Genomic DNA, 56,980 nt, shown 5'->3' on the forward strand with positions numbered 1-56,980 from the left:
TCGCTCTTTTGTGACCCGTCCGTGGGGACAGCTTTGTTATACTACCACATCCTTCCTCTCCTGTCAACTCCTTTTTTTCCCTTTTTTGAAATTTATTTTTTGCTTCCTTATTTATATAGAGAAACAGATTCCAACAGGGCATTCAAGCTGCCGCTTTGCATTGCTCCTTTTGTTTCTTTATGCTATACTGTGGAAAACATCAGTGACAGGAGCAGAATCATGCAGGAAAAACACAATCTCAAATTTCGGAACAAACTGGGGTTTGTTCTGGCCTCGGTGGGCTCTGCCGTTGGCATGGGCAATATTTGGCTTTTCCCCTATCGTGTAGGCCAGTACGGCGGTGCCGCATTTTTACTGGTATATTTCTTTTTTGTTGCTTTATTCGGCTATGCAGGCCTTTCCGCCGAATTTGCTTTTGGTCGTCTAACCGGTACAGGGCCTATCGGATCATACCAGTACGCCCTCCAGACCCGCGGCAAAAAAGGCGGCGGTCTCTTGGGCGCCATCCCTTTATTCGGATCGTTGGGTATCGCCATTGGTTATGCGGTGATTGTGGGATGGGTGCTTCGCTACTGTGCCGGCGGATTGACTGGATCCCTTTTTGATACGGATGCCGAAACCTATTTTGCGGACATGACCGGACCATTCGGAAGTCTGGGATGGCATGCGGCAGTAATTCTTCTTACCGCATTGATTCTTTTCGGCGGCGTATTAAAAGGAATTGAAAAAGCCAATCGCATTATTATGCCAGCCTTTTTCCTGCTGTTTCTGGGAGTTGCCGTCTATGTGGCATTTCTTCCCGGCGCCGGCGCCGGATATGCCTACTTGCTGATTCCTGACTGGAGCCAGCTTTTAAACCCCGACACCTGGGTAATGGCCATGGGACAGGCATTCTTTTCTCTTTCCATCACCGGTTCCGGCATGATTATTTACGGCAGCTATCTGGGAAAGGAAGAAAACATTCCCCGTGCAGCCGCACAAACCGCCTTTCTGGATACTTGCGCCGCTTTGCTTTCCGGATTTGTGATCCTTCCCGCCGTGTTTGCGTTTGGCTTGGACCCTGCTTCGGGCCCTCCCCTGATTTTCATTACACTTCCCAAGGTCTTTGCACAGATGCCCGGCGGTCGCCTTGTTTCCATTGTCTTCTTCCTTTCGGTCATCTTCGCCGGAATCACCAGTTTGGTCAATATGTTTGAGGTGTGCGCGGAAGCGGTGATGCGGCATTTGCATCTTCCCCGAAAGGCGTCGGTCGCTCTTGTGGCACTGATTGTATACGCCGCCGGTACACTCATCGAATATGAACCTCGCCTGGGCAGTTGGATGGACGCCATTACAATCTACATCGTTCCTTTCGGCGCTGTACTCTGCGCCATTATCATCTACTGGGTTCTGGGCACAGACCGTATTTGTGCCGAGCTAAACCAGGGAAGGAGCAAGCCGCTGGGAAAAGGCTTCCGAATTACCGCCAAATACTTTTACGTCGGTTTGGCTGTGCTCGTCCTGGTATGCAGCATTCTGTATAAAGGAATTGGATAAAACTCAAAATCCCCGTCCGGAGCGATTTCCGGGCGGGGATTTTTAAATATCATTTCTTCTCTTTGTCCGGGCGCGCCTGTGTCAGCAGCAAATAAAACGCCACCAAAAACACAAGCAGACAAATCACAGCAGAACTGACTGTAAGCTGTTCTTCCATAAAACCCCACAGCAGACGAGCCGCCATCAGCGCTGTTCCAACCACACAACCGATCAGACCAATGATCCAATAAACTTTTTGTTTTTTCATCGCACGATTCTTTCCTTATCTTCGTCTTTCAGCTGTTTGCGAATACTCTCAAACGTCTGTGTGCTGATCACATGTTCCATCCTGCAGGCATCTTCTGCCGCTGTTGCCGCATCCACACCGATTTGAATAAGAAAATCGCGGAGGACCGTATGGCGCTCGTACACGCCACGAGCCGCCGCTTCTCCTTCGGAAGTCAGACGCAAAAAGCCCTCCCGATCCATGGTGACCAGTCCCGCGCTTTTTAACAGTCCCACTGCGCGACTGACGCTTGGTTTGGAAAACTTCATGCGTTCCGCCACGTCAATGCTGCGCACTGCGCCCTTTTCCTGATAAAGAACCAGAATCGTCTCCAAATAGTCCTCCCGAGACTCAAACGAACGCACGACTTCTCCCTCCTTCGCGACATTTTTATCAGTGTAGCACAATTTTCCAAAAACAGCAACCGATCTTCTATCACCCTTCGAACAAATCTGTCGAAAGATATCTCTCGCCGCTGTCCGGCAGAAGAACCACGATGCGCTTTCCTTCAAAGGCAGGACGTGCAGCCAGTTCCAAAGCCGCGCTCAGCGCCGCGCCGGAAGAAATTCCCGCCAAAATTCCTTCTTTTTGAGTCAACTGACGGGCCGCTTCATACGCCTGCTGCGTGGTTCTTGTTATCACTTCATTATAAATCTGTGTATCCAGAATGTCCGGAACAAAGCCTGCACCGATTCCCTGCAGGCCATGCGCCCCGGCCTGTCCTCCGGAAAGGACCGGCGAGTCCGCCGGTTCCACCGCAACCAGATGGACCTCCGGATCTTTTTCTTTTAAGTAACGTCCCACACCCGTTATGGTACCGCCTGTGCCGACGCCCGCCACAAACGCATCCACTTTTCCGCCTGCGTCCCGCCAAATTTCCGGGCCAGTGGTGCGATAATGAGCCTCCGGGTTCGCCGGATTGACAAATTGTCCCGCCAGCATTGCACCTGTTTGCGCGGAGATTTCCTCTGCCTTTGCAATCGCGCCCGCCATTCCCTTGGCACCTTCTGTGAGGACCAGTTCCGCGCCATAAGCCTTCATCAGCTTTTGACGTTCCACGCTCATGGTTTCCGGCATTGTGATGATTACCTTGTATCCCCGTGCTGCCGCAACGGCACACAGACCAATCCCCATATTTCCGCTGGTCGGTTCCACAATGGTACCGCCCGGCTTCAGTTTTCCCTGTTTTTCAGCGGTATCCAGCATATAAAGCGCCACCCGGTCCTTCGCGCTTCCTGCCGGATTCTGCCCCTCTAATTTGGCAAAGAGTTCCGCCTTTATCCCGGCGCTTTCCGTCAGGCGCGCCAGCGAGATCAAAGGAGTGTGCCCAATCGCCTGTGTAATATCCGAAAAAATTCTTTCTCCCATATCGCATCCTCCTTATTCCTCATTATATCCGGCACGATCATCGGATGCAAGAGAGGGCGCAGCCGTACGGTCGCGCCCTCTTCTTCCTTTTACTCCGGCATACTGTCCACACCAGCCTGCGCCAGCATTTCCGCTGCTGCCGCCAGACTTTGCAGATCTTCAACAGCAAACTTGCTCTCTGCCAGACGACGCTTCAGCGGTTCGCTCAGCGAATTGTAGTAAACAAGCATCTCCGGTGTATAATCCTCAAAATTCTGCATGTGTGTCACCTCGTTTTTATTCTCTCACAAAACAGTTCAAATATTCACAAAAAATTGCAAGAGCCTGAGCACAAGCGTATAATGAAGCCATGGGACCCTGAAAATGAATCAGGAAGGAGCACTTACATGAATGTAGTAATAATTGGCGGCGTGGCCGCGGGAACCAAGGCCGCCGCGAAACTGAAGCGCATGGACCAAACCATCCGTATCACCCTGCTCAGCCGGGACAGGGATATCTCCTATGCCGGCTGCGGTCTTCCCTATTATGTGGGCGGCGCCATCGAGAGCCGCGGAGAGCTGATCGTCAACACTCCGGAAAAATATACTGCCCTGACCGGCGTCACCGTACATACCGAACGGGAGGCCTTCCGGCTGGACAGTGCACAGCGGCAGATTTTCGCCAAAAATCTGGAAAACGGCGAAGAAGAGCTCTATCCTTATGACGCCTGCGTTGTCGCAACCGGCGCATCTTCCATTGTTCCCCCGCTTCCGGGCGTTCAGGCCGAGGGCGTTTTCAAAATGCGCACTCCCGATGACGCGGAACAGCTGCGCACGTATCTGACAGCCAAGCAGGCGCGGAGGGCCGTCGTGGTCGGCGGTGGTTTCATTGGTCTTGAAATCGCAGAAAATCTGTTGATGCGCGGTCTCAGCGTGACCGTTGTGGATATTGCTCCGCAGGTCATGCCCAACGTGTTGGATCCGGAAATGGCAAACTTCGCCAAAAAGCATCTGCAAAAAGCAGGCGTCCGGGTACTTACCGGAACAAAAGTGACCGAAATTCTGGCAGAAGGCAACAAAGTTACCGGCGTACTGACCAGTGCGGGCAAAATTGTGGCGGACGTTGTGGTCATGAGCGTCGGCATCCGTCCCAACACCGCATGGCTTTCTGACAGCGGCATTCAAATGGAGCGCGGGTTGATCGTGGTCGATGATCAGCTGCGCACCAACCTGCCCGATGTCTACGCTGCCGGCGATTGTGTGATCGTCAAAAACCGTCTTACCGGAGCGGCCCAATGGTCTGCGATGGGCTCTTCCGCCAACTACGAGGGACGCACTCTGGCGCAAGCCCTGGCCGGACAGGACAAGCATTATCCCGGCGTTCTCGGTACCGGTGTGGTGAAACTGCCCGGACTGAACGGCGGACGGACTGGTCTGACCGAAGAACAGGCACGTCAGGCCGGTTACGATCTGGAGACCGCTCTGGCCGTGACGGATGATAAAGCGCATTATTATCCGGGTGCCGCCTTTTTCGTCACCAAGCTGATTGCGGACAAAGCCAGCCACCGGCTGCTCGGCATCCAGGTATTCGGGCCCGGCGCCGTGGATAAAATGATCGATATTGCAGTGACCGGAATTTCCATGGGCGCTCGCCTGGAAGACTTTGAAAATCTGGACTACGCCTATGCGCCCCCCTTCTCCACTGCCATTCATCCCTTTGTACAGGCCGTGTATGTTCTGCTGAACAAACTGACCGGCGTTCTGGAGAGCATGACGCCCGCCGAGTACGCCGCCGGCGCCGCAAAAGAGTACACCGTTGTGGATGTTGCGCCGCAGCCGTCCATTCCCGGTGCGCGCTGGGTAGATTTGGGCAAAGTGAACGGTCCCATTGAAGGACTGGCCAAGGATCAAAAACTGCTTTTGGTTTGCGCCAAAGGCAAGCGAGGCTACTTCCTGCAGAACCGCCTGAAAGCCTTTGGGTACACTCAGACAAAAGTTTTGGAAGGCGCGGTTTTCTTCAACGACGTAAAAGTGGAAGGCGCCCAGAGCACCGTATCGCCGCAGGATGTCACCCGTGTGAAAGCGCTTGGTTTCTTGCAGGACAAGCGAACTCCCGATCGTTTTAACGGTCGTGTGATCACACGAAACGGCAAAGTGAGCGCCGAAGAAAGTAAGGTCATTGCCGAGGCAGCAGAACGCTTTGGCAGCGGCGAAATCACCATGACATCCCGCCTGACACTGGAGATTCAGGGCGTTCCCTATGCAAACATTGAACCGCTGCGGGATTATCTGGCGCAAAACGGGTTGGAGACCGGCGGAACCGGTTCGAAGGTGCGGCCTGTTGTATCCTGCAAGGGAACCACCTGCCAGTACGGTCTGATCGACACCTTCGCGCTTTCGGAAGAAATTCACGAACGCTTCTATCACGGATACCGGGATGTGAAGCTGCCGCATAAATTCAAAATCGCCGTGGGCGGCTGCCCCAACAACTGCGTCAAGCCCGACCTGAACGATCTGGGCGTAATCGGCCAGCGCATTCCTGAAATCGACGCTTCCAAGTGCCACGGATGTAAGGTATGCCAGGTGGAAAACGCCTGTCCCATCCACGTGGCCAAGGTCGTGGACGGAATTGTCTCCATTGACGCGGACGCCTGCAACCACTGCGGACGCTGCGTAAACAAATGCCCCTTCGACGCAATCACCCGCTACACAGGCGGATACAAAGTCTATGTTGGCGGACGCTGGGGCAAGCATGTAGCGCAGGGACGCGCGCTTGATAAGATTTTCTCCAGCAAAGAAGAGGTGCTGGATGTGATTGAAAAAGCAATTCTGCTGTTCCGCGAACAGGGAATCACGGGCGAGCGTTTTTCCGACACCATCGCGCGTCTTGGCTTTGATCAGGTACAGGCGCAATTGCTCAGCGATGAACTGCTGCAGCGCAAACAGGAAAATCTTTCTGCGCAAAAGCATCTTGTGGGAGGAGCCACCTGCTGAGCCCATTGGTTTCAAAAACAAAAAGGCGAGAGAAAAGCATTGCTTTTCTCTCGCCTTTTTCATACATGTTAAGCGCTTGGCGTCTGACCGTCACTGGATGAAGAAGATGTCGTTCCATCTTGCGAAGAAGAGGAAGACGACGCGGGCGGCGGTGTGGATTCACTGGATGTGGAAGTGGCTTCTTTCGCCACATACACCTTAACCACCGTCTCATTCATCTTTACTTTCTGGCCGACCTCCGGCTCGGTTTTTACAACGGTATAAGCCGTATATTTCCCGTCCGGATTGTCCGTCTCCACAATTTCGAACAAAATGTTATTCTCGCGCAAAAGCTGTTGTGCATCGCCTTTGCTCAAGCCCACGATGTTCGTGGGAATCGTGGCGTATTCAGGGCCTTTGCTGACGTACAGCTTGATGGTCGCCCCCGGCGAAACTTTGGTGCCAAAGGCAGGCTCCTGACGAATGACCTTTCCTTCGTCGTAATCATCACTGTACTCATATTCCGTTGTGAACAGGAATGTCTCCTTATAGGTATCGCTGTCGATGATATCCTGATAAAGGTTGCCCACAAAGTTGGGGACCGAAACTTTTTCCGCGACAGACTGAGAAGAACTGCTCTGTGCAGAGCTGCTCTGACTTTGAGATGCAGAGGCAGATGTCGAAACAGAAGAGGAAGAAGACTCTTCCCCGCCGCCCACAGCGCTCAAAATCGCCCATACGCTGAGCAGGATCACCAGCAGCAGTCCACCTGCGGCAATGGCCACAAACTTCCATTGACGGCTCGTCAAATGGAACTTTGAGTCCAAGCGCGTTGGGGTGGTGATAGCCGCCAGCAAATCCGACGCAGACTGAGGCCGCTCGCTGGGATTCAGCCGCATGGCGCGGCCGATTGCCGTGGAAACATACCCCGGCAGTTCCCGGTTCACACGGTGGGCCGGCAGCATATTGTCATTCATTCTGCGCAGGTTGGCCGCCAGCGGGGTATGCCCTGTCAACGCACGGTAAAACAAAGCGCCCAGGCTGTAAATATCGGTATATTTTCCGTCAAACTCTGCAACAGCATACTGCTCCGGAGCCGCATATCCATCCACAAGCTGGCTTTTCAGCTCACCGCCCGCATTGCGCAGGCCAAGTGTCGCATACCCGGACAATTTTGCCCCGGCAGGCGTGATGAATACGGTTTCGGGGCTGATTCCGCGGTGCAAAAGCCCCATGCGGTGCATGGCCTCCACGCCATATACCACCGGGCGCAGAAGCATCAGCGCTTCTTCCTGTGTCAAAGGCTCTTCCCGTGCATCCAGATAAGCCTGCAGCGTCTCGCCCTCGTCCGGTTCACGCACTGCGTAGGCGGTGTTGTTGGTCTCCACCAAATCCAGCACCGTCACAAGGCCCTCCGTCCGCCCCAGCGTAACAAGACTGCGGTACAAATCCACAAAATCCATGCGCGTGGTTTTGAACATGACTTCTTTTCCGGCGCGCGGCACCACCGCCCCTTCGCGGGTGCGGGCGGCACACATGGTGACCGGGACATATTCCTTGATGACCACACGATGGGCATTGGTAACGTCAATGGCCTGATAGGTCACGCCCTCTCCATCCACGGCGATACATGCCCCGATGGTGTAGCGGCCCGCCAAAAGGCTGTAGGCCGGCAGCGTTCCCCGGGGATTCCGGTTTTCAAATTTGGCTCCGCAGAACGGGCATTCGGCCAGCCCTTCGTCCACACAGGACATGCAGTTGTCGCATATGATCTGGTTGGGCAAAGCCGTCACCTTCCTTTCTCTATCCATTCACAAGGCAGGACACTCAGCGGTCCAAATCTTCTTCGTTTTCCAGGTTGTGCCACACGTTCTGCACGTCGTCATCGTCCTCCAGATGATCCAGCAGCAGTCCCATATTTTTAATGGCATCCGGATCGGTCAGCGCAGTGCGCGTGGACGGCACCATCGCCACGTCCGCAGAAATGAAGCTGTAGCCTTTTTCCTCCAGCGCCGCGCGCACATCACTGAACGCCGCGGGAGAAGTGGTGATCTCCGCCACATCGTCCGCCATATCGAAATCGTCTGCACCGGCGTCGAAGGCATCCTCCATCACGGTCTCCTCATCCTTGCCTTCCACGTCCAGAACGATCACGCCCTGTTCGCTGAACAAAAAGCTGACGCATCCGTTATTGCCCAGATTGCCGCCGAATTTATCAAAGTAATGACGCAGATTGCCCGCGGTGCGGTTGCGGTTGTCCGTCAGGGTCTCCACCATCATGGCGATGCCATTGGGGCCGTATCCTTCGTAAGTGATGCTTTCGTAATCGTCTTTTTCCGCGCCCTGTGCCTTTTTGATAATACGCTGAATATTGTCGTTCGGCACGTTCAGGCTTTTCGCCTTGGCAATCAGATCGCGCAGCTTACCATTCACCGCGGGGTCCGGGCCGCCGGCCTTAATGCAAACAGACATCTCGCGTCCGATCTTGGTGAAGATCTTCGCGCGCTGACCGTCTGTCTTTTCTTTCTTGCGCTTGATGTTATTCCATTTACTATGCCCTGACATAACAGGAACCCCCTAATAAATTAGTATAATCCTACCATTTTAACCAAATAAGTATACCATACAAAGAAAGCAAAATCAACTATCCCAAGTTCCGCAGGCCCTTCGGATAGTGGTTTTTAACACGTCCTGCACTGCATTTTCCCCATCCGAGCGGGAATCCGTCCACCAGCACTGCGGTCCATCCATTCCCTGCTGTTTTTGCCGCAATCTCTTCCCCCCGCAGCCAGGCGGCTGTTCTGGGGTCTGCCAGCGTCAGCTGTTCTGTATTGCGGCAAAGACTGCCGAACGCCATGGCCAGTCCATGCGCAGGAACGAACCTTCCCTTGACCACACTGCCCAGTTCCACTCCGCAGCGGACGGTACGCAGACGCCCCGCAGGAGACGCCAGTTCCGGCACAAGATACCAGCGGTCGCCATTCTGCACTGGAATGCCGGGCAGCTGTCCGAACATTTCGTCTAAAAACTGCCCGCATTCTTTGGCAGGTTTTGCCTTGTGTGAAACAGAGCGCCCGGGCTGAGGCGTTCCAGCCTTTTGCAGAAGCGCCATGAAGTGTCCCTCGCCGCCATGGCACGGGTAAATGCGCCAGCACAAAGACGCATCGAAATCCCAACCGCAGCGGCGGGCCTCTTCGCCCGGACTTCCAGCCGCAAGCCGAACCGGCAAAAGTGAGAACTCCGGGTGGCGCGAAAGAAAGCGGCCGATTTGCCCTTCATCCTCTTCCGGGGCAAAGGTGCACGTGGAATAGCACAACAGACCGCCGGGTGCCAAACAGCGCGCAGCGTGCTCTAAAATCTCCGCGCCCATTTCGGAGCACTGACGAACCAATGCCTGCGAATGTTGGCGCAGCGCCTCCTCTTCCTTCCGAAACATCCCTTCGCCGGAGCAGGGTGCATCCACCAAAACCTTGTCAAAAAACTCCGGAAACGCATCCGCCACATGCGAAGCGTCCTCATTCAACACCCAGGCGTTGAAAATTCCCATTCGTTCCAGATTGTTTTTCAGGATCTGCGCACGCGCGGCCACATACTCATTGGAAACCAAAAGTCCCTTTCCCTGCAGACGGGCACCCAGCTGACTGGATTTTCCGCCCGGTGCGGCACACAGGTCCAGAACCCGATCTCCCGGCTGAACATTCAAAAGAGCTGCCGGTGCCGCCGCACTCGCCTCCTGCACATAATAAACTCCTGCATGATGATAGGGATGCCGGCCGGGCCGCGTATTTTCTTTCAAATAAAAACTCTCCGGGCAGAAAGGTGCCGGACCTTCCAGAAAATCGGCACTGCGGGCAAATGTTTGCGCATCGGTGCGCAGCAGATTCACCGTCACCGCACGGTAAACGTGCTGGGCAGAGGCATACATCTTCTGGTATTGTTCGCCCAGCAGCTCCCGTTCCCGAGCCTCAAAATAGGAATCACTCATAAATTTTTCCTCTCGTATATTGCGCGAAAAACTTGCAGATACTATGGGTGTCAGGAGGTGAAATGACAATGGATAATCGCAGCACTCAGAACAAAACGAGCAACCGCACCAGCTCCAGCAAGACCAGCAACAAGACGACCAGTAAAACCACTGGCAAAGTTTCCGGTCGAGCTACCAGCTCCAACAGCCGCAACGCATCCAACTGCAAATAACCTTCGATCCCCTTAACAATTTGTACGCACAAAAGCGCAGCGTGTTTTCCAAAGCAAGCTCTTGGAATACACGCCGCGCTTTTCGTTTATTCCGTCTGGGCGGCCGCGTCGATTGCGTCCCACACCTTGGAAAAGAGCTCGTAAATACGCGTTTCCCGCTTCTGCAGATACAGCCAGCCGAACAGCGCTTCCAATGCAGTGGACGCCCGGTATTCCTGCGGCGTCGCATGTTTCGCCACAGTGGCTTTGCTGGCATTTTTGCCGCGCCGCACCACCGCCAGCTCTTCTTCATCCAGCAGCGGAAGAATCGCCTCCAGCCCCAGGCACTGGCCGCGGGCCGAAACGAAGCGGACCGCGTGCCGATGCAGCTGGTTCGGCACCAGCCGTGTGTATTCCACCAAACGGGCGCGCACCAGCAGTTCGAAAACTCCGTCTCCCACAAAAGCCAGAGACAAGGGAGACTGTTCCCGAATGTCGATCTTTTCACCCGGATTCGCCTCAAACAACATGCGCGCGCCCTCCTTTGTCAGAACACATAGTCAAATTGATATTCGCCAATGCAGATGGTGTCGTCCTCTTCAACACCCATTTCCACCAGCTTGGCAATCACGCCGCTATCCTGCAGCTGCCGCTGAAAATACTGCAGACTTTCGTAATCGTCCACATCGCTGCCCGCCAGAATGTCCTCCAGCCACGGCGCATCCACATTCCACACGTGCTCGTCCTCTTTGGTAACAGAGAACGCACGGGGATCTTTCAGCGCCGGGTCCGGCTTTACATATTCCGGTTCATACACCGCCACCGGCGGCAGTTCTTTCAGCCGCTCATAGACCAGGCCAGGCAGTGCATCCAATCCTTGCCGCGTTGCCGCGCTGACCGGCAGGAACAAAAGTCCCTTTTCTTCCACAAACGACCGAAAATCCTCGATCTGTTCGCTGCTGGCAATATCGCATTTATTTCCCAGCACGATCTGCGGGCGCTGGGCCAGTTCCGGCGAAAAGCGTTCCAGTTCGGTATTGATTTTTTCAAAGTCATCCTTGGGGTCGCGGCCTTCACAGCCGGACACGTCCACCACATGCAGCAGCAGGCGGCAGCGATCCACATGGCGCAGAAAATCGTGGCCCAAGCCCACACCGTCAGCCGCACCTTCAATCAAACCCGGGATATCCGCCGCCACAAAACTGGCTTCCGGCCCTACCTTGACCACACCCAGCACCGGCGACAAGGTCGTAAAATGGTAGTTTGCAATTTTGGGTTTTGCCGCGCTGATCACAGAAATCAGTGTGCTTTTGCCAACATTCGGGAATCCGACCAGGCCCACGTCCGCAATCAGTTTCAATTCCAGACGAACGGTCAGTTCCTCCCCTCTCTGCCCGGGCCGGGCAAATTTGGGGATCTGCCGGGTCGGCGTGGCAAAGTGCACGTTGCCCCAGCCGCCCTTGCCACCTTTTGCAATGACAACCGGCTCGTCACCGGAAATATCCGCAATCACAAGATTGCTCTGCGCGTCCCGAACCACAGTTCCCCGGGGAACCCGAATCACCAGATCGGGCGCATTTTTCCCGTTGCAGCGGCTTCCGCGGCCATTCTCACCCGTCTGTGCCACGTACTTGCGTTTGTAGCGAAAATCCATCAGCGTGGAAAGATTGGAATCGGCCACAAACACCACATTGCCGCCGCGGCCGCCGTCGCCGCCATCCGGGCCGCCGGCCGCCACGTATTTTTCACGATGAAAGGCGACGGCACCATCGCCGCCATTGCCCGCCTTGATGTAGATTTGAGCGGTATCGATAAACATAGCGTCTCCTTTTCTGATGCGCGGCATTGCGCGCAGTGTCTCACGGTCGGTTTTAGTATTCCCCGTTCACACAAAAAAGCCGGGACAACTGCCCCGGCTTGCAAAAACAACTTATTGCTTGATGCTGACCTGCTTGCGGTCACGGCCGACGCGCTCAAAAGAAACGCGGCCATCAACCAGAGCGAACAGCGTGTCGTCGCTTCCGCGGCCCACATTCTCACCCGGATGGATGTGAGTGCCGCGCTGACGGACCAAAATATTGCCGGCGAGTACAAACTGGCCGTCGCCGCGTTTCACACCGAGGCGCTTGGACTCGGAATCACGGCCGTTTTTGGTAGAACCTACGCCTTTTTTATGTGCCATGTTAAATACCCTCCCCTATTAACCGTTGATCTCGGTGATCTCAATCTTGGTATACGGCTGACGATGACCTTTCTTGCGCTTGGAGTCCTTTTTGGGACGATAGGTCAGAACGGTAATCTTCTTGCCTTTGCCGTTTTTCAGAACTTTGCCGGTGACTTTCGCGCCCTCCACAACCGGAGTGCCGAATTTCACGCTGCCCTCTTCGCCAACCGCCAAAACGTTGTCGAAGGTGTAAGTGCTCTCAGCCTCGGCGTTCAGCTTCTCAACGAAGATGACGTCGCCTTTTTCCACGCGGTACTGTTTACCGCCGGTAACGATCACTGCGTACATTTGTTTCCCTCATTTTCATAAGTCTCGCTGGACAAACAGGCGGCCGGCAAGCACCGACACTTCAGGAGCCCAAACCAAGCGGCTCATACACTATACCACAAACGATGCAAAAATGTCAAGCGCTGTGCCTGCTTTTTCCGAAAAAACGCAGCAGGTCTCCCGCAGCCAGAATCCAATAAGCAGGCAGACACAAAAGGAACGGCATAAAAAAGGTTGCCTGGGCCCATCCCACATGCACATAGCTGTGGGGCTTGGCCAGCACCAGCCAGGAAGCTGCCGCCAAAAAACTTAAGAACGCAAAACTCAGCTGTGCGCCGCGGCTCTGTGTACCCCGGCGCAGCGCCCACAAAACCGCCACCAGCAACAGTGCCATTGCCGCCAGTGCCAGGAAATGCCAAAGCTGCACCCGAATGCCGCCCACCTCATACAAAGGCGTTTTCAAAACCCGGCGGAAGGTCTCCGGCAAACTTGCCTGCGAAGCCTCTTGTGAATACTCATAGGCTTCCGAGGCTTTTCCAAACAGGCGAACTGCCACCGGTTCCATAAACCTCTTCCATGCAGCTGCAAATCCGCCGTCCAGCCGCGCCAGCACGCAGAGTTTATACACTACCGATGCGCCAAAGGCCGCCAATGCGCCCACGGTCGGCGGAACTGCTGTGCGCCAAAAGCGCCGCGCGCCGTCCGGTTCTGCCCAAAGCTGCACCAAAACCGGCACCATCAGGCAGATGCACACATCCGAAACATACTCGTACTGACACAAAAAACGGATCAGGCATGGGATAAATGCGCTCAAAAACAACCGAAGGCCGCAATGCCGGGCCGGAAGGCCCCGTCGCAGTGTAAAGCACATGACCGCCATGGGCAGCATCTGCACCCAGCCAAGCCAATACAGATTGGTGGCAAAGCTGAAGGTATGCGGCATGATTGCTGCCGCGCATACAGCGCTCAGAAACATCGCACCTTTTCCGAACCAGCGCGCCGCCCAGCCAAGGATCACCGTCAGCATCAAACAGTACAACACCCCGTTGACACCATGCAAAACAGCCAGTCGCGTTTGCGGCGAAAAAGGCAGAAGACGGTCCGCCAGACCATATACAATGCCCGCCAGGCCGGGTTGTGAATCGTACGTTTCAAAGTCCTCAGAAGGAAGCGTCCCATCCTGAACATAAACATCCGTGACATACTTGCGTCCCAGGCTGTGCTCTGTCAGGGGAGATACATACCTTTGAAGGAGAATGCGCGCCGGGTCCTGCGGGTTCTGCCGGTCATAAATCATATCGCCGATCATAATTTCTTCCGAGGTAATGTCCGTTCCGGCAGCCATTTCCCGGCCGGGACCCACAAAAAAGACCGCGCCCAGCAGAACGGCAAAGATGGCCGCCAGCCAGCCGTATTTCCGCAAAAAATTCATTCCGCCTGTCCTCTCTGCCGCTTGGCAGCCTCCAGAGTATTGCGCATGAGCATCGCGCGGGTCATCAGGCCCACGCCTCCGGGCACGGGCGTGATGAAAGCAGCCTTCTCGCTGGCCGCTTCAAAATCCACATCTCCGTGCAGCTTTCCATCCGCGCCGCGGTTGATTCCCACATCGATGACCACCGCGCCGGGTTTGACCATATCACCGGTGATGAACCTCTCGCGTCCCACAGCTACCACCAAAATATCCGCCCGGCGGCAGATCTCCGCCAGATCCTGTGTACGGGAATGGCACAGCGTCACAGTGGCATTCTGCGCACACAACAACAGCGCCATGGGTTTTCCCACAATATTGGAGCGGCCCACCACAACAGCGTTCTTGCCCGCCATGGAAAGGCCCGTGCTGCGCAGCATCTCCAAACAGCCCGCAGGTGTGCAGGGCAGGAAGCAGGATTCACCGATCACCATTTTTCCCACATTCACCGGCGTAAAACCGTCTACATCTTTTTCCGGTGCAATGGCATCGATCACATTCTTTTCGCAAATATGTTTGGGAAGCGGCAGCTGTACCAAAAGTCCATTGACCGAAGGATCCTCATTGCAGGCGCGCACACGCTCCAGCAATTCCGCCTCGGTGGTCTGCTCCGGCAGCCGAATCACATCCGATTCGATCCCGCAGGCCTCGCAATCCCGCGCCTTGCCCGCCACATAGGTCATACTTGCCGGATTTTCTCCTACAATGATGACTGCCAGACGGACGGTGATCTGCTTTTGACGCAGCGCTTGTACTTCCTGCGCCACTTCCTGTTTGACACGTGCGGCCAGCTCTTTGCCGCTGATCAGCTTTGCCATCTTGTTCTCTCCCCCCTCGGATGTGCTCAGTGCCGGATGCGCCGGCGGCTGGGCCGCTCGTTTCCCAGTGAGCGCAGCGCCCGCGCCGCCTCTGCATGAACATTGACCGTCTGTCGTGCAGCGCGGCGTTCCAATACCCTTGCGCGATCCGCACGGGGCTTGCGCACCGTTGCCGCTTTGGGCTGTGTTTTTTCCTCAGCAGCCGGTGCCGCTTCCGTTTCGGCGGCCTCTTTCTTGCTCTCCGCCGCCTTCTCCTGTTCCACCAGCCGGTCAATGCGCTCCTTCAGTTCCTGCACACTGGGCGTCTCGTTTACGTTCCAGGTCAAAACCGCGGGGCCGTCCAAACGCTTATCCACCACCGGGTAAGTAACCATCAAAGGTTGACCCCGATGCACCTTCCGCTGCCACAGCCAGACACCTGCCGCACCGATCACGGACACAAGTGCCAGCAGCTGGCTGACGCGGATGCCGCCAACGGTCTCCAAACTGTCGGTGCGCAGTCCTTCCACGATAAAGCGCTCGGCACCGTACCAGATGATATACAGCAGGAAAATCTCGCCGTGGAATTTGCGCCGTTTCTGATACAAAAACAGCACCACAAATCCCAACAGGCACCACAGGCTTTCATACAAGAAGGTCGGATGAACCGGCAGGGATGGGTCTACGGTCACGCCCTGTGCCGCCAGCGTTGCCTGCACCGATGCAAGATAGTTCTGCGTTCCTTCGCTGTACATGCCCCAGGGCAGGGTGGTATTGGTGCCAAAGGCTTCCTGGTTGAAGAAGTTTCCCCAACGACCAAGCCCCTGCCCGATCAGAAAGCCCATGGCCGCCAGATCGAACATGGGAAGCGTGGGCACCTTGCGCCAGCGGCAAAGGAACAGCGCAGAGACAAACGCCGCCAGCACACCGCCATAAATGGCCAGGCCGCCGTCACGCAGGTTGATCATATCCCACAGGCTTTCATATTCAAACGGGGCAAAAACCACATAATAAGCGCGGGCGCCCACAATGGCGCACAGCGTCGCCAGCATGACCACATCGATCATGCGGTCCGAATCAATGCCATAGCTGCGTGCCTTGGAAAAAGCGAAGGCCAATCCCAACACCAACCCCAAAGCGATGCAGATTCCGTACCAGTACACCGGCACGCCGAACACGGTAAACGCCACCCGGTTGATGGTCATGGAAAGGCCCAGCCCCGGAAAAGTTACATGGTTGATCATGAAGCAAGTTCCCCTTTCTTTTCCCCTGCGGGGCGGATGATCACGGTGGCACTGTACTCTTCCTGCAGCAAATTCTGCAGCGCGCCGTTCACGTCTTCCAGCGTAATGGCAGCCAGCGTGTCGATTTCCTCTGCGGGTGTGCGGCCACGGCTGAACGCACTGAACAGGCCTGCCGCCACATCGTCAATATTCTCCAGATCTGCAATCAGCTCACCATACAGCTGATTTTTGCACAGCGTAAACAGTTCTGCATCCACACCCTCGCTGCGCAGACGGCGAATTTCCTGCAAGAGAAGCTCCCGCACATATTCCGGGCGGCTTGTCTCACCGCCGAAGACCGTGCACAAAGCGCCGGGCACACTGAGGATTTCACCGGAAAATCCCGGACTGACCAGATTCTCGTCATACAATTTCCGATACAGCGGCGTCATGCTTCCACAAATCAATTCGGTGAGAATGTCACAGAGGAATTCCAGCTTCAACTGATTCTCCGGCTCGGGCAAAGCTTCTTTAAAGCCCACGCCCAGCAGCGGTTTGGACACCGGCATGGAGAAGGACCGCTCCTTCTCGGCCACCTGCCGGGGCTCGCACACCGGAATGCGTTCCACCACACCCGTCTTCTCCGGGATAGCAGCCCGCTCCACCGCATCCAGCACCTGCTGCATGGTCACATTGCCCGCCACAGCCAACGCCATGTTTTGGGGGCGATAAAACGCATCTGCACAGGCATACAGCATTTCCGGCGTGATTTCTGCGATGCTCTCCACACTTCCGGCGATGTCTTCGCGCACCGGATGCTGCCCGTACAGGCACTGATAGACGCTGAACATCAGCCGCCAATCGGGGGAATCGTCGTACATTTTAATTTCCTGCCCGATGATTCCCTGCTCTTTGGCAATGGTCTTTTCCGTAAAATACGGGCGGGACACAAAGCTCAGCAGAATGTCCAGATTTTCCTCTGTGCGGCTGGAGGCCGAAAACAGATAACAGGTTTTATCGAAGCTGGTATACGCGTTGGCATTGGCGCCCGTTTTCGCATAAAGCGTAAAAGCGTCCCCCTCTTCGTTCTCAAACATTTTGTGCTCCAGAAAGTGCGCCACACCGGCGGGCAGATCCCAGCGCTTTCCATCCAGAACAAAGGAGCGGTCGATGCTGCCGAACTTTGTACCATACAGCGCATAAACGCCGGTAAAGCCGGGCATGGGATGCACCAGAACCGTCAGGCCGTTGGGCAGAACCGTTTTTTCAAAGGCTGTTGCCCGCTCGACCGCCTGTTTGCTGGTCTCAGACATGCGCATTCTCTCCTTTCGTCAGCGTGTAGGAAACCGAAAGCGTAAACATGCGCAACACATTCCGCACATCTTCTTCCGTCACCGCGTCCACCTGTTCCATCACCTGCTGAGGCGTGAACAGGCTTCCCCGCATGATCTCCCCAAAGTACCAGTTTTCCATTCCCTGCAGAGTATCTCCCACTGCACCCAGCTGGTTTTTCAGGCTGCGCTTTGTGTCAGCCAGCTCTTTGGCGGTGATGGGGCCTTCTTTCAGGGCATCCAGCTCCTCCAAAATAGCCTGTTTCGCCGCTTTGGCATTCTGGTGTTCCACGCCGCTGTCAATGCACAGCAAGCCGGCCATGGACGCATAAGAGGCCGCACAGTAATAGCACAGGCTGCGCTTCTCACGCACATTGACAAACAGCCGTGACGTAGCGGTTCCGCCCAGCAGAGCCACCGCCACCCGCGCCGCGCTCAGTTTTTCCGGCCGCTGAGGCTGGCCGGCCGTAAACAGCAGGCACAGTTTTCCCTGGGCGGTATCCATCGGTTCTTCAAAACTCTGCTCTGCCTGAGCCGGCTGTGCAAATGCCGCAGGCAGATCCGCGGGAGCGCGCTCGATCCCTTCCAGAGCCTTTAAAACACTCTGTTCCACCGCGCACGCATCCGCCCCCAGGGCCATCACCTCAATGCGGGCAGAGCGAAGCATCCGAAAGAATGCGCGGGTCACCGTCTCAGGTGTAAGCCCGTCTACTTCCTGTGCATAACCGTACCGCTCCACACCTGCCGGCGCATCGCCAAAAAACTTGCGCCGCGCCTGGCGAACACAGTAAGCGCGTTTCTCATTCATTTCGCTGGCGATCAGTTCCCGCAGCTGCTCTTTTTCAATGGCCACCGCCTCGGGATCAAACATACCGTCCACGAAATACGGACGAAACGCCGTTCCCAATGCCAGCGCAGCATATTCTTCACTGAGCTTTTCCCCATTGAGAGCAAACTCATCCTTGATGCCGCCCACAGCCACCGTCAGCACGCGGCTTCCGCTGTTTACAACACCGTCCACCGAAAGCGAGGCGCCATACAGCCGCGCCAGCTTTTTGGAAAGCAGCGTCATATCCGGACAATCTGCACAGCAGCGCTCCATCAGCAGCGGCATCAACGCCTCCGCTGTCGCCCACTGCCGGTCAGCCGGCCAGATAAAATTGATCGAAACCCGGCAGCGATGAAACTGCCCGGCGGGTAATGCCGTCAGATATACGCCGTCTGCGATTTGTTTTCTCTCCATCGTCCAAAATCCTTTGCTGTTTTGTTTCTATGATAAAAACGAAGCTGCAAGCCCGTTTTCATTCAACCTTTCCGAGATATTCTTCCAGGCACACGCCTGCATCCATGATCTTTTGCGCATCCTCGACACCCACATAGCGGTAATGCCACGGCTCAAAGCTGGTGCCCGTGATCTCCGTCTTATCCTTGGGATACCGCAGAATAAACCCGTAATCCGCGGCATTTTCATACAGCCACTGCGCTTCCGGGGTCTGCTCCAGGCTGCTGTCCAGGCTGCCGCCATATCCTACGGCCACAATGTCCGCCGCCAAACCGGTCTCGTGCTCCGAAGTGCCCGGCACATTGCGCCATTTTTTCGTTGCGGCGTACGCCTCTTCCTCAGTATAGCCCTGCGCGATGTAATCCTGCTTCATGCTTTCAAACAAAATGGTCTGGCTCTCATGACTGCGGTATGCCGAACGAACCTGCAGATGAACGCCGTCCGCCTCGGCTGCCGCCAGCATGTCCAGCAGCGGTTTTTGAATGCGCTCGTCCACAAACTGCTCAATTCCCCGGAAGTCGTACCCTACACTGGCCAGCTCCGGAGCATATCCCTCCGGAAGAGGATTCGTCGTGTTCGCCAAAAGAAGGCTCCACAGATCCGGGTCACTGGGGCCAAGCACTTCGGGTTCTTCCACCACAGCCGAGACCGCCTGTTCCGCCAGAGCGGAGAGAGATTCAGCCCGCTCTTCCTCACGGATCCGCTGCTGGGTGGCCATAAAAATCAAAACGCCCGCGGCACCCAGAACCACCAGAAGCATCAGCCCACTCCAAAGGGCCAGCCCTTTTTTCTTCCGGCGCTCAGCCCGCCGCACCGGTTCGCGCGTGGCAGCCGGCGCCACATACTCCTGCCGGACCTGCCATGCTTCGTCTGTCTTTTCCGGCGCCAGCTGCACCCTTTTCTCCATGTTCTTCTCCTCGTTTGCACTGCGCTCTTTTCGTTCCCGCCTTTTCTCATCCTGATAGCGGGGCATCGTCTGTGCTTTTCTGCGCCGGCGTGAAAGCTCCTGTTCTCTCCGTGCAAGATGCTCTTGCCGCACCTGACGCGGACTGGCTGCTTTTCTGGTCAAATGATTCCCCCCTGAAGATATGAAAAATGCGAAAAGGCAGGCTCTGAAAAAGCCTGCCTTTTAGTATACCACAGTCAGCTGTAAATAGCCAGCGCATCAACGGAAAAATGCATCGTGCACAGCTGCCACAGCGCGGTCCGCCTCTTCCTTTTTGATGATGACCGAAAGCTTGATCTCGCTGGTGGCAATCATCTGAATGTTGATGTTGTTCTCATACAGCGTCTCAAACATTTTGGACGCAACGCCCGGATGGCTCTGCATGCCGGCGCCCACAATGCTGACTTTCGCCACATCTGTGTCCACCTTGATCTCACGCCCGCCGAAACGGCTGCGGTTTTCCTCCAAAAGGCGCTGGGTCAGCGGCGCATCTTCCAGCGGAACGGTAAACAGCAGATCCTTGTTCCCGCTGCGGCCCACCGACTGCAGAATAATTCCGATGTTGATTTTGTTCTGCGCCATCAGGCTGAACACTTTAAAAGAAATACCCGGCTGATCGGGCACCTCCAGAATTGAAACAGCAGCCACCTTATCGTCCTTGGCTACGCCTTTGATCAGCATTCCTTCCACGTCCACGACCTCCTTAACAATGGTGCCCGGCACATTCGTCAAAGACGAACGCACCTCCAGATTGACAGAATATTTCTTTGCAAGCTCCACACTGCGGTTGTTGAGCACCTGTGCGCCCAGGCTCGCCAGTTCCAGCATCTCGTCAAATGTAATGGTATCCAGTTTGCGCGCATTGGGGACCACCCGCGGATCGGCGGTGTACACACCATCCACATCCGTATAAATCTGACACAGATCCGCATGCAGCGCCGCCGCGATTGCCACTGCACTGGTATCGGACCCGCCCCGTCCCAGTGTGGTGATGTCATCATACCGGTTCAGTCCCTGGAATCCCGCTACCACAACCACACGGTTGCGTGCCAGCTCGCTTTCAATGCGCTCGGTATCCAGATCCTTGATCCGGGCACGACTGTAGGCCCGGTCCGTGTGGAATCCTGCCTGCCAGCCCGTCAGGCTGATGGCCGAACAACCGATCTCCGCCAGCGCCATGGCCAGCAGAGCAATGCTGATCTGCTCTCCTGTGGCCAGCAGCATATCCAACTCCCGCTTGGACGGATCGTGTGTGATCTCGCCCGCTTTCGCAATCAAATCGTCCGTGGTATCTCCCTGCGCGGAAACAACGACCACCACGTCGTTGCCTTCGTTGTGGGTATTGGCCACAATGCGCGCCACGTTGAACAACCGGTCACGGTTGGCCACCGAGCTGCCGCCAAATTTCTGCACAATCAAAGCCATTGCTTTCCCTCTTCCCCTCGTTTTCTGATATTCAAAGCACCCGCGCGCCCTCGTTGTCCGCATCCAGGCGGTGCAGGCTGAAAGCCGCCAGCGCCTGGTCTGCTTTTAACGCCTCGCTTGCGCGGGCAAAAAACGCATCTGCATCCTCTTTGCGCACCACAGCTAGAATGGTGGGGCCTGCGCCGCTGATGAACGTGGCCAGCGCGCCCAAGCCGTCCGCCAGTGCAAACACGTCTTCGCCGCCCTCAATCAACGGCAGACGGTACGGCTGATGCAGGCAATCCTTGGTGGCAATGGGCAAAAAGTCGTACCGCTCCTCACAGAAAGCCGTTGCCAGAAGTGCCGCGCGGGACAAATTGTACACCGCATCCACATGCGCCACACTTTTGGGCAGGGCGGCGCGCGCCTTTTCTGTCAGCAATTTGAAATTGGGCACAAACGCCGCAAATGTGATGGAACTTGCGATCGCCTTTTTCAGCGAAAAGACCCGTCCCTTATCGTAGGCAGAGACCACGAAGCCGCCCAAAAATGCGGGTGCCACATTGTCCGGATGTCCCTCGATCTTTGTGGCCAGCGTCAGCATATCCTGCTGTGCCATGGGACTGCCCAACAGTGCATTCGCCCCCAGAATTCCGGCTACGATGCACGCAGACGATGACCCCAGCCCGCGCGCCATGGGAATGGGATTCGTCTGAATGAGGCGCAGTCCCTTCAGCGAACGCCCGCACACGTCGTACACCTCTTTCACCGTGCGGTAAATCAGGTTGCCGGGCGTGGTGGGGATGGGAGTGCCGTCCGCACTCTGAATGTCCACCCCATCGAACTCCTCCATCTGGGCGGTGTTATACAGTTGAAGCGCCAGGCCGCAGGAGTCAAATCCCGCGCCGATGTTGGCGCTGGTCGCTGGGACCTTTACCGTTATCATACGCTTCACCCTCTCACAGCGTCAGCCATTTCAAAACATTTTTTACGCGCACGTCCTGCCGCGCTGCTTCTTCGCACAGTGCACGCGTTTGCGCAACAGACTTGCCGCGCAGCGCAAAAGCGATCTCTCCGTCCGCCTCGTCCAAAATCTCCACATCGCCGAACACAGCCCGCACCGCTGCAGCGCCGCCCTCGGCCCTTACATAGCGGTCAGCCGGAGACGCGTCCTCGTAAACGCCTTCCATCGGCTCACTGTCCGTCCAAAAGAGACTCTCATGAATGGACCCGCCATTGCGCAGCGCATCCAACACATCTGCGGTCACGGCGCTGGCGGTGGGCAGTTTGCCTGCGCCCTTGCCATAGAACATCACATCGCCCAGAATGTCACCGCGCACCATCACAGCGTTGAACACATCGTCCACGCCCGCCAGCTGGCTTTCCCGGGGTACCAGCATGGGTTCCACCGCCAAAGCCGGCCCGTCTTCCGTCTGCTTGGCCCACGCGATCAGTTTGACTGCTGCATTCTGCCGTCTGGCCAAAGCAATGTCTTTGACGCTCACATCCCGAATGCCGCGCGCAGCTACATTTTGAGGATAGAAATGCCGTCCGAAAAGAATGCTGGCCAAAATGCAGATTTTTCGCTGTGCATCAATGCCGTCCACATCCGCCGACGGATCGATGGTCTCCGCATAGCCCAGGCTCTGAGCAAGCTTCAGCGCACCTTCAAAATCCATGCCCTCCCGTTCCATCTTCGTCAGCATGAAGTTGGTGGTTCCGTTGACGATTCCGCGCACTTCGCTGAGATTGTTGGCTGCCAGGCATTGATACATGGGCGTAATGACTGGCGTACCGCCGCCCACACTGGCCTCAAACAGGAAACACACGCCTTTTTCGCGGGCCAGAGCCAGCAGTTCCGCGCCATGGGTCGCAACCAGCTCCTTGTTGGAGGTGGCCACGTGACGGCCGCTTTCCAGCACTGCCTTCACGTAAGGATATGCCACTTTTGTTCCACCGATGGTCTCCACTACAGCGGTCACTTCGGGATCGTTCAAAATCGGGTCCAGCGTTTTCACAAACAGCGCCGCATCCGGATGCGAAGAAAAATCCCGGATATCACAGATATATTTCACTTCCACAGGCTGCCCTGCACGGCGGGCTGCTTTGTCCGCATTGGTACGAAGCACTTCCAGAACGCCGCTTCCCACCGTGCCAAAGCCTAAAATTGCAATTTTTGCCATCTTGCCTTTTCCTTTCTCTCACGCCCCACGGCGGATATCCACAACCGTGCGCTGCTCTTTTAAACGATGGAGCATCTGATCCAGAGACATTTGCATACCACCTGCGCGAATGGTTACGGAAACCTGCGCCGTTCCATTCTCCGGCGTGGCCTGATTGATGGTCACAATGGATGCGCCCGCTGTGGAAATTCCGGCCAGAAGCGCCTGCAGCGCCCCGGTCTCGTCCAAAAGGACCGCGTTCACCGTCAAAACTTCCTTGCCATCTTCCGCATCAAAAATGCAGTCTTTATACTTATAAAACGCACTGCGGGAAACTCCCACCATCCGTGAAGCAACCGAAATATTTTTAGCTGCTCCGCTTGCCAGAAGTTCCTTGGCACGCAGAACACGCAAAAACACTTCCGGCAGCACATTTACGTCCACAAGCAAGAAGCGCTTTTCCATGGTACCCTCCATTCGTGCGCACATGACGCACATTTGTATTTTGTGAATGTAATGCAATCATAGCATGTTCTCCTTCTAAACACAAGAATTTCTTTTCTTCGCCAATTCTTTTCGGCAATTTGTCAAAGGAGCGCGCTATGTGTGGAATTCATGCAGATAGATTGTACAGTCCACAATCACAATTGTACGCAGAAAAAACACACTCTGTTCCATTTGCGGTAAAAAAGCGGTGCTGCATATGCGCAACACCGCTTTTGAATGGTTTATTCTGTTGAGCCATGACCCGGGCAGGTAGTGCGTTCGTCTACTTCCGAAGCTTTGTAATAGCCGGTAGCCGTCGGGCATCCCGCTGCCGGTTTGTCTCCCGTTACGGTACAGAACGAATCTTTTACCACGGAATCCGGCATGGTCCATTCCTTATACGGATACTTGGTTTCATCCGCCTGCACGGTATCCATAATCTCACGCCAGGCGCTCGCACCCGGGTGCTTGATACGTCCCGGATTGTAACTGCTCATGGGCAGGCTCTCGTCATAGCCGAACCAGAACGCCGAGCAGTAATACGGCGTCAGGCCCACATACCAAATATCCTTGTTATCATTGGTGGTACCGGTTTTACCCACGCTCTCCATGCCTGCGTCATCCGCCATCAAGCCGCGAGCTGTACCGCCGCTGTCGTACAAAACGCCCTTCAGCAAGCGGTTCATGATATACGCGGTATCCTCGCTGATGGCCTGTACGGTGGTGATATCCTTTTTCAAAATCACGTTTCCGCGGAAGTCCTCCACCGTGGTATAGCTGTGCAGCGTGGTAAACTGACCGCCGTTTCCGTACATCATATAAGCGCCCGCCAGTTCGTATGCGGTCATACCGTAATGCATGGAACCCAGCACCAGCGGCGCGAGGTTTTTATCGTATTCCGGATCCAGCGTGGTGATTCCCAGCGTCTCGGTTGCAAAGCTGTACATCTCATCCACGCCTACCGACTGGCCAACTCTTACGGCAATGGTATTCAGTGACTGCTTGATTGCCTCATAGACCGTGACCGGCTGCCGCGTATAGGTGCCGCTGTAGTTGCTGGGCCAGGGATCCTTGTACACGGTTCCGTTGTCATCCATGTCACCGGCCTCATATACCGGCGCATCGATATACGTCATGGAGTAATCCGCCCAGCCGTACTCAATGGCCAGCGGATAGGCCGCCACGCCTTTCATGGTAGAACCTACCTGCCGGACCGAATCGATGGCGCGGTTCAGCGTACGGTCTGCAGTCTTCGCACCCAGGCCGCCGACCACAGCGCACAACTCGCCTTTGTAGTTGATGGAAACGCCCGAAGCATTGGTGCGCGTCATATACGGCTCGGACCCATCGCCCGGATCGTACTCGATCTCATAGGCAGGCCAGTATTCCGCACGGTTGAACACGTCTTCCATTTCCGCCTGCAGCTCCGGCACAACGGTGGAATAGATCTTCAGGCCTTTGGTATAGAAATAATTTTCCGCAGCCTTTCTGTCCCACTCTTCTTCCGGCAGATTGTCGGGATTCTCCGCCAGCAGATCTGTAATCACTTCATCGATCAAGGCGTCGGTGAAGTAGCTGTTGTTGGTCTGTTTGGCCGCATTTTCATCGGTGGTCTTCTCCGCAAGAACCAGCGGTGCAGCCAGCGCTTCGTCCCGCTGTTCCTCGGTGATATAACCCTGCTCATACATGTTGCTGATCACCTTGTTCCGGCGGACCAGATGATCCTCCGGGTTTGTGATCGGGCTGTAGGTCGTAGGATTCTTGGTGATGGCCGCAATGGTCGCGCACTCTGCAATGGTCAGCGGCTCCTTGCCCTCGGCAATGTTGTCTTCGTCGCCCGCATGCTTATCAAAATAGCGCAGCGCACCTGCTTCCACACCGCCGATGTTACCGGTCAGGCCCAATGTATTCAGATAAGCTTCCAGGATCATGTCCTTGGAATACCGCGCGTCCAGAGACAGCGCACGGAAAATCTCACGAATTTTACGCAGATAGCCGGCCGTACCGTCACTGGCACTCTCGTCCGTGATGTTTTTCACCAACTGCTGGTTGATGGTGGAAGCGCCCTGCTTCGAACCGCGAAGCCAGACGCCCGTCACCTCATGCACGATCTCGTTGATGGCAGCGAACACCGTGCGCTTAAAGTTCACGCCTTTGTGCTCACGGAAGTCCTGGTCCTCAATGGCAATGTATGCGTTCTGCAGATTGACGGAAATATCATCCAGATCTTTCCAGATACGATTCTCGTCCGGGCTGTCAAGCGTCTGATATTCCAGCCACTCGTCCTGACCCTCTGCGTTCGTGCTCTTATAATAGATGATACTGGTATAACTCTGCGCGATGTTTTCCAAATCCAGCAGCGTATCGTCGTTGGCCGTGGCCTTCACCACATACATGCTGAGCAGCACCGACGCAATGGACACCGCAATGATGCCCAGGCACATGCACACTGCAATAAAGCGCAGAAAGCCAAACCAAATCCGCTTTGCTGTGCTTTGCTTTTTCTTCTTTCTCACGGGTGCCGACGCGCCCCGCGCCCCTTGCGGGCTTCTTTTCCTGTTTTCTATGATAAGTCGCCTCCTACAAAGACTTAGCGCCACAAATTCATGTACCGTGCGGAACAAACGTCCGCACCGAACAATAGTATGGCACAGAAATGGGGTGCGCCATGCGCACGCCCTTCACAAAACACGCGCTTCGTGGAATAAAGCCATTTTACGCGCACCATACTGCCAATGAGGTGATTTTTATGCGAAGAACTCTTTGCCTGCTTTTGACAGGGCCGGCTGTTTTTCTTTTATGCATCAGCCTTTATTTCCTCGCCGTCCCCCTGATCACGCCCAAAGCCGAGGCGCGTCTGGAAGATCCGCCCTCGTATACGCTCAGTGAATACCAGGGCCAACTGGCATTGTTCCGGGACGGAGAAACCGAACCAATCGCCCGTTATGAAGCCTACACCAACCTGCTTCCGCCCGGTGACGCGGCTCTCATTCAAGCCGGCATTCCCGTTTCCACACAGGAAGAGTTGCAACGGCTTTTGGAAGACTTCGGCGTGTGATCACTTGGCGGGAACAATCTCCAGCCAGTATCCATCCGGGTCCGCAATAAAGTAGATCCCCATTCCGGGGTTTTCATAGCAGATGCAGCCCATCTGCGCATGCTTGGCATGGGCCGCCTCGTAATCGTCCACGTGGAACGCCAGATGAAACTCATTCTCCCCCAGATTGTAGGGTTCTTTACGGTCTTTCAGCCAGGTCAGCTCCAAAAGATGCGCGGTGCGGCCATCCCCCAGATAGACCAGGGTGAACGCATCGTTTTCATGCCGGCGCACCTCCACAAGCCCCAAAGCCTCTTTGTAAAACGCCAGACTTTTTCCAGGTCCAGCACATTCAAATTGTTATGGGCAAACGTAAACTGCATATTTCTTCCCTTTCTTAAATACGAAAAAGAACTGAATTATGTTTCACATTCCGCCGACAAAAAGCGTCATATGTAGTCTTTATTATAGCGAATGCCCCCCGCCATTGCAAGCGGCCCTGTTGTGAAATTTCGCTTTTTGATTTGTTTTTTATCTCGCTTTCTATTATAATGATATCACACTATAAAAGGCGGAGGGAAACAGTATGCAAACCCTGGAATATCCATTTGACAGTGGATTGATTTTGCAGAAAAAACGCAGTTTGAAGCGCCAGCTCGCAGCGCAGGAGGGCCTTGTTCCCAAAAAAGTTGCCATTCTCAGCGGCTCCACCATCGGCGAGATCAAAAACATTCTGGAACTGTTTTTGCTGAACGCAGGAATTCAGCCGGAATTCTACGTGGGCGGATATGCGCTGTACTACGAAAACATTTTGTTCGACGACGGCTCTCTGGCTGCGTTCCAGCCGGACATTCTCTATATTCACACATCATCCAAAAACATTGTCAATCTGCCCACCCAGGCGGACTCGCCGCAGCAGGTGGAAGAAAAGTTTTCCGCCGAGTGCGCCCGCTGGCAGACTCTGTGGAACGCCGCGGCCAAATTCGGATGCCCGGTCATTCAGAACAACTTCGAACTGCCCGGCTACCGGCTGATGGGCAGCATGGACGCCGTGGATACACACGGTCATGTCAACTTTATCAACCGGTTGAACACCATGACGGCAGAGTACGCCGCCAAGACCCCCAATTTCTATATGCATGATCTGGCATATCTGGCTGCCAGCGTGGGCCTGGACAACTGGTTCTCCCCGACGGTGTGGTACGCTTACAAATATGCGATGGACACGCAATATATCCCGATCCTTTGCCACAGTGTTGCCAACATTATCAAAAGCCTGTTCGGCAAGAACAAGAAAAGCGTTGTTCTGGACCTGGACAACACCCTGTGGGGCGGCGTGATCGGCGATGACGGTCCCGAGGGGATCGTGCTTGGCAAGGAGACACCCGCCGGCATGGCCTATTCGGAATTCCAGCAGTATCTGAAAGAGCTTTCCCGCCTGGGTGTTCTTTTGAATGTCTGCTCCAAAAATGAAGAGGAGATGGCCAAAAAAGGGTTTGAGCGCGCTGACAGTATTTTGAAACTGGACGATTTCGTGTGCTTCAAAGCCAACTGGGAACCCAAGCACCGGAACATTGCCGCCATCGCGCAGCAGATCAACCTGCTGCCTGACAGCTTCGTGTTCATGGACGACAACCCCGCCGAGCGCGAAATTGTGCGCCGCGAGCTTCCCGGCGTGACCGTTCCGGAATTGACGGCACCCGAAATGTATATCCGCGCGCTGGACAAGGCCGGTTATTTTGAAGTGACCACCCTTTCCGCCGACGACAAAAAGCGCAACGAAATGTACAAGCAGAACGCCCAGCGCGCCGCGCTGGAGCAGAGCTTCGGCAATTACGAGGATTATTTGAAAAGCCTGGAGATGCACTGCGAAATCGGCGCCTTTGACCAGGCTCATGCCGAGCGGATCACACAGCTGATCAACAAAACCAACCAGTTCAATCTGACCACACGCCGCTACACGGCCGCCGAAGTAGAAGCCCTGATGAACGATGACCAGTACATCACCCTTTATGGACGGCTGGTGGACAAATTCGGTGACAACGGAATCGTCACCGCGCTGATCGCGCATAAAACTGCCCCGGGCGAGGCTGACATTGACCTCTGGATTATGAGCTGCCGTACCTTCAAGCGGCAGCTGGAACACGCCATGTTCGACCGCCTGGTTGCCGTGTGCGCGGAGCAGGGCATCCGCAAAATCAACGGCTTCTATTATCCCACGGCGAAAAATTTGCCCGTAAAGGATTTTTATGCTACAATCGGGTTTGAAAAAGTTGCCGAGGACGAACAGGGCAACCGCACGTTCGCTTTCACCGGATTTGACGGTTATCAGCCGCAGTGCACGGTGATGGAGACCGTACTATTGTAAAGGAGCGTTTTGAACATGGACAGCAATGCGATTTTTGAAGCAGTGCAGCAAATTTTCCGCGATAATTTTGACGACGAGGAACTGGTTCTGACCCGCGAGACCTGCGCCGACGACATTGAGGACTGGGACAGCCTGGAGCAGATCAATCTGCTGACAGCGATTGAGAAAAAGTTCGGTCTGAAGTTCGGTCTGGCCGATGTGCGCGATCTGCAGAATGTGGGCGACCTGCTGGATCTGATTGAACGCATGACCGCCTGAAAAACAAATTGACAGGCTGGCGGGTCCGCCAGCCTGCTTTTTTGCCTGGAGAACGTGGTATGAAACATTCTTTTTCTTTTCGGCTGGCCAGCCGGGACGACAAATCCTCCATTGTCCGCTTTTTGGATGAACACTGGGGAGCGCGCCATCCGCTGGTCCACCTGGACGATTTTTTTACTTATTATTATGAGGACGGCGACCGCCTGCAATTCGCCTTGTGTGAGACACAGGGACGCATCGCTGCTCTGGCCGGCTACATCCGCGCCAATGCCTGTGAACATCCGGACATCTGGATCTCCATCTGGTGTGCGGATAAATCCGTCAGCGGCGCCGGGATGGAGCTTCTGGATGCGCTTCCCCGCCTGTGCGGCGCCCGGATGGCTGCCTGCAACAATATTCGGCCGCAGGTAGTGTCTCTGTATCGCTTTCTGGGATATGAAGCCTGCCGTCTTCCCCACTATTACCGCCTTGCGGACCGTTCTTCCTACGCGGTCGCACGCATTGCCCAAAAAACGATTCTGCCTGTGGCAGACGGCCCGGCACTTTTGCCGGTGCAGGATGCCCGCCAGCTGGCGCAAGTCTATGTTCCCCACCCGGAGCTTCGCCCTTTCAAGGACTTGTGGTATCTGACGCGCCGCTACTTTTCCTATTCGCGGCAGCACTACGATCTGTGGCACCTGAATGGTTCTCTTCTGGCCACACGCACGGTTCCCGTCAACGGGACCGCGGTGCTGCGCATTGTGGATTATGTTGGGCTGCCGGAACAGTTCCCGGAATTTGGGCCCGGCATCAATCGGCTGATGCAACAGGTCGGCGCCGAATACGCGGACTGCTATTGTGCAGGGATTTCCGCCGCACAGATGGCGTCTGCCGGTTTCTGCCAGCGGACGGAAACGGACGCCAACATTCTTCCCAACTATCTGACGCCCCCCTTGTACGAAAACACGGAGTATTATTACTCCACCACCGAAAGCGACCATTTTCTCCTGTTCAAGGCGGACGGCGACCAGGACCGTCCCCATCTGACCGTATAAAAGGAGGCTGCGTCATGCGCTTGACCGAATGTACCGAGAGCGGATATCGTCTTGCCTGCACGGAAGCAGACGCTGCGGAAAAGTTGGGGCGTCTGGAAGACCTGTGCGAAGAACTTCCTGCCCAGCAGCAGAAAATCCATGAAAAAATGGAAGCGCTGCGCAGTCAGGGCAAGGAAAAAAGCTGTCAATTTCGAGAATTGATGGTTCAAAAGTTGAACAACAGCATGCTGATTGCCACTTTAAAGGCCCACGGCCTGATGGATTGATCGAAGCAGGCAGGGCCTTTCGCCCTGCCTGCTTTCTTTTTTATCAACGAATGTGAATACAAAACAACCGCTGCATCGTCTCTTGAATAAGAGCAGTTTTCATTCGATTTTAAAAAAGGGGAACCATCCGCCATGAAACACGAAAAAGCACCTGGTACAGTCGACAGAATTTGTGTCGACTGCCATCAGGGTCTGAACAGCGAGCAGGTCGCCCAGCGCGTAAAAGCAGGGCTTTGCAATATCGCGCCTGCTTCGCTTTCCAAAACCACAGGACGCATCATCCGCGACAACGCGCTCACGCCATTCAACTTTTTGTTCTGCTTTTTGGCGTTCTGTCTTTTTTCCGTTGGCTCTTACAGCGACATGCTGTTTTTAGGTGTTATCTTTTTCAACACGCTCATCGGGATCGTACAGGAACTGCGCGTCAAGCATGAATTGGAAAAGATCTCGCTTTTGCATGTTGCCACCGTCACCGCCGTGCGGAACGGGCAGCGCATGGACCTGCCCGCGGAACAGCTGGTGCGGGATGACATTGTTTTTCTGCGGGCCGGCAACCAGGTGCCCGCGGACGCACAGGTCTGCGAGGGCGCTCCGGAAGTCAACGAAGCGCTTCTGACCGGAGAAGCTGCTTCGGTGCAAAAGCAGCTGGGCGACGACCTGATGTCCGGGAGCTTTCTTGTGGCGGGCACCTGTTTGGCGCGTCTTACCCGTGTCGGAGAAGAAGCCTATGCCGCTCAGCTGGTACGCGAAGCCAAAAAGCCCACACGACACCGTTCCGAAATGATGAATTCTCTGGACAAGCTGGTCCGCTGTATCGGAATCCTGCTGGCACCTTTGGGAATCTGCATGTTTTTGAAGCAGTTCTTTTTGCTGCGCACCGGAATGAACTACGCGGTCACATCCACCGTAGCCGCCGTGATCGGCATGGTTCCGGAAGGACTTTACCTTCTCACCAGTGTAGCGTTTGCACTGGGCGTACTGATTCTGGCACGCCGCCGCGTGCTTGTGCACGAATTATCCTGTATTGAAAACCTCGCCCGTGTAGACGTGGTCTGCTTCGACAAAACCGGCACGCTGACCGAAGGAGCCATGGAGGTGACCGATGTTCTTCCCGCTCCCGGGTTGAAACGCGATGAGCTGCTTCCATGGGCCGCCGCCTTTCTCCGCGCGGACGAGAGCGATAACCCCACCTCCCGCGCGTTGCGGACGTATTTGGCGAGTGATTCTGCGCCCGATTGGACGGGTGGCGAACAAATCCCCTTTTCCTCTGCACGAAAATTTTCCGCACGCCTTGCACCCGACGGCATGTGGTACGTATTGGGTGCGCCGGAGTATGTGCTCCCCCATGATGCACCGGAACTCGCCAGCCTTGAGAGCGCCCTGAGCCGCGGTCTGCGTGTACTGGCGTTTGCCCGAACGACCGAAGCGCCTGCCACGGGCAAAGTCTGCGATGCAAGCCTGCTCGGCTTTTTCTTCCTTGCAGATGCGCTTCGCCCCGACGCACACGAAACGCTGGAATACTTTTATCGGCAGGGCGTGGATGTGAAAATCCTCTCCGGCGATCACGCCGCAGCCGTAGCCGACATCGCCCGGCGCGCCGGTGTGCGCAACGCCGAACGATACATCGATGCATCCACCCTTACCACGGAAGAGCAGCTTCGTGCCGCTGCGCTGGAGTACACGGTGTTCGGCCGTCTTACGCCCGGCCAAAAGCGAGTCCTGATTCACGCGCTGCAACAGGCCGGCCACAGCGTAGCCATGACCGGTGACGGCGTCAATGACGTTCTGGCGCTGAAAGATGCTGACTGCAGCATTGCCATGGCCACCGGCAGCGATGCTGCACAACAGGTCGCGCAACTCGTCCTCTTGGATTCCAACTTTTCCGTAATGCCGCGCATCGTAGACGAAGGGCGGCGCGTCATCAACAACATTCAGCGTTCTGCCGCATTGTTTCTCATCAAAAACATTTTTTCCTTCACCATTTCGCTGGTGCTGTTGTTGATTGCCATGCCCTATCCCTTCGTTCCCCTTCAGATCTCTGTCTTCAGCTTTTTTGTGATCGGGGCTCCCGGCTTTTTGCTCACCTTTGAACCCTGTTACGAAAAAGTTCACGGTCGCTTCCTTCGCACGGTACTTTTGCGCGCACTGCCCGGCGGGCTGACCTGTGCAACTTGCATTCTGGCCGCCATGGCAGCGTCCGCCTGGCTGAACCTGACTACCGAACAGCTTTCTTCCCTTTGCACGCTGGTCATTGCCTATGCCGGTCTTCTTGCTTTGGGAACTGTGTGCCGGCCTTTCACTCCTCTGCGTGCCACCGTATGGGGACTGATGTGCGCAGGCTATTCGCTGGCAATTGTTTTGTTCGGTCCCTGGACAGGCCTTGTGCCTCTGCCCGCTGCTGCCCTGGGCATTCTGGCCGGACTGTTTGCACTGGCCTCCTTTCTGTTTTGGCTGCTGTGCCGTTTGTGTACCTTGTTCACCAAACAGCGGCCGCGCTGCCCCGCATAAGCGAAAAACCGCTTCGGCAAAAGCCGAAGCGGTTTTCTTTATGCATCGCTGTTCTGTGTACTTTTCATTTTGTACAAATTGAACTGCTCCTCCCGAAGCGTTTCCCGTTCCACAGACAGCCCATAATGCTCACTCAGATAAATTTCCTTCGCGCTGACGTTGTAGGAGTCCACCAGATACACCACATCGTTGTCCACCATGTCCAGATAAGGATTGTCCACCCCATATCGTGCCAGCGCTTCCACACGGTGCGGCGCATGGCTCAGCCAGCCGCCCATGACCACAATGTTGGAAAAGAAGTCCTTTTCACGAGGATGAAGCACATCGTATCCCGCCAGAGAGTCCAGCACATCCACGTCCACCAGATACAAATGATCCTTGTCCGCGGAGTATTCCGTATACTCCGGCCGGAACGGACGATCTTCCCGATACTGAATCATCGTTTCCCGTGTGTCTTTCCAATAGGGCAGGCACACCACCAGTACCCCCGCCGCAAAAAGGCTCAGCACCCGCAGCGGAATGCGTTTCTCTCTTGTGTTCCAATCGCAGCACAGCGCGGCAAACACAGCGGCCGCCAGCACAAGCACGTATTCCACCCGGTGAGGGAAGCGCCCGCGCAGCGACAGGTAGAATACCATGCAGCCATAAAGAATTCCCGTGGCCACAAATGCCCAGCTGGTTCTTTTTCGTCCGTAAAACAGCCACGCCAGCACCACGCAACACAGCAGAAGATGGAACGGCGCATTGTCCAACACACCAAGACAATAGTGTCCCGCATCCCGCAGCGCCGACAAAAAGCCATTTTGCGGCAGTTTCGCCGCCAGTTCCTCAAGCGCCTGCGTGCTGAACACATTATCATCCCAAAAACTCCAGCTGTTCAACGTGTCATAATCGTTGGCGCTGTAGCCATATGCCTCCATCTCCTGCGAACTTTGAACATATTGAAGGCGAAAATCAGACACTTCCGTGCGGGCCGCATTGTATTCCGTATAAGCCTGCCAGTCTTCCTGCACACGATAAGCCAATATGTCCACACCTTTGGCCAGTCCCACCAAAAAGAACATTGTCAGCATAGCGGCGACCGCCCGCTTCTTTCCATCCCGGTCCAGCGCAAAAAAGCGCCAGAGAAGCAGCGCGGCGGCCATTCCGCCCACCGCCGGGAAATTTTGAAAGCGTACCATGGAACCCAGCAGAACCCAAAAGATTCCCCAAACGGTTCCTCTGTCCCAGCGCCCCAGGTGATCCGCCATCAAGGCCAAACCCACAACCAGATACAGTCCACTGTTTTTCACATACTGAAAGCTGTAGAACAAATCCACACCTGCCAGCGCCAGCAGCAAAACGCTGAGCACGATTCCCTGTTTTCGGCCGCACTTTTCCAAAAGCATCCGGCACAAAACCGCAAGGGCTGCCACATCCGCCGCCGTCTGCAAAAAATAAAGCCAGTTGACCCCGGGCAGAACCCAGTAAAACGGTTTGAGAAAATACCCAATCAGAATATTGATGTAAACCAGGTACTGGCTGTCCTCGCCATACGCACCGGCCGCAATATTGCACAGCGTCGCATCGTCGTTCACCTCGTAACGCACACCAAAGGCCAACCAAACCAGAGCGTAGACCGCCAAAACCATTCCCAGTGCAATCAGCGCATTCAGACGCGCGCGATGATTCTCAGCCTTCCCCACAAAATCTCTCCTTTTACGTATCTTCCGAAGCAAAATGACGCCTTGCGTTGACCAGTGTGATGGCCACCAGACAGACACATTGTACACACAGCGCACCGATGGTCGCAAAGGTCGTCCCCTGCAGTTCCCAACGGCGGATGCATGGGCTGCTGATGCAGGCAGCGGTTATAATACCGCAGACATTTGCAAAAATCAGGCCGCGCATGCAGCGCATCACCGTCAGCACCATGCTGTAGAACAACATCATGGCTGTAAGCACCGCCGAAACCACCATGGGAGCCAACAGATACGCGTAGCTTTCCAAACCCGCGCCCACAAATACCGCCAGCCCCCAGCGGCCCAAATAACGGCAAACCAGAAGGCCCGCCGGCAAAAGTGCCAGCACAATGCCCTGCACCGCCAAAATTGCTTTGTAAAATCCCCGGCGGTTCCGCTCGGCATAATTCTGTGCAAACAGCGTGATAAAAGGTGTAAACAGATACGTAGCGCCCACCTGCAGAAGAAGAACCGGCTGCGTCACAGGGCTGTAGATTCCCAGCGCCGTTTCCCCCAGAATTTTTTCCAGCATAAGTTTGGGAATGGACGCCGTTGTATTGGCCAGTACATTATAAACGGCAAGCGGCAGGCACTCCCACAGAAGCGCCAAAACAGCGCTCTCTGTCACAGCCGAACAGGTGTAAAAAGGCCTGGCCTTGGGAAGCGTATAAAAAAAGAACAGCAGTACATTCACCGCAACCATAAACAGCAGTGTAAGGACCATGTCATGCGTGACCCACAGAACCGCCACAAACACCGCCAGCGAAGCAACGCCGCGCACAGCATACGTTTTTCCCACAATGTCCAGCCGTTCGTTCTGCTGGTCAATGGCATTGTATACATCCGTGATGGATTCTACCATCCGGTAAGCCTGATACAGCAGAATACAGGCACATTGCAGTTTGCTGTAAGGGTTCTCGCCCAAAGTCGCCCCCAGCAGCGTATATCCCATACACAAAACCGTCGCCAGAACACAGGTAGTCATCCGGCTGGCAATGTACGTACTCTGTGAATACTTGTTCTCAACGTCCGAAACTTGAAAGCTGTACATTCCATAGGAAGCGACCGACACAAAAATATTGGTCACTGCCAGCGCGATGTTGTAATTGCCGGAGTTCACTTCGCCTGCCAACCGAACTACAAGAATGCCGCACAGGAACTGACATCCCATGTAAAGAATATTTCCAAAGGTATTCCACAGAAAATTTCGCCGCATTGCATTCGCACCCGGCAAAGCAACCGCCTCCTTTTTAAAACCATCGCAAACTTTAGTATACCACAATTGAACAGCGGCTGTCATCCATTCGATCTTACTTTCATTTCAACATAAAAAACGGACGTTCCGTAAAAGCGGAACGTCCGTTTTTGCTTTTATCGTTTTGCCACGTTCAAACGAACCTGCGCACGGGACAGCCGCGCCTTGGCCAGCTGCAATTCGTGCGGGTCCTTTGCATTTTGAATGCGCTGTTCGGCATCTTCCTTGGCGCGTTTTGCACGCTCCACATCAATGTCCTCTGCCCACTCAAAGGTGCTCGCAACCACACGCACATGGCCGGGGGTCACCGCCAGCATGCCGCCGCTTGCGGCAGCCCTGCGCGTTTGACCATCCACCACGACCCGCGCCTCGCCTGTGCCGAGTGCTGTAACATACGGGATGTGATTGCCCAGAACCGCGGCCTCTCCGTCAATGGTGCGCACGCTCACGCGCTCGGCCTCTCCGTCAAAAAAGCCGCCGTCCGGTGTGACAATCTGCAGATGAAAGGTAGACATACTCTCTCTTCCTTTCCCGCTTTACAGCGTCTTTGCCTTTTCCACGGCCTCGTCAATGGTACCCACAAACAGGAACGCCGATTCCGGAAGATCGTCGTGTTTTCCTTCGATGATCTCTTTGAATCCGCGAATGGTCTCCTTCAGCGGTACGTATTTGCCCTCCATGCCGGTGAACTGTTCCGCTACGCTGAACGGCTGCGACAAAAAGCGCTGAATCTTACGTGCACGGGACACGGTGATCTTGTCAGTCTCAGACAACTCATCCATGCCCATGATCGCGATGATATCCTGCAGCTCTTTATAGCGCTGTAAAATTCGCTGTACCTCACGGGCCACTTCGTAATGCTCCTGGCCCACCACATCCGGGGACAGAATGCGGGAAGTGGATTCCAGCGGATCCACGGCCGGATAAATGCCCAGCGAAGAAATGCTGCGGCTCAAAACCGTGGTCGCATCCAGATGGGCAAAGGTTGTGGCCGGAGCCGGGTCCGTCAAGTCGTCCGCCGGAACATAAACCGCCTGCACCGAAGTGATGGAACCTTTCTTCGTAGAGGTGATGCGCTCCTGCAAAGCGCCCATTTCCGTGGCCAGCGTGGGCTGGTAACCCACCGCAGAAGGCATACGGCCCAACAGTGCCGACACCTCGGAACCTGCCTGGGTAAAACGGAAGATGTTGTCGATAAACAACAGAACGTCCTGGTTTTCCCGGTCACGGAAATATTCCGCCATGGTCAGACCGGACAGCGCCACGCGCATACGGGCTCCCGGCGGCTCGTTCATCTGGCCGTAGACCAGAGCCGTCTTGGACAAAACACCTGATTCCGTCATCTCGTTGTACAGGTCGTTGCCCTCGCGGGTACGTTCGCCTACACCGGTGAACACGGACAAACCGCCGTGCTGTTTGGCAACGTTGTTGATCAACTCCATGATCAACACGGTTTTGCCGACGCCGGCGCCTCCGAACAGGCCGATTTTGCCGCCCTTGGCATAGGGAGCGATCAGGTCTACGACTTTGATGCCGGTTTCCAGAATTTCGGTTGTGGACTCCTGCTCGTCATAGGCAGGAGCCGGACGATGAATGGGCCACCACTCAGCACCTTCGGGAGCCGGTTTGTTATCAATGGGCTGGCCCAAAAGGTTGAAAATGCGGCCCAGCGTGCATTCACCCACCGGCACCTGAATGGAAGCGCCGGTATCCACCGCCTGCGCGCCGCGCACCATTCCGTCGGTGCTGGCCATGGCAATGCAGCGAACCACGTTGTCTCCCACGTGCTGCGCCACTTCCGCCGTGATGGTATCGCTGCCGTTCTGCACCGTAATTGCGTTGAGCAAGTCGGGCAGGTGGCCGTCAGCGAACTTGATATCCAGCACAGGACCCATGATTTGTGTCACTGTGCCGATGTTCTTTTGCTCCATAATGCAACTCCTTTTGCAAAAGAAGAAGCGGGCGTCATCCCCTTCTCCTTCCTCGTTTTGTTCTGACCGTTATGCTTCCGCACCTGCCACGATCTCTGTGATCTCCTGCGTAATGGCCGCCTGACGCGCACGGTTGTAATGCAAAGACAGATCCTCGATCATCTCGCTCGCGTTTTTGCTGGCCGCATCCATTGCTGTGCGGCGTGCGCCCTGTTCACTGGCCACGCTCTCTGCCAGAGCGCCGTAAATCAGGCCCGCAACATACTCGGGCACAATGGCGTTGTAAACCGCCTCGCTGGACGGTTCGTACAGCGTCAGATTGTGCAGCCCCTTCTCTTCCTTTGCCAGCTCGCGGTCATAATTCAGCGGCAATGTTTTCAAAACTGCCGGCTGCTGGCTCAGCATGGAGACAAAGTTGGTGTACACAATCTCCAGCTCGTCAAATTCGCCCTTGCAGAAACTCTGGCAAAGCAGCTTTGCCATGGCGGCGCAATCGTCCATTTGAACATCTTCCGCCAGAGCGTAATCCTCTGTCAGAATGGGCAATTTGCGGCGCTGGCAATATTCCACCGCCTTCTTGCCAATGGGAAGCATCACGCTGTCCGCACCGGCCCGATGTTCCTCCATCGCCCGGAACAGATTGGCGTTGTATCCGCCCGCGAGCCCCCGGTCGCCGGCAATCATCACATAACAGCGTTTTTTTACTTCACGTTTCTGCACATAAGGCGATGAAAAATCCGTATTCCCATAGCAGATATCCATCAGCGTCTGGTGCAGCGTCGTAAAGTAAGGGCGCGTCTGCTCAGCGTGCAGTTTTGCGCGCCGCAGCTTGGAAGAGGCCACAAGCTCCATCGCCTTGGTGATCTGCATGGTGCTTTCCACGCTTTTCATGCGCAGCTTGATATCTTTCATCGATGAAGCAGCCATTGGCTTGTGCCTCCTTTACTGATGCGATTGCACAAAGCGCTGCGTAAAGTCCTCCAGCGCTTTTTTCAGCGCCTGCTCGGTAGCTTCATCCAGCTTGCCCGTCTCACGGATGGGCGCCAGAACGTCCGCGTCGTGCAGGGCTGTCATATCTTCGTACATTTCCTGCTCGTAATTCTTGATCTGCTCCACGGGAACATCCATGAGCAGGTCGTGAACCACCGCATACAAAATGCAGACCTGCAGCTCCACAGGAACCGGAGAATTGCGGTTTTGCTTCAGCACTTCCACAATGCGTTCACCCTGTGCCAGGCGGCGCTTTGTATCGCTGTCCAGATCCGAACCAAACTGTGCAAAGGACTGCAGCTCACGATACTGTGAATAAAGCAGTTTCAACGTACCGGAAACCTTTTTCATGGCTTTGATCTGCGCATTGCCGCCCACGCGGGAAACCGAAATGCCCGGGTTCACAGCCGGCATAACGCCGGAGTGGAACAGTTCGGTCTCCAGGAAGATCTGTCCGTCGGTGATGGAGATCACGTTCGTGGGGATATAGGCAGATACGTCGCCGGCCTGCGTCTCAATAATCGGCAGAGCAGTGATGGAACCACCGCCGTATTCCGGTGCCATACGCGCCGCACGTTCCAGCAAACGGCTGTGCAGATAGAATACGTCGCCGGGGTACGCCTCACGTCCGGGCGGGCGGCGAATCAACAGGCTCAGCGCACGGTAAGCCACCGCGTGCTTCGACAGATCGTCGTATACGATCAGCACGTCTTTGCCCTGGTCCATAAAATATTCCGCCATGGCGCAGCCGGAATAAGGTGCAATATACTGCATCGGGCTCAGCTCAGAAGCCGTGGCAGACACCACTGTGGTGTACTCCATGGCGCCTGCAGCGTTCAGCGTCTCCACCAGCTGAGCAACCGTAGACCTCTTCTGACCGATGGCCACATAAATGCAAAGTACATTCTGGCCTTTCTGGTTGATGATCGTATCCGTTGCCAGCACCGTTTTACCGGTCTGACGGTCGCCGATGATCAGCTCGCGCTGACCGCGGCCGATGGGGATCATACTGTCAATGGCCTTGATGCCTGTCTGCAAAGGCACACTGACGCTTTTGCGCTCGATGATACCGGGCGCCTTGTGCTCAATGGGGCGGAACTCGCTTGTCTCCACCGGTCCCTTTCCATCGATGGGCTGGCCCAGCGCATTGACTACACGGCCGATCATCGCCTCGCCTACCGGCACGCTTACGACCTTGCCGGTGCGCTTGACGGTGTCCCCTTCCTTGATGCCTTCATCCGAACCCAGAATAACAATGGCGACACTGTTCTCCTCCAGGTTGAGGGCCATGCCGTATTCGCCGTTTTCAAATTCCACCAGCTCATTGGCCATGCACTTTTCCAAACCGTATGCACGCGCAATACCGTCGCCCACCATGATGATGGTTCCGGTCTCTGTGCTTTTGATCTGGGCGTCATAGTTCTTGATCTGGCTTTTGATAATCTTGCTGATATCTTCTGGTTTTAACTGCATCCTCTCACCAACTTTCCAAAAGCATCTGGCGCAGCGCCTCAAAACGTCCCGCCACAGAGCCGTCCAGCTCTTTGCCTTCATACTCTACTTTGATTCCGCCCACAAGAGCTTCGTCCACTTTGTTTTCGATCAAAATGCTTTTTCCCGTGACCTGCGCAAGCTTTTCTTTCAGCGCCTGCGTCTGCTGTTCCGTCAGGGGAACCGCACTGATCGCCGTTACCGGCAAAATACCGCGCGCTTCATACAGCCGCGCACAAAATTCCGCCACGCAGCCATCCAAATCGGACAGCGCCCGACGTTCGCACAGAATTTTCAAAAAATTGAGCACATACGGCTGCACATTTCCGCCCAAAGCCTGGTCTAAAAGCGCCAGACGATCTTCCTTTCGGATGGACGGCTGCAAAAGCAGCTTGGAATAGTCCGGGTTTTCGCGGAACAGGCGCTGTGTCAGCTGAAGGCCTTCCAACACCTGATCTTCGCACTTTTCTTCCGCCGCCAGTTCATACAGCGCGCCGCCGTATTCCTTTTGCGCCGCGGTCATGACGCATCACCCACACGGCTGATAAAATCGTCGATCAGATCCTTGTGCTTATCGGCATCCAATTCGCGCTCCACGACCTTACCTGCCAAATCCAGCGCCAATGCAGAGATGTCATTTTTCAGCTCGCCTGCAGCTTTTCTGCGCTCGGCTTCAATGTCCTTCTCCGCTTTCACCTTCAGTGCCGCGGCCTCTTCACGCGCCTGGCCCACCAGCTGCTCGGCCTGCGCGCTGGCCCGCACATTGGCCGCTTTCACAATTTCACTGGCTTCCTGCTTAGCGCTTGCCAAACGCTGCTCGTACTCGTCTTTCATTTCCTGCGCGCTCTTTTGCGCCTGCTCGGCAGCCGCATAGGTTTCATCCACCTGCTGCGCGCGCTTGTCCATAATTGCCTTGATCGGTTTAAACAGGAACTTCTTAAACAAAAAAGCCTGAATAAACAAGTTGCAGATCTGCGCAACAAAGGTCCATGGCACAACTCCGACCAGGGACTGATATTCCATTCCGGGCTCCCTCCTTTTTTGTTCGCAGTGGGATCAGAGCATGCCCACGAACATCCCCGGCACCAGAAACAAAAGCAGCAGCGACACCACAAAGCCGTAAATGCCGGTCGTCTGCGCCACAGCGCTTCCCAACAGCATCGTGGATGTGATCTCATGCTTCAATTCCGGGCGGCGGGAAATCGCAAGGCAAGCGCCGCCGACTGCGAAACCTTCGCCGATGCCCGGGCCAATGCCCGCCAGCACCGCGAGACCTGCGCCGATGGCACATCCCATCAATACAAGAGCTGTTTCCACGCTCTATCCCTCCTTTGCATTGACTGGCGTGAAAACATCACAGCATGCCAAGGAAGATTCCGGGCGCCACAAACAGCAGAAGCAGGCCCGTCACAAAGCCGTAAATACCGGTGGTCTCAGCAATGGCGCAGCCAAGCAGCATGGTGCTGGTGACGTCGCCTTTGGCTTCCGGCTGCCGTGCGATTGCCTCGCAGGACTTACCAACAGCGTAACCCTCACCGATACCAGGGCCGATGCCCGCGATCAAAGCCAAACCGGCGCCAATGGCGCAACCCATCAATACCAAAGCTCTTTCCATTTGTGTTTCCTCCTAAAAATATAAAATTATTGGATTTCAAAAACAAATCAACCGTCTTCCGCCGCCGTTGCGATATACATCATGGTCAGCATGCAGAAAATGAATGCCTGCATAAAGCTGGAGAACCAGTCAAAATACAGACTGAGCACTGCGGGAACACCCACCGAAAGGAACGGGATCTCCCCCAACAAATCGCCAACCAAGCCGGGCAAAAGCCCAAACAGCGCTCGGTTTGCCGTCGCCAGAGCTGCGTACACCAGCGTGCTGATGACCGTGCCCGAAATGATGTTGCCGAAATGACGGAACGCCATGGAGATCGGCGTAGCCAGCTCACTGATGATATTGAAGGGCGTGAGAATGAAAATCGGCTTGGTGAAGCCCTTCAAGTATCCGCCTACGCCGCCGGAGCGAATTTTGGTGCCCGTGATCATGATGAACACCACAATGGCCCACGCCAGTTCAGTGGAAAGATCCGCCGTCGGTGCAAACAGTCCCAAAAGGCTGGACAGACTGGAGCACAGCGACAGTGCGAACAATGCGGCGATAAACGGAATGTAGCGCGACCATTTCGGCCCCATATTGTTATTCACAAAATTTTCCGCAGTGGTCACCAAAAACTCCGCAACCGCCTGTTTTTTGGAAATCCCCGCAACTTTCAAATCACGCGTCATCCAAATGCACAGTCCTGTCAACAGCAGCATAATCGCCCACGTCACCACCAGCGTGGCTGAAATGGGAATTCCGCCAAACACATCCAGCGTAAAATAAACCGGTGCGCCGTTGATTGAAATTTCCATTGCTGCTTGATCACCTCTCTTTTCCCCTAAAATCAGCTCGGCCAGGCGGCCGGGCCTTTTATTACTTTACGAATCGCCCTGCTCGGGCCGGTAAAGGCCCAGCAACCGCATGGCGTAAATCGTCAGCGTGGGCATGAGATAAGGCAGCATTACGGCCAGCCAGTGGAAATACGGACAAATGATTCCCACAACCATCACGCCGACCATCAGCAGCATCCGCAGGAAATAGGACAAAATCATGCGGTTCTTTCCCTGTACACCGCGCCCCGCTGACTTCTTTACGGTAAGGGACATCAAAAAGAAATTGAGCACGGCGCCCGCACCGCCCAAAAGCGCACCGGTCACTACCGTGTAATCAAATTGCCCCAAAAGCGCAAACACCGCCACCATCACAACCAATCCGACCGCCTCGCCCAGTGCGATCTGGCCGGTCGTTTTCACGATGGCTGATGAAGTTTTATGCATCGGGTTCCTCCTTTATTTCTTTTTTTCGACGCGTCCAAAGAGGAGCTGTCCCCGTCCGGCTTTTCCTGCATTTGACGCTGAAAAAAGCCTGCAAACTGCGCAAAGGACGAAGCACCCGCGCCAATGCCCAGTACAATGGCCGCCACATAGACCCAAACGCCCCAGCCGCGGCTGTTCACCAGCCAATGGGCCCCCAGCAAAAGCAGAATGAGCGGTGCCGCCATGGAAAACCCCACTTGGGTGAGCCACGACAAATACCGCATCACTTTCAGCCATCCGTTTTTCTGCAAAGCGCGCACCGCCTGTACCGTACAAATTTACTTTATATTATAACGAAAAAACTGCGTAAACACAAACGAAAACCATCTTTTTTTATTGTATACTTTTCCAAAGTTGTGCAATCCAACATTTACATTTTGCCCGAAAAGCAAACCGAGAATCCGCAGAGCGGAATTTTCAGTTTTTCATGCAGGAATACCAAATTCTGACGGGTTTCAACGTGATAATTTTAACAAACATTTTTTTGAAAGGAACTTGTCTAATCAGGCCATTTAATGGTATCCTTATTAATAGTTGTGTTCATGCCGGCGTGTTCCGGCATCTTGTTATTTTACAGTCTTTATCAGAATGGGAAGAGGGGCAGCATCGTATGCAAAAAGGGTTTGACAACAGCCTTTATATTCAAAAGCAAAAAGAACATATTCTGGAGCGAATCAGTCATTTTGACGGCAAGCTGTATCTGGAATTCGGCGGAAAACTGTTCGACGATTATCATGCGGCACGCGTTCTGCCGGGTTACGACGCCAACGGCAAGATCCGGCTTCTGTATGAACTGCGCGATCAGGCGGAGATCATTTTTGCGGTCAGCGCCGGTGACATTGAAAAGACCAAAGTTCGTGCGGACCTTGGCATCAGCTATGACATGGAGGTTCTGCGCCTGATCGACGACATCACCGCCATGGGCATCAGCGTAAACAGCGTGGTCATCACCCAGTACACTGGTCAAAGCGCAGCGGACGCCTTCAGCATGAAGCTAACCATGCGCGGCGTTAAAAACTACATTCATCGTCCCATCAAGGGCTATCCCACTGATATTGATTACATCTGCAGCGACGAAGGCTACGGCGCCAACCCTTACATCGAAACAACCAAACCTCTGGTGGTCGTGACCGCTCCCGGTCCCGGCTCCGGCAAACTGGCCACCTGCTTGTCCCAGGTGTATCATGAGATTCGGCTGGGCCGCCGGGCAGGTTATGCCAAATTCGAGACCTTCCCCGTATGGAACCTGCCGCTGAAACATCCGGTCAACCTGGCTTATGAGGCGGCTACCGCCGATCTGGCCGACGTGAATATGATCGATCCGTTCCATTTGGAAGCCTACGGAAAAACCACTGTCAACTACAACCGCGACGTAGAGGCATTCCCCATCGTGCGGAACATCCTGTCCCGCATTTCCGGAGACAATGTATATCAGTCTCCCACCGACATGGGCGTGAATATGGTCGGTTACGCCATCACGGACGATCAGGTGGTCCGCGAGGCATCCGGACAGGAAATCATTCGCCGTTTCTTCAAAGCGCTGTGCGACCATAAGCAGGGCAAAGGGACTCAGGATGCCGTGGACAAAATCAAGCGCATCATGCAGGAGATGGGCATTAATCCCCATGACCGCGCTGTGGTGGACCCGGCTCTTGAAAAGAGCAAAGCATCCGGCGTAGCCGCTACGGCTATCCAGCTCCCCAACGGACAGGTCGTCACCGGAAAAGCGTCCAATCTGATGAGCGCTTCCTCTTCCTGCGTTCTGAACGCCATCAAAGTGCTGGCCGGCATCGACGATTCGCTGATGCTCATCAGCCCCATTGTTCTGGAACCGATTCTGAAACTGAAGATCAATATTCTGGGAAGCCGTTCCAGCGTACTGAAAGTGGACGATGTTCTGGCAGCCCTGGCCATCACCGCTGCCACCAACACCATGACGGCCCGCGCCATGGAAGAACTGTCCACGCTGCGCGATTGCGAAATGCACTCCACCACCATGCTGCACACCGGTGACGAGGGCACGCTGCGCAAAATGGGCCTTCGCCTGACCTGCGAGCCTGTATACCCCAGCAAAGACCTGTTCTTCTAAACCCACTGTGATTCGGGCAGCCCGCCAAGGGCTGCCTTTTTTGTTAAGCAGTGAAAAGGGACCGTGTGTCCGTTCTGCACGGTATGGCAGAAGATAACAACAATATCAGCCAGCATACTGCATTTTCCAACATCTCTCCTCCGATTTTGCGGAGAGTAAGCAGGCCCTGGCATCAGGACGCGAATCACCGTTGTGCTGCCTGTTCAGGATATATAAAAAGGCGACAGCCGCTTGGCTGTCGCCTTTTTTCACAAAGTTAAACGAATCATAAACCGCTTTGTTTACCCAATGTTTATCATCGGACAGTAAGATAAAACCTGTTCAAAACAAACACAACGAAAGGATGCATTTTTATGTCTCATCTGAAAACTTTCTTCTGCCACCTTCAAAACATTCTGGAAGAAAACACGGAATCGTTTCAGTCTCTGTGTGAATTCTGTGGCTGGCGTGCCTGAACACCGACTGTGTTTTCCTGCGCCAATATCCAATTTCGGGCTCGCCTTTCGGCGGGGCCTTTTCAGTTGTTTTCCGCCCGCGCCATGGCCAGCTGGAAATCTCTCTGATCGGTGAAAATTTCATTCTTGTACGGATTCTTCTTCTGCTCCAGCGAACGCTTGATAATAATAGCCAGCACGATCACGTTGGCAGCCAGTGCCAGAATGGCGATTACGCCCTGCATGGTCGGGTCCGCCGAAGTGGGACGAACCGCTGCATCCATTACGCCGTCGGTATAAAGAATCGGCAACGTGGAGAAGACGCTGGCATCCTGGAACAGCGGGAACACCTGTGCAAACATGCACCACAGAGCCAGCGTATTGGCGCGGTTCTGAATCCAGCCGCCCTTGTTCCACAGCGCATTGGCAAAGGTGGGCGCCAGCAGAAGCGCCAGACCGCAGTACCAGGCATGCGTGGGAAGGTTGTTGTAGGTATACTCAAAGTTCCACAAATCGTACGCGATAATGTAAAGGAACGTCATGTCCGGCCAGAGCATATCCTGCTGTTTTTTGGAAGTGTAGATGCCCCACCAGCCGGTCATGCAGAAGATATTCAGGATGCCGGCAATGCCGTTGACCCAGTTCCACCAGCCGCCATACAGCCAGACGTTCTCGCTGGACAGCCACCAGCGGTCTCCCGTTTCCGCCAGCGCCAGCGCACCGCGGATGCCGGATTCAAAGTCGCTGCCCACGGCAATCAGGATGTTGATGGCCACAATGGCAAACGGGAACACCTTAAACCAATCGTTTTTTGCAATTCCCCATTTGTATTTGAGCATCATAAACCCGATGCAGCCCGCCGTTGCCGCGTACAGTTTTGCATAATGGAACCAGCTGTTCATATGTACGTAGGTCGGGTTGTTCAGCGCCCACTCGGCGCCCATGGCCGCGCCCACATAGATGGAAATAAAATAGACCGTCAGGCCGGCCGGCAGCAGCAGGAAGAAAAAGATGCCGCCTTTTTTGGTCCTGCGGGACAGTTCATTCACCACAATCAACCCTGCGAACACCAGCAGCCAGCCCAAAAGCTGATAACCGGCATTTTCTCCGTAAATTTGAAACAACATGATAAAACTCCTCTCTCAATTACCCTTTTTCTCATTCATCCGCCGCGGGAATCGCTTCGCTTTCCGGGTCCACCTCGATCTCCTGGATCATCATTTCATTGCCCTGAACAAGGTGTGTCTGTTCGCTTTTGCAGGCCGGGCACTGCCGGCCGTACTGCACCGTAGGATAGACTTCTCCGCACGCTTCGCACACGGTTCGCGCCGGGATGGTGCGCACCTTCAATTGCGCACCGTCCAGCATTGCGGAACGGGCAGCCGCCCACTTCCAGCAATCCTGCAGATACTCTTCCACCACACCGGACACCTCGCCCAGTTCCAATGCCACTGCGCGGATGTGCCGCACCTGATTGGCGCGGCCCACCTCTTCCACGCTGCGAATAATATGAAATACAATTCCCAATTCGTGCATAGCTCACGGTTCCTTCTTGCCGAAGCGAATCTTGATCTCCCGCTTGATCATATAGGGCAGAATCGCCTTGAATTTATCTTCTGTGCGAACCATCTTGCTGCATTCAGGCAAATCTCTGTGCAGGCGGATCGCGTCAAATTCGCACTTGGTGGTGCAAATTCCGCACCCGATACACTTGTTGGGGTCCACCACCGAAGCGCCGCATCCCAGGCAGCGCGCCGTCTCCTTGCGGACCTGCTCCTCGGTCAGTGTTTTATGGGCATCGCGGAAAGAACGCGCCGCATCGATAGACGCATCCATGCCCGCCTCCTGCCGGGAAGAAGTATCGTAGCTTTCCAGAACAACGTCTGCCTTGTTCAGTTCCTTGAAATCCCGTCGGTTCCGTCCAATGGTCAGGCTGGTGTTGGGCTGTACGAAACGGTGAATGGAGACCGCGCCTTCCTTGCCCGCCGCAATGGCATCAATGGCAAATTTGGGGCCGGTATAAACATCGCCGCCCACAAAAACATCCGGTTCGGCGGTTTGATAGGTCAGCGCGTCCGCTTTCGCGCGGCCGCCGCCTGCCAATTCCACCCGCGATCCTTGCAGCAACTCGCCCCATTCGATGCTTTGGCCAATGCTCAAAAATACATTTTCGCAGGGAACGGTCATGGTTTCTTCTTCGTTGTATACAGGCGCGAAACGGCCCGCCTCATCCAGCACGGACACACAGCGCTTGAACACGACACCCACCACTTTTCCGCCGTCGGTGAGAATCTCCTTGGGGCCCCAGCCGCAGTTCAGCAAAACGCCCTCTTCCAGCGCTTCGGACACTTCTTCGGCTGATGCGGGCATTGCATTCTGCTGTTCCAGACAATACATCTCCACCTGCTGTGCTCCGCACCGCAGGCTGGAGCGCGCCACATCAATGGCCACGTTGCCGCCGCCGATCACCACCGCTCTGCCCTGCACACGCAGATGTTCGTCTGCGCACACGTTGCGCAAGAACTCGACCGCAGTCATCACGCCCGCCGCCTCTTCGCCGGGAACGCCCGCACGGCGTCCTCCCTGACAGCCAATGGCCACGTAGAACGCCTGATATCCCTGTTTGCGCAGTTCATCCAGCGTCACGTCGCGGCCAACTTCCACACCGCAGCGGATTTCCACGCCCATCTGACGCAGAACGTCCACCTCGGCCGCCACCACATCTTTTTCCAGCTTGTAAGAAGGAATTCCGTATACCAGCATACCGCCGGGCTTTTCATTCTTTTCAAAGACCGTGGGGCGGTATCCTTTTTCCGCCAGATAATACGCGCAGGACAGTCCGGCCGGACCCGCGCCGATCACTGCGATTTTCTGGTCAAATCCGCCCCGGTTGGAAGGCGGCACAATGGGCGGCACATAACGCGTCTGTGCATTCAGGTCCTGCTGCGCGATAAACTTTTTCACCGCGTCAATGGCCACGGCCTGGTCTACGGTCCCGCGAGTGCAGGCATCTTCACAGCGCCGGTTGCACACACGCCCGCAAACCGCCGGGAAGGGATTTTCTTTCTTGATCAGCGCCAGCGCGTCCCGGTAACGGCCCTGGGCCGCCATTTTCAGATACCCCTGAACCGCAATGTGCGCAGGGCACGCCGTTTTGCAGGGAGCCGTGCCGGTGTCATAGCAGTTGATCCGGTTTTTGTCCCGGTAATCGATGTCCCACTTCTCCGGCCCCCACTTGATTTTATCCGGCAGTTCCTTGCGCGGATACTGCACCGGGCCGTTTTTCGTGCACAGCTTCTGCCCCAGCTTGACAGCGCCCGCAGGACAGTATTCCACGCAGCGCCCGCAGGCCACACAATTTTCGGTCTCCACCTTTGCCACATAGGCCGAGCGGCTCATATTGGGCGTATTAAACAGCTGGCTGGTGCGCAGTGCATTGCAAATATTTACATTGCAGTTGCAGATGGCAAAAATTTTGTTTTCACCGTCGATGTTGGTGATCTGGTGCACAAAACCATTGTCCTCTGCGCGCTTGAGAATGTGCAGCACTTCGTCATAATCCACATAATGACCTTTCTTGGTCTCCACCAGGTAATCAGCCATATCTCCCACGCCGATGCACCAGTCTTCCGGGTCATCACCGCACCCCTCTCCCAGCTTCGCGCGGGACATGCGGCAGGAACAGGGACTCGCAGCATATTTTCCGTCGTATTTTTTCAGCCAATGGGAAATGTGCTCGATGTCCACAGATTGATTTTCCGTTTCGATGGCCTTTTCCACCGGAATGACGTGCATGCCGATGCCCGCACCGCCCGGCGGCACCATCGCCGTAATGTGCTCCAGCGGCAAAAAGGTCATTCGCTCAAAAAAGGCAGTTACTTCCGGATGCTCATCGATCTGGTGTTTCTGCATGTTGAAAAACTCGGCGCTGCCCGGCACGAACATGGGCAGAACATACTGTTTTTCTCGGCGCTCGTTTTCCCAGTTGTACTCCAGAAGGCCGATGTAACTCATTTGATACAACAGCGGTTCCAGTTCTTCGGCACTTTTCCCCGTCGCTTTGACCAGCTGCGGAAGCGTCATGGGTTTGCGCACTTTCATTTTCAACGCCACATCCGCCATCTCATCGGTTACAAGCCCTGCCAGGCCCCAATATTCCGGGTCCTCCGCTGTGAGCGGACGCAGCTTGGCCGGCACACGGTCAGTAATCATCTGTCCCAGTTTCATAATCTTTTCCCGCGGCTTTTCATCCTTCGGAATGGAAAAAGACAATTTGCTTTCATCCAGCGGAAAATGTGTCTGACTCATTTCATACCTCTACTTTCTCTGTCGCAAAATCATCCGCGCGCCAGGCGAGAATCTGGCTGCGCAGCCACTCGATCCACGGCCCCATTCCCTCGCCCGTTCTGGCACAAATGGGAATTACCACCGCATTGGGATTGCGCATCTGCACGTATGCGCGGCATTGGTCCAAATCAAAATCGAAATACGGCATTACATCCATTTTATTGACGAGCACCACATCGCACACAGAAAACATCAGCGGATATTTCAACGGTTTGTCGTGTCCTTCCGGCACGGAAAGGATCATGGCATTTTTTACTGCGCCTGTATCGAACTCGGCCGGGCACACCAAATTGCCCACATTTTCCAGAATGGCCAGTTCCACATCGTCCGCATCCAGTCCTTCCAGCCCCTGCCGGGTCATCTCCGCATCCAGATGGCACATGCCGCCCGTGTGCAGCTGAATCGCCTTGGCGCCGGTGACCGCGATAGCGCGGGCATCCACATCGGAATCAATGTCCGCCTCCATCACCCCGATACGGAATTCACCGCCCAACATCTCAATCGTCCGTTTCAGCGTAGTGGTCTTGCCAGACCCCGGCGACGACATCAGATTCAGCAAAAAGATGCCTTTTTTCTTCAGCTGCGCCCGCAGCTGATCCGCCTGCCGGTCATTGGCCGCAAACACGCTTTGCTTGACCTGCAGAACTTTCACTTCATCCATCGCGTTCTCTCCTCTTCTCATTCTGGCTTATCCAGAGTGATTCACACAAAATTTTCACAATTTTCTCTTCGTTAATAAAGTAACATTCTTGTGAAAAAGCGTCAATAAACATTGGTATAATTTGGGGAATAGCCCAAAAGCCTCTCTTTTCATTGGACAAATTGTATGATAAAATAGCCTTGTGGTATGTGGTATAGCCAATGTTACAAAAGAGGTGTTTTTTGTGGAGTTTACCAGACTTTCGGCCCCCAGCTTAAAAGATCTGTTTGTGCAGCAGCTTCAGGGAAAAATTCTTTCGGGAGAATTGCCCGTGGGCACACAACTGCCGCCCGAACGGGAACTTGCCCGTCAGATGCAGGTCAGCCGAGCCGTGGTCAACGGCGGACTGGCCGAGTTGGCCGGCCAGGGCTTTCTGGAAGTTCGCCCCCGGCAGGGCACATGCGTGGCGGACTATCGCCGTGAGGGAAACCTGAGCACTTTGATCGCCATCATGGAATTTCGCGGCGGCGTGCTGGGAAAAGACGAAATCCGTTCGATTCTGGAAGTGCGCCGTGCGCTGGAGCACCTGGCAGTGGAAAGCGCCATCCGCCATGCTTCTGATGAGTCGCTGGCCCGCCTGGGGGATATTCTGGAAAAGCTTGCCGCTTCGGAAGATGCCGCGCAGGCTGCGGAAACTGCTTTCCAATTTCAGCACGAACTGGCCCTTGCGGGCGGCAACAGTATTCTCCCCCTGATTTATTATTCATTTAAAGCGCCTGTCATCACTCTGTGGGTGCGCTTCTGCCGGCTGTACGGCATCGAAGCCCTTTGTCGCAACACCGAGACGCTGTATACCTATCTTCGCGCCCGGGATCTTACAGCTGCTTCGCAATGGATCGACACGTATCTGGGAAAAGCCATCAGCGGAAGTCAGCAGATTTATACCGAATAACCGGATCGTTCGGTCCGGACAAAAAAGCGCCGGCTAAAAGAGCGTTGCCATAAGAAAACATGAAAAAACCCAGTAATATCAATGTTTTTTAGGGCAGCGGAAAACGGGGCAGGTCAAAACAACTGAATAATCAGGCAGAAACAGGGTGTTGTCAAGCATGACAGCGCCCTTTTCTGTTTCCCCGGCCAAGCCGCAGATTTTGAAAAAAGTCTGCGGCTTTTCTTTTTGCCCAAAAGCGGAAAGGAGGCGACGGCCTATGTACTTCACTTCCGGCAGCGACCGGGCCTTTGAACAGCTCATGCAGGGCAAGCCCGGTTTCGACCACTACGACAGCGGCGAGGCGGTCACGCCGGAGGACTGCGGCACCTGCCGCTTTTATCGCCCGCACTGGAAATATCAATTCTGCGTCTATGCGGAATGTCCCTACGCCCATCTGACGCTGGGCATGGAAAGCAAGGACGGCATGAGCGCCGCTGATATTCTCCATGTGCGGGCAGGCCAGAATTATCTTGTGGAGGACTTCACCCGCATGGAACGGCTGCGGAGTGATCCCGTGGTACTGGAAAGCCTTTCCCGTGTGGCACAGGAAATCGGCTTTGACCGGGTGCGGCCCTATGTGATGGAGAACGGCAGCTACAAGGCCATGCCGGATATGCCTTTCACCCAATGGGAAAACCCTTATTTCACCGTCGATCCCCCGGCGCAGGAGCAGGGCGACACCTTTGCCATCTACCAGCTCAAAGGCGGGCCGGAAACACGGGATTATCGCTTTGAGGCTTACGAGAGCTTGCAGGAAGCGGGGCTGGCCGTTGACCGGCAGAATTACGATCTGGTTTACACGGCCCCGCTGGACGGCAAAACCACGCTGGAGGACATCTACCGCACATTCAACCTTGACCGTCCCGCCGACTTCACCGGCCACAGCCTTTCCGTTTCCGACATTGTGGTGCTGACCCGCAGCGGCAAGGAGGAAGCCCATTACTGTGACAGCTTCGGCTTTACGCCGGTGCCGGAGTTCTTCTTGCAGCGGGAAAAACAGCTTACGCCACGGGAATTGCTGACCGGCGAGAGCATCCAGACCCCACGGGGCAGCTTCCTTGTAACCGACATGAGCCGGGAGCAGTTGGAGGCCGCAGGCTATGGTTTCCACCACCAATCCGAGGACGGCAAGTATCTTATCATGGGCAACGGCACAGACGCCTTTGCCATCCCCGCCCAGCAGGAAAGCCCCATCAAGGCCGCTGAAATGACAACCGAGCAGAACTACAACATGATCGACGGCGTTCTGAACAATGCCCCGACCATGAGTGAGCTGGAAGCCAAGGCCAAAGCCGGGGAACAAATTTCCTTGTTTGACGTGGCCGAGGCAGCCAAGGCAGAGGCCCGAAAGCCCAAGCAGCCCCAGCGCCCGGCGCAGAAACAGAAAAAGCCGTCTATCCGGGCGCAGCTCAAAGCCGCCAAGGAGGAACAACAGAAGAAACCGCCGCAGCGGGAAAAAACACAGGAATTGGAGGTGTGACGCCATGAACAGGTTTGAGAATGTGGATGTTCTGGCCGCGCTGGAACAGCTCATGCGGCAGAACACCGCCTTTTATTGCCGTTTTCGTAAACCTTGATGTAGTTTACAAGATCAATGAGGATTTCCCGGTTGAGCGTTTCAATGTTCTGATGTTTCTTAAAGGCCACCAGCGCCGGATGCTCGCTGTCAACGCCGTTTGCCAGTTCCGCCCGTTCAGCAGTCAGCCGCTCCAGCACATCGGAGATAGAGCTTATTTGCCGTTCATAGTCAGCCTTCATTGTCCGGTAGTCCTGCTGGGTAATTTCCCCGTCTTTCCAGTCTTGATAAAGAGACTGTTTGTAGCGGGTAATTTTCGCCAGTTCCTTTTCCTTTGCGACAATCAGATCATCCAGTCGAAAAGACTGGCTTTTTTTGATTGGAGCCGAGTTGATACGGGCAAGTATCTCCGAAAAGGAAACGGCCAGATGTACCTGTTGACGGACGGCAAACAGGACGGCGGCCTCCAGCCGCTCATGCTTGATTGAGTGCATGGAGCAGGCAGTCCGGGAGCGGTATTTGTAGGTAGAGCAGGCGTAATACACATTTTTCCCGCTCTGGCTCCGTGTAATGGATTTTTCGCAATCCGCACATCGGAGAAAACCGCTGAACAGATGGAGCTCCTTTTTCCGTGGGGCCGTCCGGGTGTCCCGTTTCAACAGGGCCTGCACCTTTTCAAAGGTTTCCCGGTCTATAATCGCCTCGTGGGTATCAGCCACCCGCACCCATTCATCCTCCGGCACCGCCTCAATCTCATGTACCTTATAGCTTTTCACACGGCGGCGGCCCTGTACCAAATCCCCGGTATAAATCGGGTTGGTAAGAATATTTGTAAGCACCCGATCTCCCCACATGGGATTATCTGATACCGAACAGGAATAGGGCAGGCCCTTATTTTTTCGGTAGGTTGTCGGGCTGGGGATACCGTGGTCGTTTAGGTGGTAAACGATAGCCCGCCTTGTTTCACCTTGCAAAGTCTTGTTATAAATGAGCTTTACAATCTCGGCGGCCTCGGGATCGACAATCAACTGGTGTTTGTCTTTCGGATCTTTTATGTAGCCGTAGGGGGCAAAGGAGCCGATGTACTGGCCGTTGCGCCGCTTATAGTCAAACACCTGGCGGATTTTCTTTGAAGTCTGATAGCAGTATTGATCATTCATTACATTTGTAATCGGAACAATAATACTGGAAACGCTGTCCGGGTTGAGGTAGCTGTCCACATTTTCAGCAAGACTGATAAAACGGACGCCCATCTGCACAAACAGGTTGTCAATCAGACTTCCCGCATCGCTGTAATTCCGGGCAAAACGGGAAAGGTCTTTTACCACAACACAGTTGATTTTCCCACTCATTACATCGGCCAGAAGCCGCTGGAAATTTTCGCGGTTGGCATCCGTCCCCGTGTGTCCATCGTCCACATATTCGGAAACGCTTTCAAATTCCTCAATGTGTTTTTGGTAAAAGTCATTCAGCAGGTCGCGCTGGTTTTTTACGCTGTTGCTATCGTCTTTTCCTTTTTTCAAATCTTCTTTGGAAAGCCGGATATATTCGCCCAGCCGCCAGCGCCGGATCGTATAAGAGGGAGAGAAACTCTGTTGAAACCCTCTGTTTTTTGTTCGTGACATTGTTCCTCCTTCCCTATCACATTACACTTATATTATAACTCTGTCCCATAGGGACAACAAGGATGGCTCCGCCTCGGGACACTTTGTCTCGAAGCTGGGGCGGGCCGCAGCCGAAGTCACAGCCCGCTTTTTTGCCGGATCAAATAGTCCGTCAAGGTGTCCTGCAAAGACGGCCCGCCTTCCGCAAATTCAATTTTCACACCGACTCCGCCGATGTTGAAGCAGTACAGATTTTTGGCAACTTGCAAAAACCTTGTGACGCGCTCTTTGCGGGAAAGGGCGTTATCAAAGGTCATACCGCTCACATCGGGCAGAGACTCAGGGGAAACTGCGCCAATATCAACGCTTTTCATTTGTTCCAGTTCCTGTGCGGTTAATCTCACGGTAAAACCTCCTTTGTTCAGATTGATAAACGCCTCCCGGTTGTCCTGTGGGGAAACGCGAAAAGGCGGCACCGCATAAGTGCCGCCCTTTGGCCTGTCCTCACATCGGGACACTTTGTCTCGAAGTTAATAGGGGCCGTTTTCGTAATGGTGCTGGGCCTCGTCCAGCGTTTTGAAATCAAATACATAATGGAGCTCACCGACAACGCGCCGGATGTCCTCGGGGGAAAAACCGCAGTTTTCCATCGCATAGATCACATATCCCCGGCAGGCGTTGTTGCTCCACGGCTCGGCCAGCATAGCGGCCAATGTAGGATCGAACTTCATTTTTTCATTCCCCCTTTGATAAAAATTTAGGGAACGCCGCGCCCATTTCCTTGACCTGTCCAAAGACAACTATACTCGGCGCGGCGCTCCCTCGCAGACGAGAGGGCGGCCCGGAGGGACAGGCGGCCAGCCTGTCCACTGCCGGATCGTGGCCGTAGGTTGGCCGGGCCCACTTGCGGCGCTGGTGTTGTTCGCTCATTTTCCTTTGGGAAAAGTCACCGCGCACCCGCCGCCTGGCTCCCCGGATCATGCTCGGGGCCTTCCTTGTTCATCTGCGGAGAAAAGAAAACCTCCTCTCATAAACCGAGACATTTTTGGATGATATTCGGACTGGTTCAGCGGGATTTTTTCAAATATTTTTTCATGTTCTCCAAACCGCGCTCCACAGCCCGCCGCACTGCGCTTTCGTCAACGCCTTCCGATTCAGCTACTTCAGAATAGGTCTTGCCAAGAATGACGCAGGCATCCACACGGCGGCCCTGGACTTCGGGCAGAGAGTTAAGCGCGTTCCACAGACGGATAAAGAGTTCCATCCGTTCCAAGAGCTCCTGGGGCGTGGGCTCATGCAGGCAGGCCGAGTATTCGATCCCGTCCTCACAGTCAAGAGAATACTGCGCCTTGTGCCGGGAGAGCCGCCGCTGGTAGGCCATTTCATAACGGGCATCCGCAAGAAAGACTTCCGCTACTTCGTCAGAAATCTCAATAAACTGATCCTGGGTGTACCAATAATAAAAATCTTTCAGATTGATTATAGCCATAATAAACCTCCGTTTCGGTGTTGGGTGGATGAGTGACCGAAACGGAGCCCGGCGGGGAGCGGCACCCTGGGGAGCTGCTCCGTACCTCGGGACACTTTGTCTCGAAGTGCAGATAACAAAAAGCGCCTGCGCGACACAAGGCCACGCAAGCGCATGAAATGACAAATTCATTTATGTACTGCCAAATTTCGCATCCACCGCCGGACTGA

55 protein-coding genes and 1 pseudogene are annotated in these 56,980 nt (G+C 54.9%); 12 read left to right on the forward strand and 44 right to left on the reverse strand.

Translation table 11 applies throughout. The annotated features are described in order from the left end of the window. Nucleotides 1–219 precede the first annotated feature (219 nt). Complete coding sequence (locus WMO24_RS12660) at nucleotides 220–1,536, forward strand: sodium-dependent transporter (protein WP_349216783.1); 1,317 nt, start codon at nucleotides 220–222, stop codon at nucleotides 1,534–1,536. Nucleotides 1,537–1,585: 49 nt separating this feature from the next. Here the strand turns inward: WMO24_RS12660 and WMO24_RS12665 are convergent, their stop codons facing one another. The 4 genes from WMO24_RS12665 to WMO24_RS12680 form a co-directional block, all read right to left on the reverse strand. Beyond that, nucleotides 1,586–1,783, reverse strand: coding sequence for a hypothetical protein (locus tag WMO24_RS12665; RefSeq protein WP_349216784.1), 198 nt, complete (start codon nucleotides 1,781–1,783; stop codon nucleotides 1,586–1,588). Beyond that, nucleotides 1,780–2,166, reverse strand: a complete 387-nt coding sequence (locus tag WMO24_RS12670; protein WP_349216785.1) for a metal-dependent transcriptional regulator — start codon at nucleotides 2,164–2,166, stop codon at nucleotides 1,780–1,782. The genes WMO24_RS12665 and WMO24_RS12670 overlap by 4 nt, the downstream gene beginning before the upstream one ends. Before the next feature lie 70 nt (nucleotides 2,167–2,236). Continuing rightward, complete coding sequence (gene cysK, locus WMO24_RS12675; protein WP_349216786.1) at nucleotides 2,237–3,169, reverse strand: cysteine synthase A; 933 nt, start codon at nucleotides 3,167–3,169, stop codon at nucleotides 2,237–2,239. 89 nt (nucleotides 3,170–3,258) lie between these two features. Then, nucleotides 3,259–3,429, reverse strand: coding sequence for a hypothetical protein (locus WMO24_RS12680; protein ID WP_349216787.1), 171 nt, complete (start codon nucleotides 3,427–3,429; stop codon nucleotides 3,259–3,261). A gap of 126 nt (nucleotides 3,430–3,555) precedes the next feature. On the opposite strand from WMO24_RS12680, the gene WMO24_RS12685 reads away from it, so the two are divergent. Then, nucleotides 3,556–6,141 (forward strand): FAD-dependent oxidoreductase, encoded by a 2,586-nt coding sequence (locus WMO24_RS12685; RefSeq protein WP_349216788.1) that lies wholly within the window; start codon nucleotides 3,556–3,558, stop codon nucleotides 6,139–6,141. 68 nt (nucleotides 6,142–6,209) lie between these two features. Here the strand turns inward: WMO24_RS12685 and WMO24_RS12690 are convergent, their stop codons facing one another. The 3 genes from WMO24_RS12690 to WMO24_RS12700 form a co-directional block, all read right to left on the reverse strand. Further along, nucleotides 6,210–7,931, reverse strand: a complete 1,722-nt coding sequence (locus WMO24_RS12690; protein WP_349216789.1) for a PASTA domain-containing protein — start codon at nucleotides 7,929–7,931, stop codon at nucleotides 6,210–6,212. Nucleotides 7,932–7,947: 16 nt separating this feature from the next. Continuing rightward, entirely contained in the window at nucleotides 7,948–8,685 is a 738-nt protein-coding gene (locus tag WMO24_RS12695; protein ID WP_349216790.1) for a YebC/PmpR family DNA-binding transcriptional regulator, read from the reverse strand. 79 nt (nucleotides 8,686–8,764) lie between these two features. Continuing rightward, the gene (locus tag WMO24_RS12700) at nucleotides 8,765–10,105 is read right to left on the reverse strand and encodes an RsmB/NOP family class I SAM-dependent RNA methyltransferase (RefSeq protein ID WP_349216791.1); all 1,341 of its coding nucleotides are present in this window, start codon (nucleotides 10,103–10,105) and stop codon (nucleotides 8,765–8,767) included. Between the two features lie 68 nt (nucleotides 10,106–10,173). Here WMO24_RS12700 and WMO24_RS12705 point away from each other — a divergent pair, with 68 nt between their 5' ends. Further along, nucleotides 10,174–10,317: a hypothetical protein gene (locus WMO24_RS12705; protein WP_349216792.1), complete on the forward strand. Its 144-nt coding sequence runs from the start codon at nucleotides 10,174–10,176 to the stop codon at nucleotides 10,315–10,317. Nucleotides 10,318–10,403: 86 nt separating this feature from the next. Here WMO24_RS12705 and WMO24_RS12710 read toward each other — a convergent pair whose 3' ends face one another. The 15 genes from WMO24_RS12710 to WMO24_RS12780 form a co-directional block, all read right to left on the reverse strand. After that, on the reverse strand, nucleotides 10,404–10,826 hold the full coding sequence (locus tag WMO24_RS12710) for a Mini-ribonuclease 3 (protein ID WP_349216793.1): 423 nt from the start codon (nucleotides 10,824–10,826) through the stop codon (nucleotides 10,404–10,406). Nucleotides 10,827–10,843: 17 nt separating this feature from the next. Beyond that, entirely contained in the window at nucleotides 10,844–12,115 is a 1,272-nt protein-coding gene (gene obgE / locus WMO24_RS12715; RefSeq protein ID WP_349216794.1) for a GTPase ObgE, read from the reverse strand. Nucleotides 12,116–12,226: 111 nt separating this feature from the next. Further along, entirely contained in the window at nucleotides 12,227–12,478 is a 252-nt protein-coding gene (rpmA, locus tag WMO24_RS12720; RefSeq protein WP_177484461.1) for a 50S ribosomal protein L27, read from the reverse strand. An 18-nt stretch (nucleotides 12,479–12,496) separates the two neighbouring features. Beyond that, nucleotides 12,497–12,808: a 50S ribosomal protein L21 gene (gene rplU / locus WMO24_RS12725; protein ID WP_349216796.1), complete on the reverse strand. Its 312-nt coding sequence runs from the start codon at nucleotides 12,806–12,808 to the stop codon at nucleotides 12,497–12,499. Between the two features lie 115 nt (nucleotides 12,809–12,923). Further along, nucleotides 12,924–14,219, reverse strand: coding sequence for a hypothetical protein (locus tag WMO24_RS12730; RefSeq protein ID WP_349216797.1), 1,296 nt, complete (start codon nucleotides 14,217–14,219; stop codon nucleotides 12,924–12,926). Next, nucleotides 14,216–15,073, reverse strand: coding sequence for a bifunctional methylenetetrahydrofolate dehydrogenase/methenyltetrahydrofolate cyclohydrolase FolD (gene folD / locus WMO24_RS12735; RefSeq protein ID WP_349216798.1), 858 nt, complete (start codon nucleotides 15,071–15,073; stop codon nucleotides 14,216–14,218). Before folD ends, WMO24_RS12730 begins: the two co-directional genes overlap by 4 nt. 26 nt (nucleotides 15,074–15,099) lie before the next feature. Continuing rightward, the gene (lgt, locus tag WMO24_RS12740) at nucleotides 15,100–16,296 is read right to left on the reverse strand and encodes a prolipoprotein diacylglyceryl transferase (protein WP_349216799.1); all 1,197 of its coding nucleotides are present in this window, start codon (nucleotides 16,294–16,296) and stop codon (nucleotides 15,100–15,102) included. Further along, the gene (gene yfmH / locus WMO24_RS12745; RefSeq protein WP_349216800.1) at nucleotides 16,293–17,588 is read right to left on the reverse strand and encodes an EF-P 5-aminopentanol modification-associated protein YfmH; all 1,296 of its coding nucleotides are present in this window, start codon (nucleotides 17,586–17,588) and stop codon (nucleotides 16,293–16,295) included. The genes lgt and yfmH overlap by 4 nt, the downstream gene beginning before the upstream one ends. Then, nucleotides 17,581–18,849 carry a M16 family metallopeptidase gene (locus tag WMO24_RS12750; RefSeq protein ID WP_349216801.1) on the reverse strand — a complete coding sequence of 423 codons (1,269 nt, stop codon included), beginning with the start codon at nucleotides 18,847–18,849 and terminating at the stop codon, nucleotides 17,581–17,583. The genes yfmH and WMO24_RS12750 overlap by 8 nt, the downstream gene beginning before the upstream one ends. A 58-nt stretch (nucleotides 18,850–18,907) precedes the next feature. Continuing rightward, entirely contained in the window at nucleotides 18,908–19,957 is a 1,050-nt protein-coding gene (locus tag WMO24_RS12755; RefSeq protein ID WP_349216802.1) for a M15 family metallopeptidase, read from the reverse strand. Nucleotides 19,958–20,053: 96 nt separating this feature from the next. Beyond that, entirely contained in the window at nucleotides 20,054–21,259 is a 1,206-nt protein-coding gene (locus tag WMO24_RS12760; protein WP_349216803.1) for an aspartate kinase, read from the reverse strand. 31 nt (nucleotides 21,260–21,290) lie between these two features. Continuing rightward, on the reverse strand, nucleotides 21,291–22,184 hold the full coding sequence (thrB, locus tag WMO24_RS12765) for a homoserine kinase (protein ID WP_349216805.1): 894 nt from the start codon (nucleotides 22,182–22,184) through the stop codon (nucleotides 21,291–21,293). A 13-nt stretch (nucleotides 22,185–22,197) separates the two neighbouring features. Beyond that, nucleotides 22,198–23,421, reverse strand: a complete 1,224-nt coding sequence (locus WMO24_RS12770; RefSeq protein ID WP_349216806.1) for a homoserine dehydrogenase — start codon at nucleotides 23,419–23,421, stop codon at nucleotides 22,198–22,200. Between the two features lie 18 nt (nucleotides 23,422–23,439). After that, the gene (locus WMO24_RS12775; RefSeq protein ID WP_349216807.1) at nucleotides 23,440–23,865 is read right to left on the reverse strand and encodes an amino acid-binding protein; all 426 of its coding nucleotides are present in this window, start codon (nucleotides 23,863–23,865) and stop codon (nucleotides 23,440–23,442) included. Nucleotides 23,866–24,128: 263 nt separating this feature from the next. Beyond that, nucleotides 24,129–26,402, reverse strand: coding sequence for a transglycosylase domain-containing protein (locus tag WMO24_RS12780; RefSeq protein WP_349216808.1), 2,274 nt, complete (start codon nucleotides 26,400–26,402; stop codon nucleotides 24,129–24,131). A 233-nt stretch (nucleotides 26,403–26,635) separates the two neighbouring features. Here WMO24_RS12780 and WMO24_RS12785 point away from each other — a divergent pair, with 233 nt between their 5' ends. After that, entirely contained in the window at nucleotides 26,636–26,944 is a 309-nt protein-coding gene (locus WMO24_RS12785; protein WP_349216810.1) for a hypothetical protein, read from the forward strand. Here the strand turns inward: WMO24_RS12785 and WMO24_RS12790 are convergent. Next, a pseudogene (locus WMO24_RS12790) lies at nucleotides 26,945–27,306 on the reverse strand (VOC family protein). A gap of 203 nt (nucleotides 27,307–27,509) precedes the next feature. Between WMO24_RS12790 and WMO24_RS12795 the strand changes: the two are divergent. The 5 genes from WMO24_RS12795 to WMO24_RS12815 all read left to right on the forward strand — a co-directional run bounded on the left by WMO24_RS12795 (nucleotide 27,510) and on the right by WMO24_RS12815 (nucleotide 33,357). After that, nucleotides 27,510–29,291, forward strand: a complete 1,782-nt coding sequence (locus tag WMO24_RS12795) for an HAD-IIIC family phosphatase (RefSeq protein WP_349216811.1) — start codon at nucleotides 27,510–27,512, stop codon at nucleotides 29,289–29,291. 15 nt (nucleotides 29,292–29,306) lie between these two features. Then, the gene (locus tag WMO24_RS12800; RefSeq protein ID WP_349216813.1) at nucleotides 29,307–29,549 is read left to right on the forward strand and encodes an acyl carrier protein; all 243 of its coding nucleotides are present in this window, start codon (nucleotides 29,307–29,309) and stop codon (nucleotides 29,547–29,549) included. Nucleotides 29,550–29,608: 59 nt separating this feature from the next. After that, complete coding sequence (locus tag WMO24_RS12805; RefSeq protein ID WP_349216814.1) at nucleotides 29,609–30,583, forward strand: hypothetical protein; 975 nt, start codon at nucleotides 29,609–29,611, stop codon at nucleotides 30,581–30,583. A gap of 14 nt (nucleotides 30,584–30,597) precedes the next feature. Next, nucleotides 30,598–30,849, forward strand: coding sequence for a hypothetical protein (locus tag WMO24_RS12810; RefSeq protein ID WP_349216815.1), 252 nt, complete (start codon nucleotides 30,598–30,600; stop codon nucleotides 30,847–30,849). Nucleotides 30,850–30,981: 132 nt separating this feature from the next. After that, a complete protein-coding gene (locus WMO24_RS12815; RefSeq protein ID WP_349216816.1) occupies nucleotides 30,982–33,357 on the forward strand; it encodes an HAD-IC family P-type ATPase in 2,376 nt (791 codons plus the stop codon). 38 nt (nucleotides 33,358–33,395) lie between these two features. On the opposite strand, the gene WMO24_RS12820 is transcribed toward WMO24_RS12815, so the two are convergent. The 13 genes from WMO24_RS12820 to WMO24_RS12880 form a co-directional block, all read right to left on the reverse strand. Beyond that, nucleotides 33,396–35,042, reverse strand: a complete 1,647-nt coding sequence (locus WMO24_RS12820; protein ID WP_349216817.1) for a hypothetical protein — start codon at nucleotides 35,040–35,042, stop codon at nucleotides 33,396–33,398. A 13-nt stretch (nucleotides 35,043–35,055) separates the two neighbouring features. Then, entirely contained in the window at nucleotides 35,056–36,294 is a 1,239-nt protein-coding gene (locus WMO24_RS12825; protein WP_349216818.1) for a lipopolysaccharide biosynthesis protein, read from the reverse strand. Nucleotides 36,295–36,449: 155 nt separating this feature from the next. Next, entirely contained in the window at nucleotides 36,450–36,848 is a 399-nt protein-coding gene (gene atpC, locus WMO24_RS12830) for an ATP synthase F1 subunit epsilon (RefSeq protein WP_349216819.1), read from the reverse strand. 21 nt (nucleotides 36,849–36,869) lie between these two features. Continuing rightward, on the reverse strand, nucleotides 36,870–38,264 hold the full coding sequence (gene atpD / locus WMO24_RS12835; protein ID WP_349216820.1) for a F0F1 ATP synthase subunit beta: 1,395 nt from the start codon (nucleotides 38,262–38,264) through the stop codon (nucleotides 36,870–36,872). A gap of 69 nt (nucleotides 38,265–38,333) precedes the next feature. After that, nucleotides 38,334–39,191 (reverse strand): ATP synthase F1 subunit gamma, encoded by an 858-nt coding sequence (gene atpG / locus WMO24_RS12840; protein ID WP_349216821.1) that lies wholly within the window; start codon nucleotides 39,189–39,191, stop codon nucleotides 38,334–38,336. Between the two features lie 15 nt (nucleotides 39,192–39,206). Continuing rightward, complete coding sequence (gene atpA / locus WMO24_RS12845) at nucleotides 39,207–40,727, reverse strand: F0F1 ATP synthase subunit alpha (protein ID WP_349216822.1); 1,521 nt, start codon at nucleotides 40,725–40,727, stop codon at nucleotides 39,207–39,209. 4 nt (nucleotides 40,728–40,731) lie between these two features. Further along, nucleotides 40,732–41,268, reverse strand: a complete 537-nt coding sequence (gene atpH, locus WMO24_RS12850; RefSeq protein ID WP_349216823.1) for an ATP synthase F1 subunit delta — start codon at nucleotides 41,266–41,268, stop codon at nucleotides 40,732–40,734. After that, nucleotides 41,265–41,768: a F0F1 ATP synthase subunit B gene (atpF, locus tag WMO24_RS12855; RefSeq protein WP_349216824.1), complete on the reverse strand. Its 504-nt coding sequence runs from the start codon at nucleotides 41,766–41,768 to the stop codon at nucleotides 41,265–41,267. Before atpF ends, atpH begins: the two co-directional genes overlap by 4 nt. 33 nt (nucleotides 41,769–41,801) lie before the next feature. After that, entirely contained in the window at nucleotides 41,802–42,041 is a 240-nt protein-coding gene (gene atpE / locus WMO24_RS12860) for an ATP synthase F0 subunit C (protein ID WP_349216838.1), read from the reverse strand. Nucleotides 42,042–42,099: 58 nt separating this feature from the next. Beyond that, complete coding sequence (gene atpE / locus WMO24_RS12865) at nucleotides 42,100–42,360, reverse strand: ATP synthase F0 subunit C (protein WP_349216825.1); 261 nt, start codon at nucleotides 42,358–42,360, stop codon at nucleotides 42,100–42,102. Between the two features lie 47 nt (nucleotides 42,361–42,407). Then, a complete protein-coding gene (locus WMO24_RS12870; protein WP_349216826.1) occupies nucleotides 42,408–43,157 on the reverse strand; it encodes a F0F1 ATP synthase subunit A in 750 nt (249 codons plus the stop codon). A gap of 66 nt (nucleotides 43,158–43,223) precedes the next feature. Beyond that, nucleotides 43,224–43,622: an ATP synthase subunit I gene (locus WMO24_RS12875; protein WP_349216827.1), complete on the reverse strand. Its 399-nt coding sequence runs from the start codon at nucleotides 43,620–43,622 to the stop codon at nucleotides 43,224–43,226. Next, nucleotides 43,595–43,912: an AtpZ/AtpI family protein gene (locus WMO24_RS12880; protein WP_349216828.1), complete on the reverse strand. Its 318-nt coding sequence runs from the start codon at nucleotides 43,910–43,912 to the stop codon at nucleotides 43,595–43,597. The genes WMO24_RS12875 and WMO24_RS12880 overlap by 28 nt, the downstream gene beginning before the upstream one ends. A 359-nt stretch (nucleotides 43,913–44,271) precedes the next feature. On the opposite strand from WMO24_RS12880, the gene WMO24_RS12885 reads away from it, so the two are divergent. Next, entirely contained in the window at nucleotides 44,272–45,750 is a 1,479-nt protein-coding gene (locus tag WMO24_RS12885) for a DUF1846 domain-containing protein (RefSeq protein ID WP_349216829.1), read from the forward strand. Nucleotides 45,751–46,267: 517 nt separating this feature from the next. Here the strand turns inward: WMO24_RS12885 and WMO24_RS12890 are convergent. From WMO24_RS12890 to hypB, 4 genes are read right to left on the reverse strand one after another with little or no spacing between them, the layout of a single operon-like run. Further along, a complete protein-coding gene (locus WMO24_RS12890; RefSeq protein WP_349216830.1) occupies nucleotides 46,268–47,311 on the reverse strand; it encodes a DUF5692 family protein in 1,044 nt (347 codons plus the stop codon). Nucleotides 47,312–47,342: 31 nt separating this feature from the next. Continuing rightward, nucleotides 47,343–47,720: a hydrogenase maturation nickel metallochaperone HypA gene (locus WMO24_RS12895; RefSeq protein ID WP_349216831.1), complete on the reverse strand. Its 378-nt coding sequence runs from the start codon at nucleotides 47,718–47,720 to the stop codon at nucleotides 47,343–47,345. A gap of 3 nt (nucleotides 47,721–47,723) precedes the next feature. Beyond that, entirely contained in the window at nucleotides 47,724–50,492 is a 2,769-nt protein-coding gene (locus WMO24_RS12900; RefSeq protein WP_349216832.1) for an FAD-dependent oxidoreductase, read from the reverse strand. A 1-nt stretch (nucleotide 50,493) separates the two neighbouring features. Continuing rightward, nucleotides 50,494–51,192, reverse strand: coding sequence for a hydrogenase nickel incorporation protein HypB (gene hypB, locus WMO24_RS12905; RefSeq protein ID WP_349216833.1), 699 nt, complete (start codon nucleotides 51,190–51,192; stop codon nucleotides 50,494–50,496). Between the two features lie 223 nt (nucleotides 51,193–51,415). Here hypB and WMO24_RS12910 point away from each other — a divergent pair, with 223 nt between their 5' ends. Both WMO24_RS12910 and WMO24_RS15870 read left to right on the forward strand, forming a co-directional pair. Continuing rightward, complete coding sequence (locus tag WMO24_RS12910; protein ID WP_349216834.1) at nucleotides 51,416–52,123, forward strand: FadR/GntR family transcriptional regulator; 708 nt, start codon at nucleotides 51,416–51,418, stop codon at nucleotides 52,121–52,123. Between the two features lie 256 nt (nucleotides 52,124–52,379). Further along, entirely contained in the window at nucleotides 52,380–53,642 is a 1,263-nt protein-coding gene (locus WMO24_RS15870; protein WP_494338179.1) for a YodL domain-containing protein, read from the forward strand. 50 nt (nucleotides 53,643–53,692) lie between these two features. Here WMO24_RS15870 and WMO24_RS12920 read toward each other — a convergent pair whose 3' ends face one another. The 4 genes from WMO24_RS12920 to WMO24_RS12935 form a co-directional block, all read right to left on the reverse strand. Beyond that, nucleotides 53,693–55,303 (reverse strand): recombinase family protein, encoded by a 1,611-nt coding sequence (locus tag WMO24_RS12920; RefSeq protein ID WP_349216835.1) that lies wholly within the window; start codon nucleotides 55,301–55,303, stop codon nucleotides 53,693–53,695. Between the two features lie 116 nt (nucleotides 55,304–55,419). Next, nucleotides 55,420–55,686, reverse strand: a complete 267-nt coding sequence (locus tag WMO24_RS12925; RefSeq protein ID WP_057571036.1) for a DUF6870 family protein — start codon at nucleotides 55,684–55,686, stop codon at nucleotides 55,420–55,422. Between the two features lie 126 nt (nucleotides 55,687–55,812). After that, entirely contained in the window at nucleotides 55,813–56,013 is a 201-nt protein-coding gene (locus tag WMO24_RS12930; protein ID WP_007055145.1) for a hypothetical protein, read from the reverse strand. 335 nt (nucleotides 56,014–56,348) lie between these two features. After that, nucleotides 56,349–56,771, reverse strand: a complete 423-nt coding sequence (locus WMO24_RS12935; RefSeq protein ID WP_349216837.1) for a sigma-70 family RNA polymerase sigma factor — start codon at nucleotides 56,769–56,771, stop codon at nucleotides 56,349–56,351. Nucleotides 56,772–56,980: the final 209 nt, after the last annotated feature.

It is taken from the genome of Ruthenibacterium intestinale (assembly GCF_040096265.1).
In the GTDB taxonomy this organism is placed as follows: domain Bacteria; phylum Bacillota; class Clostridia; order Oscillospirales; family Ruminococcaceae; genus Ruthenibacterium; species Ruthenibacterium komagatae.

Bases quoted from the DNA above. Each gene is read 5' to 3' on its own strand.
- WMO24_RS12660 (WP_349216783.1), top strand. From the start codon at position 220: ATGCAGGAAAAACACAATCTCAAATTTCGGAACAAACTGGGGTTTGTT.
- WMO24_RS12665 (WP_349216784.1), bottom strand. From the start codon at position 1,783: ATGAAAAAACAAAAAGTTTATTGGATCATTGGTCTGATCGGTTGTGTG.
- cysK (WP_349216786.1), bottom strand. From the start codon at position 3,169: ATGGGAGAAAGAATTTTTTCGGATATTACACAGGCGATTGGGCACACT.
- WMO24_RS12680 (WP_349216787.1), bottom strand. From the start codon at position 3,429: ATGCAGAATTTTGAGGATTATACACCGGAGATGCTTGTTTACTACAAT.
- WMO24_RS12685 (WP_349216788.1), top strand. From the start codon at position 3,556: ATGAATGTAGTAATAATTGGCGGCGTGGCCGCGGGAACCAAGGCCGCC.
- WMO24_RS12690 (WP_349216789.1), bottom strand. From the start codon at position 7,931: ATGGATAGAGAAAGGAAGGTGACGGCTTTGCCCAACCAGATCATATGC.
- WMO24_RS12695 (WP_349216790.1), bottom strand. From the start codon at position 8,685: ATGTCAGGGCATAGTAAATGGAATAACATCAAGCGCAAGAAAGAAAAG.
- WMO24_RS12700 (WP_349216791.1), bottom strand. From the start codon at position 10,105: ATGAGTGATTCCTATTTTGAGGCTCGGGAACGGGAGCTGCTGGGCGAA.
- WMO24_RS12705 (WP_349216792.1), top strand. From the start codon at position 10,174: ATGGATAATCGCAGCACTCAGAACAAAACGAGCAACCGCACCAGCTCC.
- WMO24_RS12710 (WP_349216793.1), bottom strand. From the start codon at position 10,826: ATGTTGTTTGAGGCGAATCCGGGTGAAAAGATCGACATTCGGGAACAG.
- obgE (WP_349216794.1), bottom strand. From the start codon at position 12,115: ATGTTTATCGATACCGCTCAAATCTACATCAAGGCGGGCAATGGCGGC.
- rpmA (WP_177484461.1), bottom strand. From the start codon at position 12,478: ATGGCACATAAAAAAGGCGTAGGTTCTACCAAAAACGGCCGTGATTCC.
- rplU (WP_349216796.1), bottom strand. From the start codon at position 12,808: ATGTACGCAGTGATCGTTACCGGCGGTAAACAGTACCGCGTGGAAAAA.
- WMO24_RS12730 (WP_349216797.1), bottom strand. From the start codon at position 14,219: ATGAATTTTTTGCGGAAATACGGCTGGCTGGCGGCCATCTTTGCCGTT.
- folD (WP_349216798.1), bottom strand. From the start codon at position 15,073: ATGGCAAAGCTGATCAGCGGCAAAGAGCTGGCCGCACGTGTCAAACAG.
- lgt (WP_349216799.1), bottom strand. From the start codon at position 16,296: ATGATCAACCATGTAACTTTTCCGGGGCTGGGCCTTTCCATGACCATC.
- yfmH (WP_349216800.1), bottom strand. From the start codon at position 17,588: ATGTCTGAGACCAGCAAACAGGCGGTCGAGCGGGCAACAGCCTTTGAA.
- WMO24_RS12750 (WP_349216801.1), bottom strand. From the start codon at position 18,849: ATGGAGAGAAAACAAATCGCAGACGGCGTATATCTGACGGCATTACCC.
- WMO24_RS12760 (WP_349216803.1), bottom strand. From the start codon at position 21,259: ATGGCTTTGATTGTGCAGAAATTTGGCGGCAGCTCGGTGGCCAACCGT.
- thrB (WP_349216805.1), bottom strand. From the start codon at position 22,184: ATGATAACGGTAAAGGTCCCAGCGACCAGCGCCAACATCGGCGCGGGA.
- WMO24_RS12770 (WP_349216806.1), bottom strand. From the start codon at position 23,421: ATGGCAAAAATTGCAATTTTAGGCTTTGGCACGGTGGGAAGCGGCGTT.
- WMO24_RS12775 (WP_349216807.1), bottom strand. From the start codon at position 23,865: ATGGAAAAGCGCTTCTTGCTTGTGGACGTAAATGTGCTGCCGGAAGTG.
- WMO24_RS12785 (WP_349216810.1), top strand. From the start codon at position 26,636: ATGCGAAGAACTCTTTGCCTGCTTTTGACAGGGCCGGCTGTTTTTCTT.
- WMO24_RS12795 (WP_349216811.1), top strand. From the start codon at position 27,510: ATGCAAACCCTGGAATATCCATTTGACAGTGGATTGATTTTGCAGAAA.
- WMO24_RS12800 (WP_349216813.1), top strand. From the start codon at position 29,307: ATGGACAGCAATGCGATTTTTGAAGCAGTGCAGCAAATTTTCCGCGAT.
- WMO24_RS12805 (WP_349216814.1), top strand. From the start codon at position 29,609: ATGAAACATTCTTTTTCTTTTCGGCTGGCCAGCCGGGACGACAAATCC.
- WMO24_RS12810 (WP_349216815.1), top strand. From the start codon at position 30,598: ATGCGCTTGACCGAATGTACCGAGAGCGGATATCGTCTTGCCTGCACG.
- WMO24_RS12815 (WP_349216816.1), top strand. From the start codon at position 30,982: ATGAAACACGAAAAAGCACCTGGTACAGTCGACAGAATTTGTGTCGAC.
- WMO24_RS12825 (WP_349216818.1), bottom strand. From the start codon at position 36,294: ATGCGGCGAAATTTTCTGTGGAATACCTTTGGAAATATTCTTTACATG.
- atpC (WP_349216819.1), bottom strand. From the start codon at position 36,848: ATGTCTACCTTTCATCTGCAGATTGTCACACCGGACGGCGGCTTTTTT.
- atpD (WP_349216820.1), bottom strand. From the start codon at position 38,264: ATGGAGCAAAAGAACATCGGCACAGTGACACAAATCATGGGTCCTGTG.
- atpG (WP_349216821.1), bottom strand. From the start codon at position 39,191: ATGGCTGCTTCATCGATGAAAGATATCAAGCTGCGCATGAAAAGCGTG.
- atpA (WP_349216822.1), bottom strand. From the start codon at position 40,727: ATGCAGTTAAAACCAGAAGATATCAGCAAGATTATCAAAAGCCAGATC.
- atpH (WP_349216823.1), bottom strand. From the start codon at position 41,268: ATGACCGCGGCGCAAAAGGAATACGGCGGCGCGCTGTATGAACTGGCG.
- atpF (WP_349216824.1), bottom strand. From the start codon at position 41,768: ATGGAATATCAGTCCCTGGTCGGAGTTGTGCCATGGACCTTTGTTGCG.
- atpE (WP_349216838.1), bottom strand. From the start codon at position 42,041: ATGGGATGTGCCATCGGCGCAGGTCTCGCGGTGCTGGCGGGCATTGGC.
- atpE (WP_349216825.1), bottom strand. From the start codon at position 42,360: ATGGAAAGAGCTTTGGTATTGATGGGTTGCGCCATTGGCGCCGGTTTG.
- WMO24_RS12870 (WP_349216826.1), bottom strand. From the start codon at position 43,157: ATGGAAATTTCAATCAACGGCGCACCGGTTTATTTTACGCTGGATGTG.
- WMO24_RS12875 (WP_349216827.1), bottom strand. From the start codon at position 43,622: ATGCATAAAACTTCATCAGCCATCGTGAAAACGACCGGCCAGATCGCA.
- WMO24_RS12885 (WP_349216829.1), top strand. From the start codon at position 44,272: ATGCAAAAAGGGTTTGACAACAGCCTTTATATTCAAAAGCAAAAAGAA.
- WMO24_RS12890 (WP_349216830.1), bottom strand. From the start codon at position 47,311: ATGTTGTTTCAAATTTACGGAGAAAATGCCGGTTATCAGCTTTTGGGC.
- WMO24_RS12895 (WP_349216831.1), bottom strand. From the start codon at position 47,720: ATGCACGAATTGGGAATTGTATTTCATATTATTCGCAGCGTGGAAGAG.
- WMO24_RS12900 (WP_349216832.1), bottom strand. From the start codon at position 50,492: ATGAGTCAGACACATTTTCCGCTGGATGAAAGCAAATTGTCTTTTTCC.
- hypB (WP_349216833.1), bottom strand. From the start codon at position 51,192: ATGGATGAAGTGAAAGTTCTGCAGGTCAAGCAAAGCGTGTTTGCGGCC.
- WMO24_RS15870 (WP_494338179.1), top strand. From the start codon at position 52,380: ATGTACTTCACTTCCGGCAGCGACCGGGCCTTTGAACAGCTCATGCAG.
- WMO24_RS12920 (WP_349216835.1), bottom strand. From the start codon at position 55,303: ATGTCACGAACAAAAAACAGAGGGTTTCAACAGAGTTTCTCTCCCTCT.
- WMO24_RS12930 (WP_007055145.1), bottom strand. From the start codon at position 56,013: ATGAAGTTCGATCCTACATTGGCCGCTATGCTGGCCGAGCCGTGGAGC.
- WMO24_RS12935 (WP_349216837.1), bottom strand. From the start codon at position 56,771: ATGGCTATAATCAATCTGAAAGATTTTTATTATTGGTACACCCAGGAT.